This is a genomic window from Dactylosporangium sp. NPDC051541, from assembly GCF_044454505.1.
Classification (GTDB): domain Bacteria; phylum Actinomycetota; class Actinomycetes; order Mycobacteriales; family Micromonosporaceae; genus Dactylosporangium.
Map to the genome: position 1 here is coordinate 1 of NZ_JBITDU010000032.1, position 57,671 is coordinate 57,671.

Annotated in this window: 50 protein-coding genes and 1 pseudogene (1 of these 51 running past the window's edge); 14 read left to right on the forward strand and 37 right to left on the reverse strand. The window is 71.6% G+C overall.

Translation table 11 applies throughout. The features are described from left to right. Positions 1–160 precede the first annotated feature (160 nt). Together ACIA8L_RS54605 and ACIA8L_RS54610 are read right to left on the reverse strand one after the other, a co-directional pair. Positions 161–592 carry a hypothetical protein gene (locus ACIA8L_RS54605; RefSeq protein WP_395917948.1) on the reverse strand — a complete coding sequence of 144 codons (432 nt, stop codon included), beginning with the start codon at positions 590–592 and terminating at the stop codon, positions 161–163. A 9-nt stretch (positions 593–601) separates the two neighbouring features. Then, entirely contained in the window at positions 602–2,074 is a 1,473-nt protein-coding gene (locus ACIA8L_RS54610) for an amino acid permease (protein WP_395917950.1), read from the reverse strand. A 105-nt stretch (positions 2,075–2,179) separates the two neighbouring features. Here ACIA8L_RS54610 and ACIA8L_RS54615 point away from each other — a divergent pair. Further along, positions 2,180–2,755, forward strand: a pseudogene (locus ACIA8L_RS54615) (FAD/NAD(P)-binding protein); the annotation flags it as partial. A gap of 576 nt (positions 2,756–3,331) precedes the next feature. Here ACIA8L_RS54615 and ACIA8L_RS54620 read toward each other — a convergent pair. Genes ACIA8L_RS54620 through ACIA8L_RS54635 form a run of 4 tightly spaced genes read right to left on the reverse strand, consistent with a single transcriptional unit; the run spans position 3,332 to position 7,050 of the window. Continuing rightward, positions 3,332–3,910, reverse strand: coding sequence for an ATP/GTP-binding protein (locus ACIA8L_RS54620; RefSeq protein WP_261966226.1), 579 nt, complete (start codon positions 3,908–3,910; stop codon positions 3,332–3,334). Beyond that, a complete protein-coding gene (locus ACIA8L_RS54625) occupies positions 3,891–4,247 on the reverse strand; it encodes a DUF742 domain-containing protein (RefSeq protein ID WP_395917952.1) in 357 nt (118 codons plus the stop codon). The genes ACIA8L_RS54620 and ACIA8L_RS54625 overlap by 20 nt, the downstream gene beginning before the upstream one ends. 10 nt (positions 4,248–4,257) lie before the next feature. After that, a complete protein-coding gene (locus ACIA8L_RS54630) occupies positions 4,258–4,680 on the reverse strand; it encodes a roadblock/LC7 domain-containing protein (protein WP_395917953.1) in 423 nt (140 codons plus the stop codon). Beyond that, positions 4,681–7,050, reverse strand: coding sequence for a nitrate- and nitrite sensing domain-containing protein (locus ACIA8L_RS54635; RefSeq protein ID WP_395917955.1), 2,370 nt, complete (start codon positions 7,048–7,050; stop codon positions 4,681–4,683). A 400-nt stretch (positions 7,051–7,450) separates the two neighbouring features. Here ACIA8L_RS54635 and ACIA8L_RS54640 point away from each other — a divergent pair, with 400 nt between their 5' ends. Further along, complete coding sequence (locus ACIA8L_RS54640) at positions 7,451–7,615, forward strand: hypothetical protein (RefSeq protein ID WP_395917957.1); 165 nt, start codon at positions 7,451–7,453, stop codon at positions 7,613–7,615. A 19-nt stretch (positions 7,616–7,634) separates the two neighbouring features. On the opposite strand, the gene ACIA8L_RS54645 is transcribed toward ACIA8L_RS54640, so the two are convergent. Beyond that, positions 7,635–8,615, reverse strand: a complete 981-nt coding sequence (locus tag ACIA8L_RS54645; RefSeq protein WP_395917959.1) for a bifunctional heptose 7-phosphate kinase/heptose 1-phosphate adenyltransferase — start codon at positions 8,613–8,615, stop codon at positions 7,635–7,637. Positions 8,616–8,681: 66 nt separating this feature from the next. Here ACIA8L_RS54645 and ACIA8L_RS54650 point away from each other — a divergent pair, with 66 nt between their 5' ends. Further along, complete coding sequence (locus ACIA8L_RS54650; RefSeq protein WP_395917961.1) at positions 8,682–9,821, forward strand: NAD(P)/FAD-dependent oxidoreductase; 1,140 nt, start codon at positions 8,682–8,684, stop codon at positions 9,819–9,821. Here ACIA8L_RS54650 and ACIA8L_RS54655 read toward each other — a convergent pair. From ACIA8L_RS54655 to ACIA8L_RS54665, 3 genes are all read right to left on the reverse strand, one after another. Beyond that, positions 9,809–12,286: a PAS domain S-box protein gene (locus ACIA8L_RS54655; RefSeq protein WP_395917963.1), complete on the reverse strand. Its 2,478-nt coding sequence runs from the start codon at positions 12,284–12,286 to the stop codon at positions 9,809–9,811. The genes ACIA8L_RS54650 and ACIA8L_RS54655 overlap by 13 nt on opposite strands. A 63-nt stretch (positions 12,287–12,349) precedes the next feature. Next, positions 12,350–13,075, reverse strand: coding sequence for an ABC transporter ATP-binding protein (locus ACIA8L_RS54660; protein ID WP_395917964.1), 726 nt, complete (start codon positions 13,073–13,075; stop codon positions 12,350–12,352). 5 nt (positions 13,076–13,080) lie between these two features. Then, positions 13,081–15,831, reverse strand: coding sequence for an FtsX-like permease family protein (locus ACIA8L_RS54665; RefSeq protein WP_395917966.1), 2,751 nt, complete (start codon positions 15,829–15,831; stop codon positions 13,081–13,083). Positions 15,832–15,884: 53 nt separating this feature from the next. On the opposite strand from ACIA8L_RS54665, the gene ACIA8L_RS54670 reads away from it, so the two are divergent. Further along, on the forward strand, positions 15,885–16,466 hold the full coding sequence (locus ACIA8L_RS54670; RefSeq protein ID WP_395917968.1) for a helix-turn-helix transcriptional regulator: 582 nt from the start codon (positions 15,885–15,887) through the stop codon (positions 16,464–16,466). A 228-nt stretch (positions 16,467–16,694) separates the two neighbouring features. Further along, a complete protein-coding gene (gene rpsT, locus ACIA8L_RS54675) occupies positions 16,695–16,964 on the forward strand; it encodes a 30S ribosomal protein S20 (protein ID WP_395917970.1) in 270 nt (89 codons plus the stop codon). Between the two features lie 899 nt (positions 16,965–17,863). Here rpsT and ACIA8L_RS54680 read toward each other — a convergent pair. The 9 genes from ACIA8L_RS54680 to nadD all read right to left on the reverse strand — a co-directional run bounded on the left by ACIA8L_RS54680 (position 17,864) and on the right by nadD (position 27,082). After that, a complete protein-coding gene (locus ACIA8L_RS54680) occupies positions 17,864–20,026 on the reverse strand; it encodes a hypothetical protein (RefSeq protein WP_395917972.1) in 2,163 nt (720 codons plus the stop codon). Continuing rightward, the gene (gene holA, locus ACIA8L_RS54685; RefSeq protein ID WP_395917974.1) at positions 20,023–21,000 is read right to left on the reverse strand and encodes a DNA polymerase III subunit delta; all 978 of its coding nucleotides are present in this window, start codon (positions 20,998–21,000) and stop codon (positions 20,023–20,025) included. The genes ACIA8L_RS54680 and holA overlap by 4 nt, the downstream gene beginning before the upstream one ends. A gap of 4 nt (positions 21,001–21,004) precedes the next feature. Further along, a complete protein-coding gene (locus ACIA8L_RS54690; RefSeq protein WP_395917976.1) occupies positions 21,005–23,290 on the reverse strand; it encodes a DNA internalization-related competence protein ComEC/Rec2 in 2,286 nt (761 codons plus the stop codon). Continuing rightward, complete coding sequence (locus ACIA8L_RS54695; protein ID WP_395917977.1) at positions 23,287–23,961, reverse strand: helix-hairpin-helix domain-containing protein; 675 nt, start codon at positions 23,959–23,961, stop codon at positions 23,287–23,289. Before ACIA8L_RS54695 ends, ACIA8L_RS54690 begins: the two co-directional genes overlap by 4 nt. An 83-nt stretch (positions 23,962–24,044) precedes the next feature. After that, entirely contained in the window at positions 24,045–24,905 is an 861-nt protein-coding gene (locus ACIA8L_RS54700; protein WP_395917979.1) for a DegV family protein, read from the reverse strand. Between the two features lie 17 nt (positions 24,906–24,922). Continuing rightward, positions 24,923–25,300, reverse strand: a complete 378-nt coding sequence (locus tag ACIA8L_RS54705; protein WP_395917980.1) for a hypothetical protein — start codon at positions 25,298–25,300, stop codon at positions 24,923–24,925. A 44-nt stretch (positions 25,301–25,344) separates the two neighbouring features. After that, entirely contained in the window at positions 25,345–25,944 is a 600-nt protein-coding gene (locus ACIA8L_RS54710; protein WP_395917982.1) for a histidine phosphatase family protein, read from the reverse strand. Positions 25,945–26,023: 79 nt separating this feature from the next. After that, positions 26,024–26,407, reverse strand: a complete 384-nt coding sequence (gene rsfS / locus ACIA8L_RS54715; protein WP_395917984.1) for a ribosome silencing factor — start codon at positions 26,405–26,407, stop codon at positions 26,024–26,026. Positions 26,408–26,488: 81 nt separating this feature from the next. After that, on the reverse strand, positions 26,489–27,082 hold the full coding sequence (nadD, locus tag ACIA8L_RS54720) for a nicotinate-nucleotide adenylyltransferase (RefSeq protein WP_395918028.1): 594 nt from the start codon (positions 27,080–27,082) through the stop codon (positions 26,489–26,491). Positions 27,083–27,226: 144 nt separating this feature from the next. Here nadD and ACIA8L_RS54725 point away from each other — a divergent pair, with 144 nt between their 5' ends. Beyond that, positions 27,227–27,439, forward strand: a complete 213-nt coding sequence (locus tag ACIA8L_RS54725; RefSeq protein WP_395918030.1) for a DUF397 domain-containing protein — start codon at positions 27,227–27,229, stop codon at positions 27,437–27,439. Between the two features lie 61 nt (positions 27,440–27,500). Here ACIA8L_RS54725 and ACIA8L_RS54730 read toward each other — a convergent pair whose 3' ends face one another. Both ACIA8L_RS54730 and ACIA8L_RS54735 read right to left on the reverse strand, forming a co-directional pair. Continuing rightward, positions 27,501–28,031, reverse strand: a complete 531-nt coding sequence (locus ACIA8L_RS54730; protein WP_395917986.1) for a hypothetical protein — start codon at positions 28,029–28,031, stop codon at positions 27,501–27,503. Positions 28,032–28,036: 5 nt separating this feature from the next. Continuing rightward, complete coding sequence (locus ACIA8L_RS54735; RefSeq protein WP_395917988.1) at positions 28,037–28,210, reverse strand: hypothetical protein; 174 nt, start codon at positions 28,208–28,210, stop codon at positions 28,037–28,039. A 300-nt stretch (positions 28,211–28,510) separates the two neighbouring features. On the opposite strand from ACIA8L_RS54735, the gene trpS reads away from it, so the two are divergent. Beyond that, a complete protein-coding gene (gene trpS / locus ACIA8L_RS54740) occupies positions 28,511–29,551 on the forward strand; it encodes a tryptophan--tRNA ligase (RefSeq protein WP_395917989.1) in 1,041 nt (346 codons plus the stop codon). On the opposite strand, the gene ACIA8L_RS54745 is transcribed toward trpS, so the two are convergent. The 10 genes from ACIA8L_RS54745 to ACIA8L_RS54790 all read right to left on the reverse strand — a co-directional run bounded on the left by ACIA8L_RS54745 (position 29,484) and on the right by ACIA8L_RS54790 (position 42,983). Then, the gene (locus ACIA8L_RS54745) at positions 29,484–30,644 is read right to left on the reverse strand and encodes a hypothetical protein (RefSeq protein WP_395917991.1); all 1,161 of its coding nucleotides are present in this window, start codon (positions 30,642–30,644) and stop codon (positions 29,484–29,486) included. The two genes, trpS and ACIA8L_RS54745, sit on opposite strands and share 68 nt — an antisense overlap. 16 nt (positions 30,645–30,660) lie before the next feature. After that, positions 30,661–31,584, reverse strand: coding sequence for a GNAT family N-acetyltransferase (locus tag ACIA8L_RS54750; protein ID WP_395917993.1), 924 nt, complete (start codon positions 31,582–31,584; stop codon positions 30,661–30,663). Positions 31,585–31,653: 69 nt separating this feature from the next. Then, positions 31,654–33,102 carry a GTPase ObgE gene (obgE, locus tag ACIA8L_RS54755; RefSeq protein ID WP_395917994.1) on the reverse strand — a complete coding sequence of 483 codons (1,449 nt, stop codon included), beginning with the start codon at positions 33,100–33,102 and terminating at the stop codon, positions 31,654–31,656. 222 nt (positions 33,103–33,324) lie between these two features. Further along, positions 33,325–33,600: a 50S ribosomal protein L27 gene (gene rpmA, locus ACIA8L_RS54760; RefSeq protein WP_395917996.1), complete on the reverse strand. Its 276-nt coding sequence runs from the start codon at positions 33,598–33,600 to the stop codon at positions 33,325–33,327. Between the two features lie 10 nt (positions 33,601–33,610). After that, on the reverse strand, positions 33,611–33,925 hold the full coding sequence (gene rplU / locus ACIA8L_RS54765) for a 50S ribosomal protein L21 (RefSeq protein ID WP_395917997.1): 315 nt from the start codon (positions 33,923–33,925) through the stop codon (positions 33,611–33,613). Positions 33,926–34,064: 139 nt separating this feature from the next. Beyond that, positions 34,065–36,914: an Rne/Rng family ribonuclease gene (locus tag ACIA8L_RS54770; protein WP_395917999.1), complete on the reverse strand. Its 2,850-nt coding sequence runs from the start codon at positions 36,912–36,914 to the stop codon at positions 34,065–34,067. A 173-nt stretch (positions 36,915–37,087) separates the two neighbouring features. Next, a complete protein-coding gene (locus ACIA8L_RS54775) occupies positions 37,088–37,834 on the reverse strand; it encodes a TIGR03936 family radical SAM-associated protein (protein ID WP_395918032.1) in 747 nt (248 codons plus the stop codon). 70 nt (positions 37,835–37,904) lie between these two features. Then, complete coding sequence (locus tag ACIA8L_RS54780; RefSeq protein WP_395918001.1) at positions 37,905–39,881, reverse strand: TIGR03960 family B12-binding radical SAM protein; 1,977 nt, start codon at positions 39,879–39,881, stop codon at positions 37,905–37,907. Positions 39,882–39,909: 28 nt separating this feature from the next. Next, positions 39,910–42,267 (reverse strand): glycoside hydrolase family 65 protein, encoded by a 2,358-nt coding sequence (locus tag ACIA8L_RS54785; RefSeq protein ID WP_395918003.1) that lies wholly within the window; start codon positions 42,265–42,267, stop codon positions 39,910–39,912. Beyond that, the gene (locus tag ACIA8L_RS54790) at positions 42,264–42,983 is read right to left on the reverse strand and encodes a beta-phosphoglucomutase family hydrolase (RefSeq protein ID WP_395918005.1); all 720 of its coding nucleotides are present in this window, start codon (positions 42,981–42,983) and stop codon (positions 42,264–42,266) included. Before ACIA8L_RS54790 ends, ACIA8L_RS54785 begins: the two co-directional genes overlap by 4 nt. A 66-nt stretch (positions 42,984–43,049) precedes the next feature. Between ACIA8L_RS54790 and ACIA8L_RS54795 the strand changes: the two genes are divergently transcribed. Then, positions 43,050–43,946 carry a hypothetical protein gene (locus tag ACIA8L_RS54795; protein WP_395918007.1) on the forward strand — a complete coding sequence of 299 codons (897 nt, stop codon included), beginning with the start codon at positions 43,050–43,052 and terminating at the stop codon, positions 43,944–43,946. 79 nt (positions 43,947–44,025) lie between these two features. Here ACIA8L_RS54795 and ACIA8L_RS54800 read toward each other — a convergent pair whose 3' ends face one another. Together ACIA8L_RS54800 and ACIA8L_RS54805 are read right to left on the reverse strand one after the other, a co-directional pair. Further along, complete coding sequence (locus ACIA8L_RS54800) at positions 44,026–45,546, reverse strand: chitinase (RefSeq protein WP_395918009.1); 1,521 nt, start codon at positions 45,544–45,546, stop codon at positions 44,026–44,028. Between the two features lie 119 nt (positions 45,547–45,665). Further along, positions 45,666–46,253, reverse strand: a complete 588-nt coding sequence (locus tag ACIA8L_RS54805) for a helix-turn-helix domain-containing protein (RefSeq protein WP_395918010.1) — start codon at positions 46,251–46,253, stop codon at positions 45,666–45,668. Between the two features lie 38 nt (positions 46,254–46,291). Here ACIA8L_RS54805 and ACIA8L_RS54810 point away from each other — a divergent pair, with 38 nt between their 5' ends. The 4 genes from ACIA8L_RS54810 (at position 46,292) to ACIA8L_RS54825 (ending at position 51,102) form a co-directional block, all read left to right on the forward strand. After that, on the forward strand, positions 46,292–46,936 hold the full coding sequence (locus ACIA8L_RS54810; RefSeq protein WP_395918012.1) for a B3/4 domain-containing protein: 645 nt from the start codon (positions 46,292–46,294) through the stop codon (positions 46,934–46,936). Beyond that, positions 46,933–47,781: an EamA family transporter gene (locus ACIA8L_RS54815; protein WP_395918013.1), complete on the forward strand. Its 849-nt coding sequence runs from the start codon at positions 46,933–46,935 to the stop codon at positions 47,779–47,781. Before ACIA8L_RS54810 ends, ACIA8L_RS54815 begins: the two co-directional genes overlap by 4 nt. Positions 47,782–47,911: 130 nt before the next feature. After that, entirely contained in the window at positions 47,912–48,583 is a 672-nt protein-coding gene (locus ACIA8L_RS54820; RefSeq protein ID WP_395918015.1) for a lysophospholipid acyltransferase family protein, read from the forward strand. 95 nt (positions 48,584–48,678) lie between these two features. Next, positions 48,679–51,102 carry a VOC family protein gene (locus tag ACIA8L_RS54825; protein WP_395918017.1) on the forward strand — a complete coding sequence of 808 codons (2,424 nt, stop codon included), beginning with the start codon at positions 48,679–48,681 and terminating at the stop codon, positions 51,100–51,102. On the opposite strand, the gene ACIA8L_RS54830 is transcribed toward ACIA8L_RS54825, so the two are convergent. The 4 genes from ACIA8L_RS54830 to ACIA8L_RS54845 are packed head-to-tail and all read right to left on the reverse strand — an operon-like array spanning position 51,091 to position 56,367. Continuing rightward, entirely contained in the window at positions 51,091–52,059 is a 969-nt protein-coding gene (locus ACIA8L_RS54830; RefSeq protein ID WP_395918019.1) for a helix-turn-helix transcriptional regulator, read from the reverse strand. The two genes, ACIA8L_RS54825 and ACIA8L_RS54830, sit on opposite strands and share 12 nt — an antisense overlap. Beyond that, positions 52,059–52,427 carry a DUF4233 domain-containing protein gene (locus ACIA8L_RS54835; protein ID WP_395918020.1) on the reverse strand — a complete coding sequence of 123 codons (369 nt, stop codon included), beginning with the start codon at positions 52,425–52,427 and terminating at the stop codon, positions 52,059–52,061. Before ACIA8L_RS54835 ends, ACIA8L_RS54830 begins: the two co-directional genes overlap by 1 nt. Beyond that, positions 52,424–53,692 (reverse strand): bifunctional folylpolyglutamate synthase/dihydrofolate synthase, encoded by a 1,269-nt coding sequence (locus ACIA8L_RS54840; protein ID WP_395918034.1) that lies wholly within the window; start codon positions 53,690–53,692, stop codon positions 52,424–52,426. Before ACIA8L_RS54840 ends, ACIA8L_RS54835 begins: the two co-directional genes overlap by 4 nt. 53 nt (positions 53,693–53,745) lie before the next feature. Beyond that, positions 53,746–56,367, reverse strand: a complete 2,622-nt coding sequence (locus ACIA8L_RS54845; RefSeq protein ID WP_395918022.1) for a valine--tRNA ligase — start codon at positions 56,365–56,367, stop codon at positions 53,746–53,748. A gap of 73 nt (positions 56,368–56,440) precedes the next feature. Here ACIA8L_RS54845 and ACIA8L_RS54850 point away from each other — a divergent pair, with 73 nt between their 5' ends. After that, positions 56,441–57,382, forward strand: coding sequence for a hypothetical protein (locus ACIA8L_RS54850; RefSeq protein WP_395918024.1), 942 nt, complete (start codon positions 56,441–56,443; stop codon positions 57,380–57,382). 78 nt (positions 57,383–57,460) lie between these two features. After that, positions 57,461–57,671: the start of a hypothetical protein gene (locus ACIA8L_RS54855; protein ID WP_395918026.1), read on the forward strand. It continues 431 nt past the right edge of the window; only the first 211 of its 642 coding nucleotides appear in the window; the start codon lies at positions 57,461–57,463; its stop codon lies off the right edge, out of view.

The window sequence follows — 57,671 nt, forward strand, 5'->3', positions numbered from 1 at the left end:
GCGACACGACCCAAAAGCGGATGCGCCGGCCTGACCCTCTACAAGGTCATCAACGAGCTGCAACTCCTGCTCGCCACCTGGACCGGCGCATGCCCCACCTGCCACCGCAAACTAAAACCGTTACACCGCAACAACCACCGACAGACCTAACAAAGCACTACTAGTTGCTGGCGTACCCGGGCAGATCGCCGCCGCCGTCGGTTGTCTCGACCCGGTCGACGTGCCCGTCGAAGTCGTCGTCGTGGTAGATCAGGTCGATCTTGCCGTCGTGGTCCTGGTCGTACGCCACCTGGTCGACCAGGCCGTCGTGGTTGGTGTCCCACATCGCCACGTCGGTCTGGCCGTCCTGGTCGGTGTCGGCGAGGAGCATGTCGACCTTGCCGTCCCCGTCGGAGTCGTACCCGACCGTCTCCGCGTCCCCGGCCATGTCTCCGCCCGAGAGCCCGGGATCTTCAGAGGCCGCACTCAGACCCGCCGTCCCGTAGGAGGACGCCGTGAGCGGACCGTGGCCGAACATCGCCTCGGGGTCGGCCACGTCGTCCGGGCTCAGGTCCAGGTGATAGTCGTCGGACGTCAGCCCCCAGTCGGTCATACCACCAGCTTATGTCGATGAAGGCTCGACCTCCGAAGTCGTATCCGATGACAGCCGGGCCCGGCGCATCCCGTAGGCGAAGTAGAGGACCAGCCCCACGGCCATCCAGATCAGGAACCGCACCCAGGTGACCACCGGCAGGTTCAGCATCAGCCACAGCGAGGCCAGCACGCTCACGATCGGCAGGAACGGCACCAGCGGCGTCTTGAAGCCGCGCGGCAGGTCGGGGCGGGTCCGGCGCAGGATGACCACGCCGATCGAGACCACCACGAACGCGAACAGCGTGCCGATGCTGGTCAGCTCCGACAGCTCGGACAGCGGCACGAACGCGGCCAGCACGAGCACGATCGCGCCGGTGATCGTCGACATGACCCACGGGGTGCCGAAGCGCGGGTGGACCTTGGCCAGCACCGGCGGGAGCAGGCCGTCGCGGGCCATGGCGAAGGAGACCCGGGACTGCCCGAGCAGCAGCACCAGGATCACCGAGGTGATCCCGCAGACCGCGCCGAGCGAGATCAGGTTGGCCGCCCAGCCCTGCCCGGCCAGGTCGAAGGCCTTCGCGAGCGGCGCGGCGGTGTTCAGGTCGCCGTAGTGGACCATGCCGGTGACCACGAACGAGACGGCCATGTAGAGCACGGCGCAGATGATCAGCGAGCCGATGATGCCGCGCGGCACGTCCCGCTGCGGGTTGTGGGTCTCCTCGGCGGTGGTCGCCACGACGTCGAAGCCGATGTACGCGAAGAAGACGATCGAGGCCGCGGCCACGATGCCGAACCAGCCGAAGTGCTGCGGCGTGATCCCGGCCAGCACCTGCAGCAGCGGGGCGTCGCCACCGGACTCCTTCTCGGCGGCCTGGGCCGGCGGGATGAATGGGGTGTAGTTCGCGGCCTTGATGAAGAACAGGCCGAGGCCGATGACGAACAGGACCACGGCCACCTTGATGATCACGAGCGCGCCGGTGACGCGGCCGGAGAGCTTCGCTCCGACGATCGCGACGACCGAGAGGACGGCCACGATGAACGCCGCCCCGAAGTCGGGCCGGGCCTGGTCGCCGGCGAGCCAGTTCGGAAGGTCGAAGAGCTCTTGGAGGTACGCCGACCACCCGCGCGACACCACGGCCGCCCCGAGCGCCAGCTCCAGGCACAGGTCCCAGCCGATGATCCAGGCGACGAACTGCCCCAGCGTCGCGTAGGAGAACGTGTACGCCGACCCGGCGACGGGAACCGTGGAGGCGAACTCCGCATAGCAGAGGGCGGCCAGCGCGCAGACGACGCCGGCCAGCGCGAACGACAGCACGATGGCGGGGCCGGCGTTCTTGGCCGCCTGCTGCCCGGTCAGTACGAAGATACCGGTGCCGATGATGACCCCGACGCCGAAGACGGTCAGGTCGAAGGCGGAGAGGTTTTTGCGCAGCTTGTGGCCGGGCTCGTCGGTGTCGCGCATCGACTGCTCGATCGACTTCGTGCGAAAGAGTGACGACATGCGACACCACGTGCCCGAACAGTGACGTTCCTACACTTCCCGCGCCCTTGCAGTACCATAAAGCCTATCGTTTAAATAGGAATTCAACGATGGGGGTGGTGAGCCATGGGGCGCACGTGCACCACGGTGGTCGTGGGCGGCGGCTGTAGCGGCGCCCTGGCGGCGATCCACCTGAGCCGGGACCCTCGTCACGCTGTGATGATCGTCGATCCGGCCCCGCACGACGAGCTCGGCCGCGGCGTGGCATACCGCACCCGCAACCCGGCCCACCTGCTCAACTCGCGCGCGGCCGCGATGAGCGCCCTGGCCGACCAGCCCGACGACTTCGTCCGCTGGTGCCGTGACCAGGACTTGGAGATCGGACCGGCGGACTTCGCGCCGCGCGGGGTCTACGGCGACTACCTGCACGATCGCCTCACCCAGGCCCGGTTCACCCACGTCCGGGCGGCCGCGACACGGGTCGGCGCGGACGGCACGGTGACACTGCGCAACGGGGACACGATCAAGGGCGACCGCGTGCTACTCGCGCTCGGCCACGGCGCGCCGGCCGACCTGCCCCGGTTCCGGGACCACCCGCGATACGTCGCCAATCCGTGGGATTCCACCACCCTCGACAATCTAGAAGGCGATCTTCCGGTATTGCTCATCGGGACCGGGCTGACCGCCGTCGATGTGGCGATCGCCCTCGAGGGCCGGGTGCCCGTCGTGGCCTACTCGCGCCGCGGCCTCCTGCCACGCGTGCACGCGGACGTCGTGCCGGCCGATCGCGCGTTCGAGTACCACGGAAACACCCTGGCCGGTCTGATGCGGGCGGTGCGCGAGTTCGCGGCCACCCAGCCGGACTGGCGCTCGGCCGTCGACGCGCTCCGGCCCGCGGTCGACCGGCTCTGGCGGCAGCTCACGCCCGACGCCCGGCTGCGATTCCTGCGGCACGTGTCGACGTTCTGGGAGGTGCACCGCCACCGTATGCCCCCGGCCAGCGCCGCCAGAATTCGAACATTCCATACTACGAGTGACATATCCGGAAAATCGTTTTCGGCCGTCGTCAACTGCACCGGCCCCCAGGGCGCGGCAACGACCGAGATCGGTCGAAACCTGCTCAAAGACCGCCTAGCCCACCTCGACCCCACGGGCAAGGGCCTGGAAGTGGACGAAGCGGGCCGGCTGACCGAAAGGATCTACACCATCGGTCCGGTCAGACGGGGCGCCTGGTGGGAGACCACCGCAGTACCGGAGATACGGCGGCAGGCCGACCGGCTACGCGGCGACCTGCTTGAGGGTCATGACGTGCTCGACCAGGGCGATCAGGACATCCTTGACCGAGCGCCGGTCCCGCGCGTCGCACAGCACGACCGGCACGTCCGGGTCGAGGTCCAGCGCCTTGGCGATCTGCGTGGCACTGTGCTTCTGCACGCCGTCGAAGCAGTTCACGGCGACCAGGAACGGCGTGCTGCGCCGCTCGAAGTAGTCCACCGACGGGAAGCAGTCGTTCAGGCGGCGGGTGTCGGCCAGCACCACCGCGCCGAGCGCGCCCAGCGCCAGTTCGTCCCACAGGAACCAGAACCGGTCCTGACCCGGCGTGCCGAAGAGGTACAGCACGATGTCCTGATTGATGCTGATCCGGCCGAAGTCCATGGCCACGGTCGTCGTCGTTTTGCCCTCGACGCCGTTGACGTCGTCGATGCCGACGCCGGCGTTGGTGAGCACCTCCTCCGTCTGCAACGGACGGATCTCGCTCACCGCGCTGACGAGCGTGGTCTTGCCGACGCCGAACCCACCCGCGATGAGGATCTTCACCGCGAGGGGAACGTGACCGTCAGAGCGCTCGGAGGCCATTGACAACCGCCTTGAGGATGCGATCGTCGGGCCGCAGCGGCCCGACGGACTGGTCGTACTCCGGTTCGTGCATCTCGATGAGCCCCTGCTGGAGCAGGTCGCCCAGCAGCACGCGCACAACGCCGAGCGCGAGGTCGAGATGGGAGGCGAGCTCGGCGACCGACACCGGCTCACTGGTGCGCGCCAGGATCGCGCGCTGCTCGGGCAGAAGGTTCGGGTCCTCCGGGTCGGCTCGGCGCACCACGAAGGCGACGAGGTCGAACGCGCCGGCCGCCGGCTTGGCCCGGCCGCCCGTGACGGCGTAGGGCCGGACTACCGGGCCGGCATCCGAGTCCATCCAGTCATGATCACCCGGCGGCATCGTGGGAAACGCCCGGTCGCGACGGCGCGGTGAGGTACTGCCCGACCCTGGTCACCAGCATCGCCATCTCGTAGGCGATCACGCCGATGTCCGAGTCGGCGGCGCTGAGCACGGCCAGGCAGGCGCCCTGCCCGGCCGCGGTGACGAACAGGAACGAGTTGTCCATCTCCACGATGGTCTGACGGACCGAGCCGCCGTTGAACTGCCGTCCGGCGCTGCGGGCCAGGCTCTGGAAGCCGGAGGCGACGGCCGAGAGGTGCTCGGCGTCGTCGCGGCCGAGCCCGTTGGACGCGCCCATCAGGAGCCCGTCGGCGGAGAGCACCACGGCGTGCTGCGCCGACTCGACCCGCTCGACGAGATCGTCGAGGAGCCAGTCGAGCTTGCCGGTGCGGCTCGTCGAGTGCGTCACCTATGCATCCCTTTCCGGAGAGTTCGGGTCCTGGATCTGCTCGGCGTCACGGCGCCCTCTGGTGAAGCCGGCCTGCAGCGACGTCATCATCTCGCGCGTCTTCTCCGCTGAGCGACCGCCGACTCCGGTAGTGGCGAACTGGGCCGCCGGGATGCCATCGACGGTCCGCTCCTCCTCTGGACGCTCACGCAGCTGCGGCGCGAGGCTGGCCTGCCGGCGCCGGCGCGGGAGCCCGTCGTCGGTGAGCTCCACCCCCTCGACCGGTTCCCGCTGCGTGGGCAGCGCGGGAGCCGGCACCGGAGGCGGCGGCGCGACCGGCGCCACGACGTATTCGACGGGGGTCGGGGCGACCTCCGCGATCGTGGGCCGGATGGCGTCGGCCGGCTCCAGCTCCAGCACCGCCGCCCGGGCCGCCTGCTGCTCCTCGGCCGGCGTCGGGGCGGTCAGCTCATGGGTCGCGCCGGAGATCAGGTGCGGCGGGATCAGCACGACCGCGGTGACGCCACCGTAGGCGGAGGCGCGCAGCGTGACCCGCACACCGTGCCGGGCGGCCAGCAGGGCCACGACGAACAGGCCGAGCCGGGCCGAGTTGGCCGGGTCGAACTCCGGCGGCTGGGCCAGCCGCAGGTTGGCGTCCTCGATCGCGTCCGGCGCCATGCCCAGGCCGCGGTCCTCGATCTCGATCGCGTAGCCGTTGGGCACCAGCTGCCCGCTGATCTGCACCCGGGTGTGCGGGGGCGAGTAGGCGGTGGCGTTCTCGATCACCTCGGCCAGCAGGTGGATGCAGTCGGCGACGGCCCGCCCGACCAGCGACGCCTCCGGCAGGGCCAGGAACCCGACCCGGGCGTAGTCCTCGACCTCGGAGACGGCGCCGCGGATCACGTCGACCATCGGCACCGGGTTGCGCCAGCCCCGGCCGGGCGCGGCGCCGGCCAGGATGACCAGGTCCTCGGCGTGGCGGCGCATGCGGGTGGCGAGGTGGTCGACGCGGAAGAGGTCCTCGAGCTCCTCCGGGTCGGTGGCCCGCCGCTCCATCCGGTCCAGCAGGGCCAGCTGCCGGTGCAGCAGCGTCTGGCTGCGCCGGGCGATGTTGAGGAAGACCTCGTTGAGGCCCTGCCGCAGCTGGGCCTCGTGGACGGCGGACTGCACGGCGGTGCGCTGGACGGCGCTGAAGGCGTTGCCCACCTTGCCGATCTCGTCGGCGCCGTACTCCAGCGGCGGCGCCGAGGCCACGACGTCGATCTTGTCGCCGTGCCGCAGCCGCGCGACCATCGCCGGGAGCCGGTTGTCGGCCAGGTCCTGGGCGTCCTGGCGCAGGCCGACCAGGCGGCGGATCAGCGAGCGGCCGATCCGGATCGACAGCAGGATCGACACGACGACGGCGATGAGGCCGAGCACCCCGGCGCCGATGACGCGCAGCAGGATGCCGGCCGCGACCGGGCCCGCGTTGGCCACGATGACCTCACCGAAGCCCAGGTCGAAGCTGCGCAGCTGAGCGAAGAGCTTGTCGTAGGCATCGCGCCAGGCGGTCACGTCGACCGGCAGCGTCCCGCCCGGCCGGCCGTCCGCCATGATCTTGTTCTCGAGGTCCAGGACGCGCTTGTACGAGTCGCTGGCCACGATCGGGTCCCACAGCGCCCGGCCGCCGGCCGGCAGGTCGTAGGTGGCGTCGGCGTAGAGCTGGCGCCGGGCCCCGATGACGGCGACCAGGTCGGCGTTCTCCGTCTTCTGGAACTTTCCGGCCGCGGCCACCCCGTTGACGATCGCGTCCTCGCGGGCGAGCTGCTCGCGGCCGCGGCTGGTGCCGATGACGATGAGCGCGTTGCGGGTCAGCTCGGCGTTGCTGATGCCGGGCAGCGAGTCATACCAGTGGTAGATCGAGTCGATCGGCCGGTTGTACGCGTTGAGCGCCTCGGCCCGGTCGATCTGGCCCAGGGAGATCCCGTTGCGACTGGCCGTGAGCTGGTCAAACTGGTTGATGACCTCGCGCAGCCGGGCCCGCGACCCCTCGGGGATCGCGTCCTGCAGCTTCTCGTCGACGGCGCGGCGGCGGAAGTCGGACAGCACCTCGTCGACCTTGGCCCGCTGCGCGTTGAGCGCGGTGGTCTCCGGTCGGCCCTCCTGTCGCCCGGTCGCGAGGTACACCTGGGTCAGCGTGCGCTCCCGCTGCAGTTCGACGATGACGTTCTCCGACGGCTTGCTGGACAGCGCGCTGTACTCCTGGCTGTCAAGCAGCTCGGCCGTGGCCCCCGCGGTCAGGCTCGTCGCGAACACCCACATGACCACCAGCGTCGCCAGCGGCGGCAGGACCAGGGTGATGATCTTCGCGCGGATCGACCAGGTGCGGATTCTCCACGAAGGACTCTTCATGCGGTCGGTTCCTCGCTGGGGTCGCGGGGCAGAGGGTGGTAGCGCCTCGGGCATGATACGGACACGTGGGGCCGGAAGTCACCAGCAAGGTCGTCAGGGGCACAGAGCGGTCTCGCCCCTTTTCTCGCCCTTCGCCCGGTGTAGGCGGCCGGTCCGGGGGCAGCCCGGCGGCATGCGACGTGGACGCTGGGTGGTGGCTGTTGGGGCCTGGTTGCTGTGTGCCGCCGGGCTGTCGGCCTTGGCGCTGAACGCCACCGCCGCGGGCCGGGACGTCCTGCTCAGAGCCGCTCGGCCGGCACCCGGAGCGCCCAGCGCGGCCAGCCCGTCGCCGTCGCCCGACTCGCCCCGGATTTTGCGCACGCCGGGCGGGAACGTGGTCGCCGGCTGTGACGGAACTTCGGTGCGCGTTCGGTATCTGAGCCCGGCCGCCGGGTTCCACATCGTGAGCGCCGACCGGCGCCCCGGGCCGCAGTCCCGGGTGACCTTCAAGTCCGACACCCAGGAGGTCCGCGCTCTCATCCGCTGCGAAAACGACGGTCCACACATGGACGTCGAGGTCAGTTGAGGGCGGCATCGATCGCAATTTATATCAGAAATGATTCGGAGGCGAACTGTTCGGGAACGACGGCGGTACCGACGCCACGAATCGCCATGGAGGCGCAACGCTGTGCGACATCGGCGGCCACGGCGAGCCCCTCCCCCGCCAGCCGAGCGAGCACGAACCCGGCCAGGTAGGCCCCGCCGGCTCCGGCCGCATGCGCGACGGGCGAAGGCGGTGCCGCGGTCGCGACCGTCTCCCCGTCGAGGCTCATGACCTGGGAGCCCTCCGCGTCCAGCGTCACCGCCACGATGGCCGCCCCGGTCCTGCGCAGCAGCTGCCCCCGATCCAACTGGCTGCCTGACTGTCCTATTACTCCGGCCGCCTCCTCGCGGTTGGGCGTGACGAGGTCCGGCCCGATCGACGCCCAGCCGCTCAGGTCGTGGGCGTCTACGGCGAGCAGCGGCAGGTCGAGGCGGCGGGCCGCGAGGAGCTCCCGCACCGCCGGCCCCAGAGTCCCGGCGCCGTGATCGCAGACGACGACGGCGTCCGGGCGCGGCTCGGCCGACAGCGTCTCGTCCAGCCGCCGGACCACCGTCTCGGCCGCGACCGGGCCCAGCGGGCCGGTGTCGCCGTCGTCGAAGCGGACCAGGACGTACCCGTCGGCCACGACCCGCCGCTTGGTGACCGTCCGCCGCCCGACCGCCGTCACCAGCCGATCGGCCACCCCGGCGTCCCACACGCAGGTCCGCAGCCGCGCACCGGCGTCGTCGTCGCCGACGGCCCCGACGAGTGTGGTCCGGGCGCCCAGGGCGGCGAAGTTGGCGGCGGTGTTGGCCGCGCCGCCACACACCTCCCGGGTGCTGTCGAGGGCGACCACCGGGACGGGCGCCTCCCGGCTCAGCCTCGTAGGCGTCCCGCAGAGCCAGCCGTCGAGCAGTGCGTCCCCGGCCACGAGCACGGCGGCATCCCGCCACCCGTCGGCCAGCGCGGAGAATCTGGGGGAAGCATTGCCGGAATTGTGCACCGGCGGCCGGTACCCACACCGGCGCGGTTCATTCCCTGCGACAATCGGACCATCGAACGAGCAGACGTGGCGATCATCGGCGGGGGCGTGGCCGGCCTGTCCCTGGCCGCGGAGCTCGCCGAACTGGACGGCCGGCTGGTGGAGCGCTCCGCGCGGGAGTCCGGCGGCCCGCGCCCGGAACTGCGCATCGTGCTGCTCGAACGGGAGAACCAGTTCGGATACCACTCGACCGGCCGTTCGATCTCGGCCCTGACCGAGAGTCTCGGCTCGGCCGAGCAGCGGGCGCTGACCCGGGCCTCGCGCATCATCCTCGACGCCCTGGGCGCCGAGTCCGGCACGCCGCTGCTGCGGGCCCGGCCGGTCATCTGGGTCGCCGACGCCGACCACCTGGGCGCGCTCAACGCCCTGCTGACCGCCAACCCATCGCTGCGCGGAGCCGACCTGGCCGCCGCACAGACGCTCTGCCCCGTCCTGCGCCCCGAGGCCACGGCCCGGGCCGCGGTCGAGCGCACGGCGCAGGACGTGGACGTCGACGCGCTGCAGCAGCAGTACCGGGACCGCGCGACGGCGGCCGGTGCGGTGCTGCGCACGGCGATCGGGCTCGAGGCCGGCACGTGGGACCCGGGCCGCTCGGCCTGGACCCTGACCACGGACCGCGGTGAGCTGCGGGTAGGCCGGGTGGTCAACGCCGCGGGCCCGTGGGCCGACGCGGTGGCCGCCCGCCTGGAGGTGCCGCCGGCCGGGCTGACCAGCTACCGGCGCACGGTCGCGATCGCGTCGGCCGAGCGCGTAGGCCCGGCCTGGCCCCTGGTCCTCGACGTGGCCAACCGCTTCTACTTCCGCCCGGAGCGCGGCGGCCTGCTGGTCTCGCCGGCCGACGAGACGCCGTCACCGCCAACGGACGCGGAGGCCCGGCCCGAGGACGTGAGCGTGGCGGTGGAGCGGGTGACCGCCGCGACGACGCTGCGGCTGACCCGGGTCCGCACGAGCTGGGCCGGGCTGCGCACGTTCGCGCCGGACCGCAACCCGGTCGTCGGCCCGGACCCGAAGCAGGAGGGGTTCTTCTGGTTCGCCGGCCTGGGCGGCACCGGAATCCAGACCGCGCCGGCCCTGGCCCGGCTGGCCGCCGCGCAGCTGCTCGGCGAGCCGTACGAGATCCCGGACCTGCACCCGGAGGCGCTGCTGCCCCGGGTTCAGCCGCAGTAGGCCGGCAGCCGCAGCTCGAACGTGGTGCCCGGCTTGTCGCCGTGGTCCGTCACCGTGATCGTGCCGCCGTGCCGCTCGACCACCGTGCGGCTGATCGCCAGGCCGAGGCCGGTGCCGGGGACGCCCTGGTTGCGGATGTTGGAGCCGCGGAAGAAGCGCTCGAACAGCCGCGACCGCTCCTCCTCCGGGATGCCCACGCCGGTGTCGACCACGCGGAGCTTCGCCCCGGCCACGTCGCTGTCCAGCCGGATCTCCACCCGGCCCCCGGCCGGCGTGAACTTCACGGCGTTGGTGATCAGGTGGTCCACGACCTTGCGCAGCCGCGGCAGGTCGCCCGAGACCGGGGCCGGCCCGTCCGGCAGCAGCACCGAGTAGTTCAGGTCCTTCTCGCGCGCGGCCTGGGCGTTGGCGTCGGCGACCTCGCGCACGAGCCCGGCGAAGTCCAGCGGCCGCTCGACCATCGTCACGTAGCCGCTCTCCAGGCCGGCCAGGTCGAGCAGGTCGTCGATGATGGCCCGCAGGTTCTCGGCGTTGCGGGCGATCACGGCGAGGAACTCCTCGCGGGTGGCCGGGTCCTCGTCGTCGTCGTGGAGCAGCAGCTCGGTGTAGGACGAGATCGACGTCAGCGGCGTGCGCAGCTCGTGGCCGACCAGGGCGATGAACTCGTCCTTGGTCCGGGCCAGCTGCTTCGCCAGGTCCTCGGCCCGGCGCCGGACCAGGAACTGCCCGACGTGCGCGGCGATGCCCGACAGCAGGGCGATCAGCGACTGCTCCGGCTCCTCGGCGGCGTCGCCGAAGAACGACAGGGTGCCGGTCACGCCGCTGCCGTCGCGGATCGGGATGGCCAGGCCGACCCGCAGGCCGTGCTTGGCCAGGGACGGCACGTTGAGCCGGCTGGTGCTCGCGGAGATGTCCGGGATCCACGTCGGCTGGCCGGTCTCCCAGGCCACGCCGGAGACGCCCGTGCCCAGCGCGAGCGGGTCCGGATAGGGGATCTCGTAGCCGGGCTCGGTCCACATCGCCGCGTTGCGCAGCACGTTGCCGACCTTGTCGACCAGCCACATCTCGGCGTGCGGCCAGTGCAGCGTGCGCGCGACCGTCTCCAGCAGCTCCGGGCCGGACGCCTCGATCGTCGGCGCCTGCTCGAGGATCCGCGACACGGCGAGCTCGCACTCGATGAGCCGCTGGGCCCGGCGGCGCTCGGTGACCTCGTGCAGGGCCGCGACCGCGCCCAGGCGGGTGCCGTCGGAGTCGCGGATCGGCTGGGCGTTGATCGTGAACGAGCGGCGGGGACGGTCCGGCAGGTGGATGACGAACTCGGCGTCGCGGATGTGCTCGCCCTTGAACGCGCGGGTGAGCGGCATCTCGTCGCCGCTGATCGGCTCCCCGCCGGGCGCACTGCGCGGCGTCGTCCAGGAATCGGACGTCGAACCGTCGGCGTCGTGCCCGGTGATGTCGCGCATGGCCCGGTTGAACAGGATCAGCTTGCCGCGCTCGTCGGTGGCGACCACACCCACGTCGAGGTTGTCCAGGAGGGCGGACAGGAAGTGCCGCTCCCGGGCCAGCTGGCGCTCCGCGGTGACACGTTCGCTGATGTCGTAGATGAACGCGTGCGCGTGCCGGCCCAGGGGTCCCTCGACCACATTCAAGGTGATCTCGATCGGGAACTCGGTGCCGGCGCGATTCACGCCGTACAACTGCAGCCTCTGGCCTATCAAACGGGGCACCCCGCCCCGCACCAGCCTGGTCAGTCCGGCGCGGTGGGCGGCCCGGAACCGCTCCGGGATGATCAGCTCGTGCACGTGCTGCCCGACCGCCTCCTCGGCGGTCCAGCCGAAGGTGCGCTCGGCGGCCCGGTTCCACCGGGTGATCTCGCCGGAGAGCTCGATCGCCACAAAGGCCTCGAGAGCGGTCTCCAGCACCGCGTCGGTCTCCGCGGCCGCGAGCGCGATGTCCTCCCGCGACGCCTCTGCGGCCAGCATGACCTCGATCAGCCCGGCGCACTCGGCGATCGCGGCGACGTCGTCGTCGGTCCAGTGCCGCGGCACGGAGTCGGTCACGCACACCGCGCCGAGCGTGTGGCCGGCCGCGTCGTGCACCGGCTGCCCGAGGTAGGCCGTGATGTGCCGGCCGACCACGACCCCGAGGTCGCGCAGCATCGGATCCTCGCGCGCGTCCTGGACCACCAGCGGCGCGTCTCCGCTCACCACGAACTGGCAGAACGAGCTCGTCGCCGGCTCCGCGTTGACGCGCTCCAGGTCCGGCGGCAGCCCGTGCCGGCCGACCACGTGCATCCGCTCGTCGTCGACCAGCGTGAGCAGGCCGACCGGGGCCACGACGGACCGGGCGGCGAGCCGCACCAGGCCGTCGACCGGAGCCGACGATGAGCTCAGCAGCAGGTGTGCGCGGCGCAGAGCACGCAGACGCCCCGGCTGCGTGAGCACGCCGATATCAAGCTGCGGCATACCACCCCCCGCGACCGCCAGCACGTAAGAGCGATCGTACCCGCGAAGTGGTGCAAACCCGGGCTAAAGACGCAGCTGGGTCGCTCGAGCCAGCGTCGACTCCGGCGGTTCCCCGGTCGTGAGGTCGATGTCGTCGGTGATCCGGCCGTCGGAGAGCCGGATCATGCGGTCGCAGCGGGCCGCGATCGCCTGCTCGTGCGTGGCCAGGAGCACCGTCATGCCGCGCTCCTCGCGCAGATCGAGCAGCAGGTCCAGGATCTGCGCCCCGCTGGCCGAGTCCAGGTTGCCGGTGGGCTCGTCGGCCAGCAGCAGCCGCGGCCCCCCGATGAGCGCCCGCGCGATCGCGACCCGCTGCTGCTGCCCGCCGGACAGCTGCGCCGGCAGCGACCGCTCCCGCCCGGCCAGCCCGACCGCGTCCAGCAGCTCCCGGGCCCGCTCCCGCTTGTCGAACCCGACCCGGAACGGCAACACCGGCGCGATCACGTTGTCGAGGGCGCTCAGCGCGGGCAACAGGTGATACCGCTGAAAGACAAAACCCACGGTCCGCCGGTACTCGCTGAGCTTCTTCCGCCGCAGCCCGGTCACCTCCACCCCGTCGACGACGATCGTCCCCGCGTCCGCGGTCTCGATCGCCCCGACCAGGTGCAGCAGCGTCGACTTCCCCGATCCGCTGGGCCCCGTGACGGCGGTGAAACTCCCTTCGCTCACCTCCAGCGACAGGTCGTCGGCGGCCACGATGTCCGCCCCGCCGGTCCGGAACCGTTTGCTCAACCCCTCGATCGTCAGCATGTGTCTCACTCCTCCGCGAGCAGGCGGGCCGTGGGCAGGCGTTGCAGCAGCAGCGCCGGGACGATCGCGGCGACGGTGGCCACCAGGGCGCCCGCGACCAGGGCGGCGGCCGCCGTCCAGAGCAGGCCGAGCGTGACCGAGCCGACCAGCCAGGCCGCGCCGCCGAGCCCGAGCCCGGCCCCGGTCAGCCCGCCGAGCACGCCGATTCCGAACCCCTCGGCCGCGACGAGGCGCCCGAGCGCACCCGCCGTCCACCCGGTCGCGCGCAGCGTCGCCAGCTCGGCCGACCGGTCCCGGATGTTCAGATACAACACGTCGGCGACCGCCAGCGCGCCGAGCAGCACGGTCGCGCCGACGGCGACCGTGTCCACCGCCCGGACCTGCAGCGACACGGCGTCCCCGAGCATCGTCCCGACGATCGCACCGTGGAACGCGAACGTGATCGCACCCAGGACCGTCGCCGCGGTGATGCCGATCGCGAGGGCGCCCGCGCCGAGCAGCGTCCGCCCGGGCACGCGCAACAGGTTGCGCAGACCGAGCCCGATCGGCCCCCGTGGCCGCCCGGCTCGCCGCGGCCGCAGAGCCACGGGGCGCAAACCTTTCGCGGGACGGGCCCGGGCGGCGGCCAACGCGGGCAGCAGTCCGGCCAGAAGTGCCAGAGCCAGCGCTATCGGTACTGCCAGCAGCGCCCGATGCCACGGCACGCCCACGTCGAGCAGGTGTCCGAGCGGGCCCGCCAGCAGCATCGTCCCGGCCCCGGCGACCAGCCCGAGCACCGCCACCTCACCGAGCACCACTCCGAACACGCGATGGGCCGGCCAGCCAAGGGCCGTGAGCGTCGCCAGTTCGGTGCGCCGGTCCCGTACCCCCGCAAAAACAGCATTCGCCAGGAACAGCGCGCAGACCACCAGTACCAATGCGAAAAGCACTACGCTCTTGCGGTCCACGGCACTCACGATCGCCGCGGCCACCCCCTTGCGGGTCCACAGCTCTGAGAGCCGCAGCGCCGGCCGCCCGAACTGGCCGGCGGCGATGTCCACGGCCTGCGGCTGCGGCGACGAGCCGTAGGTGATGTCCACGTCGAGCCCGGTCACGGCCGCGATCCGCTCGGCCACGACCCGGACCCGCTCCCGGGCCGCGGCGTCGAAGCCGTGCACGTCCGCCACCCGCACCCGCACCGCGGAGATCGGCGCCTTGCGCTCGGTCTCGAGCCCGAGCGTCGAATACAGGCTGTCCAGCAGGTCCAGGCTGGTCAGCAGCGTCGGCGAGGTGGCCAGATAGCCCGCCGGGTTGCCGTCCGGCCGCAGCGTCTGCCCGTTGAGGAGATCCCGGCTGCGCTGGTCGCCGCCGGTGGCGTCGGGCGCCTGATAGGTCTCCATCGGCACCTTGCTCAGCGGGTCGAACGTCCGCACCTTCCCGGGGTCGTAGAGCCCGACGATGTCGGTGAACCCGAGCTCATTGGTCTGCTTGACGGTGCGGAACGAGGTGTCATAGATCTGCCAGGGCAGGTGGATGCCCGAGATGTTGGGGCTGCGCCAGGCCTCCGGGTCGGTCGGCACCGGCACCGCGGTGAGCGAGCCGTCCGCGTTCTCCGTGTAGTCGACCCCGCCGACCCGCATGAACGGCGCCAGGTGGTGGCCCCAACCGACCTGCTCCGGATTGCCGTTCAGCGTGCGGGTCTCCAGCTTGGGCCCGGTCGTGGCGTCGAGCATGGCCAGCGCGTTGGCGGGCCGGTCGCCGGGCGGCGGGGCGGTGAGCGCGATCCGGCTCAGGTCGACGCGCAGGCCGTTGTCCGGATACGGCTGCTCGACCGACAGCACCGGCAGGATCGGGTCATTGAGCGGCGGCGGCTGCTTGCCCAGCTTGTCCGCGGGCCCGATGTAGTGCCCGGCGGTGACCGCGCCGTCCAGCCCGACCAGCCGGGCCTCGGCCTGCGGGTCGACCGCCGCGAGCAGCATCGGCACCTGCCAGGACACGTAGGCCATCGCCTTGTCCTCGGTCGTCAGCTCGCTGGCGGATATCCCGCCGAAGCCGCGCCGGTACTTCCCGTCCGGCATGAGCTGGATGACCTGCAGGGTGGCGCCCTGCGTATCACGCATCAGGTTCGACATCTCGTCCCGGTCGATCCACTGGCAGACCGGCACCCCGTCCTCGAGCACGGCCAGGCCGTCGTCGCACATGTCCTTGCCGGCGTGGGACGAGCCGTCGGTGTACTGCATGCCCAACGAGGTGCCCCCGGCGCTGATGTTCGGCCAGGCGACGGTGTGCTTGGTGACGTACACGAAGTCGGACCGGGCCTTGGCCGTGCTCAGCCCGCGGTCGGCCAGGAACGTCTTGTCGAGGCGGATCAGCTGCCGGTCCAGCGACTGGTCGAGGAGGTTCGTGATGTCGAAGATGGCCGTGCGGCCCTTGTTCGCGTAGCCGACCATTGCGATCGGCGCGGCCACGTCCACCCCGTCGAGGGCCGCGATCTGCCGCGCCTGCTCCGGCGTGATCCCGCCGTAGATGCCGCTGAGCGAGTTGGGCCGGACCTTCTGCCGGTCGTTCTCCAGTGCCGTGCGGGTGCCCTTGGGCCGGACCAGCACCTGGTAGGCGGCCGCGGCCGAGCGGTTCACCTCGCCGGTCACCTGGAGCCGCGCGGTGTCGGTGGCCCCGGTGAGCACGGTGAACCCCGTGGTGGCCACGAGCACCCCGAGCAGCAGCGCGACGGAGCGACCTTTGTTCTTGGCGAGATGGGCCCAGATGAATGGGATCACGCGCTTACTCTGGCCTCTACATTGTGACAATGCAAGGGGTACGATCTGCGGTCATGCCGATCCATCACGCCGTGCTCTCCCTGCTGTCGCGCGGCCCGAGCTACGGCTACGAGCTCAAGGGCGCCTTCGAGGCGGCGGTCGGCCCGCAGTGGGGCCCGCTGAACATCGGCCACCTCTACCAGATCCTCGACCGCCTCTCCCGCGACGGCATGGTCGTCTCCCAACGCCACGCCCAAGCCATCAAGCCCGACCGGGTGGTCTACGAGATCACCGACACCGGCCACACCGAGCTGACCCGCTGGCTGGGCGAGGCCTCCCCACGCAGCGGCGGCTTCCGCGACGACTTCTTCCTGAAGGTGACCGCCGCCGCCCGCTCAGGCGACGCCGACACGGTCCGCACGGTCCTCTCCCAGCAGCGCACATACTTGATGCGCGAGCTGCGCAACCTGGACGGCCTGCGCCGCAAGGCCACCGACCCGGTAGTCGCGCTCCTACTCTCAGCCGCGACCAGACACGTAGAGGCCGACCTGTCATTCGTAGACGACGCCGACCGCACCCTCCTACGCACACCGGGCGCCCTCCCGACCGCCACACCGGCTCCAGCCACACACAACGACCTGTCCGCAAGCGCTTGATTGGTGTTACCTGCGGCTCGGCTCGCCCGCTGCGGGTCGTCAGCCGCGGACTCCCGGAACGCGGCTCGGTTCGCTCTCTGCCGTGCCGGCCGCTGCTGGGCGAGCGGAACGCGGCTCGTTTTGGCTGGCCGAGGGGTGACCTGGTAGCCTGATTCATCGCGCTAGGTGACGCGCCGTCGTGCCATGCGCTCAAGGAAACCGAATCCGAGCTTAAGACGAGGCTGTCGCGTGGCGAACATCAAGTCCCAGATCAAGCGCAACCGGCAGAACGAGAAGCGCCGCCTGCGGAACAAGTCGGTCAAGTCGTCGCTGAAGACGGCCATCCGCAAGTTCCACGAGGCGACCGCCGCCGGCGACAACGAGACCGCTGTCGCTCTGCTGCAGGACGCTTCCCGGAAGCTGGACAAGGCCGCCAGCAAGGGCGTGATCCACAAGAACCAGGCCGCCAACCGCAAGTCGGCCATCACCAAGAAGCTGCACGGCCTCACCTCCGCCTGACCGGAGCCAAGGCCAGCCGCAGCACCGCGAAAAGCGCCGCCCACCTAGGTGGAGCGGCGCTTTTGCCATGCCAAACCCCAACGCAACAAGCCCACCCCTGAGCCGAGCCGTCACCTGAGGCGACACATCAGCACGCCGCCGAGCAGGCCATCCCAGCGGCAGCAGCACCGAGCCGATCAACACCGCCCGCGAGCCGACCCCCGGCCCGTTTACGCTCGAGCTGCTACCAGGCCCAGACGCCCAATCCTCCGGTCACCGTTCTCAGGTCACCGTCCTCAGGTCATCGCTCTTTGGCCGCCTCGGAGGCCACCCGCGCGACAACAACACCGACCTGACCGGCAGCATCCGCAAATCGTCCTCCGCCCGCCCCGGAGGCCACCCGCACGATAACAACACCGACCTGATCTGCAGCATCCGCGACCAATCCGCAGCGTCCGCGAATCGCCCCCGCCCGCCTCGGAGGCCACCCGCGCGACAACAGCACCGACCTGATCGGCAGCATCCGCGACCAAATCCGCAGCGTCCGCGAATCGTCAACGCCGCAGCGACGCCAGCAAAACGAAGCCAAGCGATAGCGCAAGCGATAGCGACAGCGACAGCGACAGCGACAGCGATAGCGATAGCGACAGCCACGCGACAGCGACAGCGCCTGAATCCGCTCGCAGCGCGAAATTCCGCCCGTCGGGGTATAAATCCGATATGTCGGGCTAGCGAAGCGCCCGACATATCGGGCCAACGTCAGCGAGCGTCAGCCGGTCGAGGTGAACAGGCCAAAAAAGTGGCCTTGGAAGAGCTCGAAAGCCTTCCAAGGCCACACACACCGGCACTCACATGCCGGATAAATGGGAATTACCGGTTGCCGGCCGGCCCTCGTAGGAGAGCCGGCGGAGCAAAGTCGATCAGGCGAACCGCCCCTGGTTGATGCCGCCCGTGCGCTGCCGGGCCAGGTCGTCGTCCGAGCGCCACCCGCGGTCCGCGTGCCGGCCGGTCGTGAAGTGGCCCGACGTGACGTTGTCGGTGTCCTCGGACCGCCGCCGGCCCTGCGGCTGCTGCCGGGCGTGCCGGCCGCCGGGCTCCCGGTTCGGCGCGGCTTCCCCGTGGCCCTGCTCACTGTGTCCGTGCCCGTGCTCGCCGCGTCCGTGCTCGCTGTGCCCGCGCTCACCGTGCCCGCGCTCACCGTGGTCGTGCTCGCCATGGCCCTGCTCGCCGTAGCCGTACTCGCTGGAGACAGGTTCGCCGTAGCCGGGCTCGCCGGGGACCGGGACGCCGTAGCCGTACTCGCCGGGGACAGGTTCGCCGTAGCCGGGCTCGCCGGGGACCGGGACGCCGTAGCCGTACTCGCCGGGGACAGGTGCGCCGTAGCCTTGCTCGCCGGGGACAGGGTCGCCGGTGCCGGGCTCGGGGTGGCCGGGGTGGGCTCGGTTGCGCTGCGCGTGGTCGTGGTCTTCGCCGCCGCGCCGGTGTTCGCCGGTGGTGCCGGAGCGGCTCCGCCAGCCGTACGGGTCGTCGGTGCGACTGTCCCCCGAGCGGTACGCCTCGCCGCGCGCCGCCAGGTCCCGGGCCGCCTGCTCGCGGCTGGCCTCCGCGTAGGCCGAGGCGCTGTTCTCGCCGGTGTAGTCGGAGACGTAGTCGGGCGCGCCGGGTTCCCACTCGCCGTAGGTGCCCCAGGAGCCGCGCGAGCCGTACGGCGATCGAGCCCGCCATGCGGCCTGGTCGGCGAAGCCGGTCTCGTCGTCCCAGTCCTGGGCGTTCTGCTGCGCGGGGGCGTACTGGCCGGAGCTGTAGCCGTAGTGCTCCCCAGAGGCGTGCTGTCCCCCGCGGCCGTACTGTGCCGCCGCGTCCTGCTCGGCCCAGGCCGACCGGTCGCCCCAGGCGGCCTCGCTGCCCCAGTTGGCCTGCCCGTTGCCGCTGACCGCGGAGTTCCAGGCCGCGCGGTCGTCCCAGCCACCGGTGCTGGTGCTGGTGCCGGGGTCGACCGGCCAGTCGGTCCGGGCGTCGTTGCTTATTGCGTGCGTCGGCTCCGCGACCTGCTCCAGCCACGGGTCCACGGCCGGCCGGTCGCCGCTCCACTCCGAAGGGTGCAGCGGCCGCGACCGCTGGAACCCGTGCGAGTCGGTGTCGGTCCACTCGTCCCCGGCCGCGTGCGCCTCGGCGTACGCGCCGCTCACGTAGGTCGAACCGGCGGCATGAGCACCGGACCCGTCGGCGGCGTAAACAGCCTCGGCGACATAAGCACCCTCGGCGGCGTACGCGCTCTCAGCGACGTAAGCACCCTCGACGGCGTACGCGCTCTCAGCGACATACGCGCCCTCGGCGGCATGCGCACCCGTGCTGCTCTCGACGGACATCGGAGCCGGGTCAGCGGTCGTCTCCGCGACGGCGGGCGAGATCCCGTATCCGGCGTCGACCACCTCGCGAGCCGCCTCGTCCGCCGAGTGCCGGGGCTCATCCGCCGAGTGCCGCGACCCGCCGCCGACCCCGCCGTCCTTGGCCGGCAACGAGATCTTGATGACGCCGACCTTCTTGCGCTGCGCCGGCGGCTCGATCGTCCGAGTCCGCGTCGCACCGCCGGCCGCCCTCGAACCGCCGCCGGAGCCAGCGCCGACCGCAGCCCCCGAGCCGGAACCCGAGCCCGAGCCTGAGGCAGAGCCGGAGCCGGCCGCGGACCGTGCGGCCCGGCCGGCGCGGGCGATCTCGTCGCGATCGAGCGTCGTCGTGGTCCGTCGTGCAACCGAGGGCGTGTCGTCGGTCCGGTCATCCGAATCCACCCGGGTGGATGACGCTCGTTCGGATGAACCCCGATCCGCTGCCCGCGCCATGGCGCGGGCGCGGCGGGATCCACCGATGACCATGTCGTTGACCTTGACCATGATCGCTACGACGGCCGGCAGGACTGGAACCGCCCACCAACTGACCAACTCCGCGAGGGCCAGCAGCACGCCGGCCGCGATCATGCACTCGAACAGCAGGAAACTCACGAACCCGCCCACGTGCAGGTGCCGAAGCCGCAGCGCGCGCACGTACAGCGGTGCCTGTTGCGCGAACCCGTTGCTCGTTGTCATCGTCCTATTCCTCCACCGCGCGCAGCGACCACTGCGAACACTGCCCGCTCGAGCGCATAGCCGCGGTCATCAGATCCACCCTTCACGGCCGCGTTGCACTCTGCGGCCGCTCGCATGGCATCAACGAGTGCCTCGGCCGTCCAGCCACGGGCTTGGCGCTGCGCGCGTTCGACCTTCCACGGAGGCATTCCCAAACTTCCGGCGAGTTGGTATGCGTTGCCCTTGCCGGCGGAGGCCACCCGGGCGACGGTCCGGACCCCGTCGGCGATGGCGTCGGCGATGGGTACCGGGTCGACCCCGACGTGCAGCGCCCAGCGCAGTGCCTCCAGCGCGGCGGCCGCGTCGCCCACCATGACGGCGTCGGCGACGGTGAACCCGGACACCTCGGCCCGGCCGGTGTAATACTGCGCGACGGTCTTCGCGTCGATCCGCCCGCCGGTGTCGGCGACGAGCTGGGAGCAGGCCGCGACGATCTCCCGGAGCTCGTTGCCGACGGCCGCGAGGAGCGCCTCGGCCGCGTCCTCGGTGATCTTGCCGCCTTGCCGCCGGATCTCGTTCTTGACGAAGTCGACCCGCTCGCGGTGCTTGGTGATCTTCATGGCCGGCACGACGTCGGCGCCGGCCGCCTTGAACCCGTCGGCGAGCGCCTTGCCCTTGGCTCCGCCGGGGTGGGTGACGACGAGCACGACGTCGTCCTCGGGCTGCTTGGCGTAGGTCAGCAGCGCCGCCGACACGTCCTTCTTCGCGTCCTGCCCGTCGAGCACGACGATGACCCGCCGCCCGCCGAACAGCGACGGGCTCAGCATCTCGGCCAGCTCCCCCGCGACCAGCTCCCCGCCGGTCCGCTGCCGCACCTCGGTGTCGGGCTCCTCGGCCCGGGCGGCGGCGATGGTCTCGGCAACGGCCCGGGCGACGAGAAGCTCCTCGTCACCGGTCACCAGGCGAAGGTGCGGCAGATTCGACACGCAGGCCATCGTGTCACGCTCCCCGGGCCGCGACCGCGAGCCGACCGTCCCCGTCCCGCAGCACCGCGAGATCCCCGGACCGGTCGGTACGCAGCACCCGCGCACCGCCCCGCGCGAGCCGGGCCAGCACCACCGCGCTGGGGTGCCCGTAGGTGTTGCCCACACCCACGCTGACCAGGGCGACCCGCGGATTGACGGCATCCAGGAAGGCGGCCTCCTGGTAGCTGGAGCCGTGGTGCGCGACCTTGAGCACGTCGGCCCGCAGGAGGCCGGCCTCGGCCAGCAGGCTGAGCTGCTCCTCGTTTTCCGCGTCTCCGGTCAGCAACACCCGGAACCCGCCGGTGGTGACCGCCAGCACCAGCGAGTTGTTGTTGGGGTCGGAGTTGGTCCCGGTGACGGCCCGTATCGGCCCGAGGACCTCGATCCGCACCCCGCCCACGAGCAGCGTCGACCCCGCGGCCGCACCGGTCACCGGCGGCATACCGCGGGCCAGCACGGCCGATCGGGTCGCAGCCGGCTCGGTGAACGCGGGTGCGAGGAGCCCGCCGACCGACCGCCCGCGCAGCACCCCGTCGAGCCCGCCGACGTGATCCACGTGGAAGTGGCTGATGACCAGCAACGGCACCTGCCGCACCCCGAGCCGCCGCAGGCACCCGTCGACGGCCTCCGGCTCCGGCCCGGCGTCGACCACCACGGCCGCACCCGGCCCGGCGGCCACGGCGAGGGCGTCGCCCTGCCCGACGTCACAGGCGACGACCAGCCACCCGGGCGGCGGCCAGCCGGCGGCCAGGAACCGGACCGGCACCGCCCCGAGGACGGCCGCCACGGCCACCACCAGCACCCAGCGCCGCACCACCGGCCACCGGAACCCGATCAGCACGGCCGCGACCAGCGCACTGAGCAGCAGCCCGCCCGCCACCCCGCCGGGCCAGGGCAGCAGCCCCGCCGGCACATCGGCCCCGACGTGCGCGACGAGCACCAGCCACCGCGCCGGCCACGACGCGATCCAGGCCGCGAACGCCGCCAGCGTTGGAAGCAGCGGTGACAGTATCGCCGAAACGATCCCAGCCACCGTCGCCGGAGCCACCGCTGGCGCCGCCAGCAGGTTTGCCGGCACCGTGGTGAGGCTGACCGTCGCCGAGATCGCCGCGATGACGGGCGCGCACGCGGCCTGCGCGGCCGCGGGCACGGCGACCGCCTCCGCCGCGGCCGCCGACCAGCCCTTTTCCTGCAGCGCCGCACTCCACCGCGGCGCGATGAGCACCAGCCCACCGGTGGCCAGCGCCGAGAGCGCGAACCCGGCGTCGACGGCGAGCGACGGGTCGATGACGACCAGCCCGAGGACCCCGGCGGCCAGCGACGGCAGCGCCGCCCGCGGCCGCCCGAGGGCCAGTGCCACCAGCGCCAGCCCGCCCATGGCGGCGGCCCGCAGGACGCTCGGCGAGGGCCGCACGAGCACCACGAACCCGGCGATGGCCAGCACGCAGACGACCGCCGCCACCCGCGGCCCGGCCCGGCACCACCGCACGAGCACCAGCACCAGCCCGACCACGATCGCCAGATTCGCCCCGGATACAGCCGTCAAATGCGTCAGCCCGGTGGTACGGAAGTCGGCCGCCAGCTCCGGGTCGAGCCGGCTGGTGTCCCCGACCACCAGCCCCGGCAGCAGCCCGCCGGGCTCGGCCGGCAGCCCCGCGCAGGCCCGCTGCAGCCCCGATCGCAGCGCCCCGGCCGCCCGCTGCGCCCAAGGCGCCACCCCGACGAGCCGCGGCCCCGACCCGACCGAGAGCAGCGCCGCCTGGAGGTCCCCGCCCCCGGCCGGCGACAGCCGGGCCGAGGCTTCGGCCGCCTGCCCCGGCAGCAGCCCGAGCCAGCCGCGGTCGTCGGCCAGCACCAGCACCCGGGCGGAGAGGGTGACCCGCCGCCCGTCGTCCAGGTCGACCCACTCCAGCCGGGCCGGCACCACGACCGTCGCGTCCCGCCCGATGTGCGCCCGGCCGAGCCGCGGATCGTCGGTGATCCGCAGCCCGACCGCGACCGTGGCGTGCCGGGCGGCCAGCCCGTGCAGCGGCTCCGCGTCCCGCTCGCCGATCCGGGCCGCGGTCGCCGCCGACCCGCAGGCCACCCCGGCGGCGATCGCCGCGACCACCCACCTGGCCCCGCCGCCGGGCCGCACGACCGCCACCAGCAGCGCGGCCCCGGCGAGGGCCCATCCGCCCCCGGCGGGCAGGAACAGCGATCCGATGGCCGCGAGCCAGCACCCCACCGCCGCACCGGCCAGCCGAAGGTCCGCGTTCATACCGTCACGCGGTCCTTGAGCTGCTTGAACTTGGCGTCTCCGATGCCTTCGACCTGCCGCAGGTCGGTGACGGCCCGGAAGCCGCCGTGCGCCTCGCGGTAGTCGATGATCCGCTGGGCCAGCACCTCCCCGATCCCGGGCAACGTCCGCAGATCCGCGACGGAGGCGGTGTTGAGGTCGACCAGCCCGCCGCCCGTGGGCCCGGCGGCCGCGGCGGGCGGCGGCGTGATGCCGACGGCGATCATCTCCCCGTCGACCACCTTGCGCGCGAGGTTGAGCCCGGCGAGGTCCACGCCGTTCGCCACCCCGCCGGCCGCTTCGATGGCGTCCGCCACCCGTGACCCGGCCGGCAGCCGCACGAGCCCGGGCCGGTTGACCTTCCCGGTGACCGACACGATCAGCACGACCGGCGAAGGCGCGGCGCTCGGCCCCGCCGCCGACACCGCCCCGACCGGCGGCGCCGCGCTCACCTGGGGCCGCTTCCACCAGAACAGCCCGGCCGCGCCGACCACCACGACCACGGCTACGGCCAGCAGCACCCGCCACCCGGGCCGCCCCGGATCGAAGGCGGCCAAGGGTCTTCGCCGCTCCTGGAAGGCCTCATCCCATGGATAGTCATCATCACGTTTGGGCAGCTCGGTGACCCGGAGTTCATCCTCGACGCGCAACATGCGAGCAGGCTAGGCCGACCCGCCGCCACCCCGCTCGACCCCTGTGGATAACTCGCCAAGCCTGTGGAAAAACCTGGGGATAACTACACCCGGTGCACCACGACGGCGACCATGCCAGGGCCGACATGAGCCCCGACAACCGCACCGACCTCGGTCAGATAAGCACCGCGAAGCCGCTCACCAAGTCGCTCCTTCAGCGTCGTGAGCAGCGCATCCGCCCGATCCGGAGCCACCAGATGGTGCACCGCGACATCGACATCCGACGACCCCGCCGACTCGACCGCGATATCCACCAGCCGGGCGAGGGCGCGACTGGCCGTGCGCACCTTCTCCCGCACCACCACCCCCTGCTCCGAGGCGTGCAGGATCGGCTTCACCGAGAGCGCCGTCCCCAGCAGCGCGGCCGCCGCCCCGATCCGCCCGCCGCGCCGCAGGAACTCCAGCGTGTCGACGTAGAACAGCGTCGTGGTGCGGGCGGCCGCGTCCTCGGCCGCCGACCGTACCGCCGCCAGCTCTGCTCCTGAAGCCGCCGCGTCCGCCGCCGCCAGGGCCGGGAAGCCCAGCCCCATGCCGGTCGACTGGGTGTCGATGACCTCGACCTTGCCGTCGAACTCGGCCGCGGCCAGGCAGGCCGCCTCATAGGTGCCGGAGAGCTTGGCCGACAGGTGCACCGAGAGCACCGCCGACGCCCCCGAGTCGAGCAGCTCGCGGTAGACAGTCGAGAAGGCGTCGGGCGAGGGCCGGGACGTGGTGACGGCGACCCGGCGGGCGTTGAGGGCCTCGGCCACGGTCGCGGAGTCGACGTCGACGGTTTCCAGGCCCGGTACGCCGTTGACGACCACGGCCAGCGGTACGACGGTGAGGCGCCCGCCCGCGGCGGTGGCGGGCAGCGGCGGCAGATACGCGGTCGAGTCGGTGACCACGGCGACAGCGGGGCGGGTCATGACGGCACGGTAGCCGGTCAGTTCTCCACTCGGGTAACCCGGAACGGAGTCCCCTGCTGGCAGGTGCTCATGAGGCCGGGCTCGGGCCGACCGTAGACGGTCACCGTCGTGCCGGTGCGCAGTGCCGTCTTGTCCCCGCCGACCAGCAGATATGTCTCCTGTTCAGCGGTGGCCAGCAGGACGCACCCAGGCTCCACGCCGTCTTTCACGACCCCCCGGAGCGAGACCTCCGCTGATCCAGCCCCCGGCGAAGACGAAGGCGCCGGCGACAGCGACGGCGCACCGGAAGACGCGACGACGGGCGGCGGCCCGGTGACCGGCGACGAGGTCGAACCACATCCGGCGAGCCCCCCGACCAGGAGCCCGCCACCGACGATCAGCGCTACAAACCTCATGACACCTTCGACGCTAGACCGCCCGGATCGGTTCCGGGCCGCGATCACGGCAGGTTGTGCGCCTCGAGCATCCAACCCCGCCGGGGATCCCGCCGCAGCACGGTCCGGTGACAGTTGTGCAGCGGCGCGAACGTGGACGCATAGGTCAACGGCCACTCCAGCAATGCCACCGCCGCCAGCCGAGCCGCCGCCCCGTGCGTGGCCGCCACGACGACAGCGTCCGGCCCGGCCGCGTCCACGGCCTCCAGCAGCGCGGCCGCCATCCGCTTGGCCACCGCACCGGTCTCCTCGACCCCCGCCGCCTCGACCTCTTCGCCCGACCGCCACCGCGCGAACGCCTCGGGCCAGCGGGCACTGGCGGCCGGATGGTCGAGCCCCTCCCACTCACCGAAGCCGCGCTCCCGCAGCCGCGAGTCGTAGGACGCGGCCAACCCGGTCAGCGCGGTCAGGGCCGCCGCCGTCGTGGAAGCACGCTGCAGGTCACTGGAGACGAGCACGGTCGGCCGCATGGCGGCCACGCGCGGGGCACTCTCCGCCGCCTGCGCGAGCCCGATCGAAGACAGGGACGTGTCGGTCTGCCCCTGAATCCGCCGGTTCGCGTTCCACTCCGTCTGACCGTGCCGCCAAAGAACCAGCACCGTCATGCCGTGGCCTCCGCAAGCTCCGGCTCCGACACGGCGACCGTCCCCCGGCGCCCGGCCACTCCGCTTCGCTCCGGACCGGTCACGCGGTGGCAGGCAGGTCGCGATCGACGAACTCGATCTGCGGGCAGTCCTTCCACAGGCGGTCCAGCGCGTAGAACTCGCGCTCCTCGGTGTGCTGCACGTGCACCACGATGTCGACGTAGTCCAGCAGCACCCACCGCCCTCCGCGCTCGCCCTCGCGGCGCACCGGCTTCGCCTTCTCCGGCAGCTCGGTCAGCCGCTCCTCGATCGCGTCCACGATCGACAGGACCTGGCGCTCGTTGGGCGCCGAGGCGATCAGGAAGGCGTCAGTGATGACCAGCTGGTCGGCCACGTCGAGGATCATGATGTCCTCGGCCTTCTTGTCGGCGGCCGCCTGCGCGGCGGCGAGCGCCAGCTCTACAGCACGCTCAGTGGCGGGCACCGGTCTCCCTTCGTCGAACCATCCCGGACAACGCTCCCGGGCTACTCCCAAGCCTAGAGCCCGGGTACGACATTTTGCTTCTCAGATGTTGTCGACTTTTCGGTACAAACCTCGCTTAGCGATGTACTGCACCACCCCGTCGGGCACCAGATACCAGACCGGCTTGCCCTCCTCGACCCGCCGCCGGCAGTCGGTGGAGGAGATCGCCATGGCCGGGACCTGCACCAGGCTGACCGTGTCGGCCGGCAGATGTTCGGCGCTCAGGTCGAAGCCGGGCCGGGTCACGCCGACGAAATGCGCGAGCGCGAACAGGTCGGCCGCGTCCTTCCACGAGAGGATCTTGCCCAACGCATCGGCGCCCGTGATGAAGAACATTTCGGCATCGGTACCGTATGCAGCCCGTAAATCGCGCAGCGTGTCCACGGTGTACGTGGGCCCGCCGCGGTCGATATCGACCCGGCTGACGGTGAAGCGGGGGTTGGAGGCGGTCGCGATGACCGTCATGAGGTAGCGATCTTCGGCCGGGCTGACTGCGACCTCGCTCTTCTGCCAGGGCTCCCCGGTCGGGACGAACACCACCTGGTCGAGCGCGAACCGGCCGGCCACCTCGCTCGCCGCCACGAGGTGCCCGTGGTGGATCGGGTCGAAGGTGCCGCCCATGATGCCAACACGCATCACCGCATCGTAATGATCAGAGATCGGAACCGGCGCAGTGCCAAGCATCACCCTAAAGAGCGAGCCTGAAGAGCGAGCACCGGCACGGGCCGCGCCCGGGTGAGCCGAACACGGTCGGTAAGCGGTACGGTGACGCCCATGACGATGTCCCACCCCAAGGGCGACTTCGACAGTGCCCGCGCCGAGTGGCGCTCGGCCCCCGGCGACAGCCACGGCAGCCGCGTCGAGGTGGCGTTCGTCGACGATCTCATCGGCCTGCGCAACGGCGCCGACCCGAGCAGCCCCATCCTGGTCTTCACCCAGGACGAGTGGGACGCTTTCGTGGCGGGCGCCAAAGACGGCGAGTTCGACGTCTGAGCACGCCCACCACAAAAAACGTTCACCACGAAACGTTCACCACAGCCAACCGAACAATCGCTCAGAGCAGCGACCGCAGCGGCGTCATCCGCTCCAGCCGCGGCGCCAGCGCGCGCACCCGCAGCGTGAGCGAGACCGCCTCCAAGGCCGCCTCCTCGTCGACGCCCCCGGGCAGTGGCCACCGCTCCGCGACCTCGGACCAGTCGTAGACGGGCCGCCGCGGGTGCGGCCCGACCGGCGCCGGCAACTCCCAGCCCCGCACCGCGGTGAGGGCCCGGTCGAACCGCTCGGCGATGGTCTCGACCGTGACCAGGGAGTCGTCGGCCATGACGGCGGCGATCCCGAGCCCGGCCACGTCCAGGTCACGCACCGCGGACACCACGGCGTCGATGAACGTGGGCGCCGGCCGGTCGAACGCCACCCAGCCCACCCACCCGGAGTCCGCCGCCGCGCCGGTCGGCAGCGACGGTGTGACCGGCAGCGCCCCGCCGCCCGGCAGCACCTCCACGCACAGGTCGTCGGCCCGCGCGAACAGCGCATCCGCGGCCTCGTCGGCCGGCGGCCCGGCCACGAGCAGCCGGAACTGCCGCACCCGCATCACGGCCGCCGCCCGCAGGCCCGGTGCCGGTGAGTGAACGCGTCGATCCGCCGCGCCACCCGCTCGGCCGCCGGCCCGCGCGGCACGGCCGCCGGTATGCCGAGCCAGCCCCGGCACCCCGGGCACTCCAGCCGCAGCCAGGCCCGGTCTTCAGTGAATGCAACATCCTCCACAGCTACCTCCCCCGTCGATCACCATCCCCCGTCCCACAAGCCAACACGACAAAACCCCGCTTGGGAGGGGCCAGCAACGCCCCCACCAAATTTGACAAACACCCCCCGCTGCTACTATTGGGCCATGTCGTCGCGCACCGTCCGTTCGAACAGCTGGCGCGCCCCATAGGGGCGGCCTGACTTCGCGCGCATCGCGACAACCCCAGCCAGACACCAGGGCCGCCCGCAACCGGGCGGCCTTCGGCATTTGCGCACCTCAACGCCCGGACCGGCGGCCCTCCATCAGGAGGGAACGAACCCATGTCCACCCGTCGCATCTCCGGCTTCAAGCCCACCGGCCCACTGCAGCTCGGCAACTACCTGGGCGCGATCCGCCCCACGGTCCAGGGCCAGGACCGGCCGACCGTCGTCTTCGTCGCCGATCTGCACGCCCTGACCGTCCCGCACGATCCCGAACGGCTCCGTGAACTGACCCGCCAGGTCGCCGGCCTGCTGCTGGCGGCGGGCGTGGACCCGGACCGCACTGTTCTGTACCGCCAGTCCGACCTGCCCGCCCACACCGAGCTGCACTATCTCCTCGAATGCGCGGCCGGCTACGGAGAAGTACACCGGATGATTCAGTTCAAAGAAAAAGGCGGTGGCAGTGGTACTCGTCTGAGTCTGCTGACCTACCCCGTGCTCATGGCCGCGGACATCCTGCTGCACGACATCACCGAGGTGCCGGTCGGCCGCGACCAGCGCCAGCACGTCGAGCTCACCCGCGACCTGGCCCTGCGCTTCAACGAGCGGCACGGGCCTGTTCTCACCGTTCCGCAGGCCGTGCACCCGCAGGTCGCGGCCCGGGTGGCGGACCTGGCCGACCCGGCCGCGAAGATGGGCAAGACGAACGCGAGCACCAACGGCGTGCTCTTCCTGCTCGACCCGCCCGACGTGCTCCGCCGCAAGATCATGCGGGCCGTCACCGACGCCGGCACCGAGGTCACCTACGACCCGGAGCGCAAGCCGGGCGTGTCGAACCTGCTCGACCTACTGGCCACCTGTACCGCTCGGGAACCCTCCCAGATCGCCACAAATTACCAAAGCTACGGCCAACTCAAATCCGATGTCGCCGACGCCGTGATCGCCCTGCTCGAGCCCATCCAGCGGCGCTACTACGAGCTCACCGACGCCGACATCGAACAGTCGCTCGTTCAAGGTGCCGAAGCCGCCGCGGTCCGGGCCGACGCCACGGTGCTGCGGGTCAAGGAAGCGATGGGCCTGGCAAAGAAGCCCGTCACCAGCGGACGGCCCGCTCCCGCAGATATCCGAGCGACGCCGCCGACGGCTCCAGGGCCACGCTGAAGCGCGACGGCCGGTAGTCGATCTCCTCGACCAGCAGGTCGGCCTCGACCAGCAGCGCCCACGGCACGTGGAACCCCCGCTCGCCCGGCACGGACACGCCCACCAGATCCACAGCGGGCAGCAGCGCCGGCGTCCCGACCGTCCACTGGGCGGACGTGAACGCCGAGCCGTCCGGCCGGGCGGCGAGGGTGGCCTCGACCAGGTGCGGATCGCCCGGTTGCCGGCCGAGGGTCCGCCGCTGGTGCTCGGCGACGTCCACGGCGAGCCGCCGCACGGCCTTCGCGGCCGCCGGATAGGCCGGGTGGCCCCGGTCGGGCAGGAACGGCACCACGCGCCCGTCGTCGTCGGTCGTGTAGGCCATCGGCGACAGCGGCCGCGGCGTGCGCGCGTATTCGTCGGCGGCGAGCTCGTAGAGCTGCTCGACCAGGCGCGGCTCGTCGGCGCACACGAGCAGCATCAGCGTGCTGGGCAGGAACGCGACGGCCCGGCCGCCGACCTGCTCGTCGAGCTCGGCCAGCCAGCCCTCCAGCAGGACCCAGGAGACCAGCTGCTCGCCACCGTAGTCCGGCACGTGCAGTACCGATGGACCAAAAAATCCTGCCGAAGCGGGCAGCTCGGCGCGGGCGAGGGTCCGGTGGTGGGCGGCGGCGAAGATCTCCTCCGCGCTCACACCCCAGCGGGCCGGGCTCTCGATGTCCAGCGGGACGTCGCCGACCAGGACGACCTCGTCCAGGTGCGGCAGTGCGGGCCGGCGCAGCGTCCGGGTCCCCCGGGCCGCGTGCCGCAGGGCGAGGCGCAGCTCCGGCAGCGCCTCGGCGAACGTCTCCGGCTGCGCGGGCGGTGCGAGGCTGTGCGCCACGAACTCCCGCACGAACTGCTTGCGGTCCCCGTGGCTGCGCTGATACTGCGAGAAGGCCTTCGACAGGAATAATGTGCTGTACGCGTCCTGGCCGCATTCGCACACGATGGCGAACTGGGTCGGGCGGAATTCGGCGTCGGTGAACCCGATTCTGCGCAGCTCGGCCAGCACCTGGTCGGCAAAGCGCTCCCGCGGAGAACGGGCCGGTCGGGTCAACCGCTCGAGGATCCCCACCGATCGAACAGTAGCCTCAGGAAAGCTCGGACGCGATGGGCTCGGGAGCAATCACAAGTTTTTCGTAGCACAGGCTGAGCGGGCTGTGTACGTACGGCCCATACGGCGGAATCGGTCGGTAACCGGCCGATTCGTACAATCGGATCGACTCCGGCTGCCGAGCGCCGGTCTCGAGTCGGATGAACAGGTAGTGCGAGCCCGCGGCCAGGTCCTCCAGCGCCGCCAGCAGCCGGCGGGCAAGGCCGTTGCCGCGGTAGGCCGGCCGCACGTACATCCGCTTGACCTCGACCGTCTGGTCGTCCAGCGGCTGGATGGCCCCGCAGCCGGCCCCGACGCCGTCGACGGTGGCGACCACGAACTTGGCCCGCGGGTCGAGCGGGAACGCCCGGGCCCCGGTGTCGCTGTAGCGGTTCGCGGTCTCGTCGGCCGAGAGGGCCACGAGCTCGGTGACGGCCAGGTCCGGGGCGGCGCGACGGACCACCCGCACGTCCCGCCCGGGGTCGTCGAAGCGCTTCTCGAAGCAGCGGCTGCCCTCATACTTCACGTAGCGCCCGAACCGCGGGATGGGCCGGTAGCCGGCACCCAGGAACAGCGAGATGGCCTCGGGCGCGGTGACCCCGGCCTCCAGGCGCAGCACCCGGTGCCCGCGCGACGCGGCGAGGTCCTCCAGGGCGGCCAGCATGCGGCGGCCGAGCCCGCGGCCCCGATGACCGGGGCGGACGTAGAGCCGGGTCACCTCGGCCGCGTCGATGTCCAGCGCGAGGATGGCACCGCACGCAACGGCGTCCTCGCCGTCGACCGCGACCAGGTAGCGGGCGGCCGCGTCGACCGCGTACACGTGGCCCTCCCGGCCACCGTCCCGCGCCCGCAGCTCGACCTGCTGGTCGACGACGAGCGCGATCACCTCCGAGTCGCCCGATGGACGTTGCTCGATCAACATGGACCGACGGTACGCACCCTAAATTTCCCGGATGTTTCCCTTACCAGGCAATTCGCGTTGCGCGACGGATCAAAAATCGTCGTTGCCGGCCGGCTCTGCGGCGGAAAGTTCCTCATACGGGCGGCGCCGCGCGGCCCGCATGGCCTTGCGGTCGATCGCCCGGATGCGCTGGTTGGGGTCTTCGACGCGGTGGTCAGTGCCCCGGTTGCCGGGCACGTACTCCTCCTCGCCGAACTGGTTCGGCTGCCAGTCGAATTCACGAGGGCCAATGCGAACGGGGTCGCCGGGCTGCGCTCCCGCCTTCTTGAGCGCCGTTTCGACGCCGAGGCGGGCGAGGCGGTCGGCAAGATACCCGACGGCCTCGTCGTTGTCGAAGTTCGTCTGGCGTACCCAGCGCTCGGGGGCGCCGCCGTGGACCACGAACACGCCCTCGTCGTCGCGGTCGATGGTGAAGCCGCTGTCGTCGACGGCGACGGGCCGGATCACGATCCGGGTCCGCTCCGGCGCGGGAGTGGCCAGCCGGTGCTCCTTGACCAGCCCGGCCAGGGCGAACGTCAGCTCCCGCAGGCCTTCGTGGGAGACGGCGCTGACCAGGTGCACGGTGTAGCCGCGGGCCTCCAGCTCGGGCCGCATGATCTCGGCCAGGTCCCGCCCGTCGGGCACGTCGATCTTGTTCAGCACGACGAGCCGCGGCCGGTCCTCCAGCCCCCCGTACGCGCTGAGCTCCGCCTCGATCGCGTCGATGTCCGACACCGGGTCCCGCTCGGTCTCCAGGGCCGCCGTGTCGACGATGTGGGCCAGGACCGAGGTGCGCTCGATGTGCCGGAGGAACTCCAGCCCCAGCCCCTTGCCGGTGGCCGCGCCGGGGATGAGCCCGGGCACGTCGGCGACGGTGAACGTCTCGTCACCGGCCTGCACGACCCCGAGGTTGGGCACGAGCGTCGTGAACGGGTAGTCGGCGATCTTGGGCCGGGCCGCGGAGATGGCCGCGATCAGCGACGACTTCCCGGCCGACGGAAACCCCACGAGCCCGACGTCGGCGACGCTCTTGAGCTCGAGCACGACGTCGATCTCCTCGCCGGGCTCGCCGAGCTCGGCGAAGCCGGGGGCCTTGCGCTTGGTGTTCGCGAGGGAGGCGTTCCCGCGCCCGCCGCGCCCGCCGCGGGCGAGCTCGAACTTCGTCCCGGCGCCCACAAGGTCGGCGAGCACCTCACCGTCCATGCTCTGCACGACGGTGCCGTCGGGCACCCTCAGCTCGAGCGTGGCGCCGTTGGCCCCGTCCCGGTCGTTCCCGGCTCCCCCGGCACCCTTGGGCGCCTTCTGGTGCGGGTGGAAGTGAAAATCAAGCAGCGTGTGTACTCCGGGATCGACGACGAGCGTCACGCTGCCCCCATGCCCCCCGTCGCCGCCGTCAGGTCCACCGAAAGGCTTGAACTTCTCTCGGTGAATGGATACACAGCCGTGCCCGCCGTCGCCGGCCTTCACATGCAGCACGGCCCGGTCAACGAACGAAGTCACAGCAAACACCCTTCAAATGCAAAGAACCATGGCTCGGGCGCGCCGTGGGCGCGACCGTTGCTCCCGCCAGACACCGGTCGGCGCTGGGGCGCCTCCCTGCCAGATCCGCGATAAATGCGGTCAGAACAAGCGGGCCCTGACGGCCCGCAAAAGCAAGGCCCGAGAAACAGCAACGGCGGGCGAGGCACTTTCATGCCCTGCCCGCCGCGAAAAGCTACTGAATCAGCCCTCGGCCGACGCGGAAACCGTCGGCGGTGTGATGCTGACCGTCTTGCGGCCGCGCTTGGTGCCGAAGGTCACGTGACCCGGCGCCAGTGCGAACAGCGTGTCGTCGCCACCGCGGCCGACCAGGTCGCCCGGGTGGAACTTGGTGCCGCGCTGGCGGATGATGATCTCGCCGGCGTTGACCAGCTGGCCACCGAACCGCTTCACGCCGAGCCGCTGGGCGGCGGAGTCGCGCCCGTTTCGCGAGCTGGACGCACCCTTTTTGTGTGCCATCGCGCTTGCCCTACTTCCCGGTGGAGATGCCGGTGACCTTCACCTGGGTCAGCGGCTGGCGGTGACCCTGGCGCTTGTGGTAGCCGGTCTTGTTCTTGAACTTGTGGATCCGGATCTTCGGACCCTTGGTGTGCGCGACGACCTCTGCGGTCACCGCGGAGCCGGCAAGCTTGGCCGCGTCGGTGATGAGGTCATCGCCGTCGACAAGCAGGACAGCGGAGAGCGTCAGCGCATCGCCCGGCTCGCCCGCGAGCTTCTCGACCTCGATCACATCGCCCTCGGCGACCTTGTACTGCTTGCCGCCGGTCTTGACGATCGCGTACATGGGACGCGGACTCCTGTCGTAGCTCTGGCGGGCTGGTCGGTCGGCACCGCGCACCCCAAAGCTCTACAGGCACGCGAAAGACCCCGCGCACAAAAGTGCGCTTTGAAGAGAGTACGCCACGCATGGCGCACTCCCCAAATCAGGGCCGGGTCCGGCGGCGAACGCCACCCCGGCGAGTGCGGCGGCGGGCCCCGTTGCCGTTGCCCTCTTCGTCCTCGTCCTCGACGTTGTCCGGATCGTCCTCGGAGGCGATGGGGGTGAACCCCTCGTCCTCCTCGGCCGGCTCGGCGGTCGCGGCCTCGGCCGTCTCCTCCTCGGCGACCGCGGTGGCCCCGCGCCGGCCCCGGCGGCGGCTGCGCGGCGCGGGCGCGTCGGCCTCCTCCACGCCGCTGCTGACGCCGGGCGCGGACGTGGCCGAGGCGACCTTGGCCACCGCGTGGTTGTGCCCGCCCCCGCCGTTGCCACCGCCGCCGTTGCCGCCACCCCCACCGCCGCCGCCCCGCTTCTCCGGGATCGGCTCGGTGTGGATGATCAGGCCGCGGCCCTTGCAGACCTCACAGGTCTCGCTGAAGGCTTCGAGGAGGCCCTGCCCGACCCGCTTGCGGGTCATCTGGACCAGGCCGAGCGAGGTGATCTCGGTGACCTGGTGCTTGGTCCGGTCCCGGCCCAGGCACTCGGTCAGCCGGCGCAGCACCAGATCGCGGTTGGACTCCAGGACCATGTCGATGAAGTCGATGACGATGATGCCGCCGAGGTCGCGCAGCCGGAGCTGGTGCACGATCTCCTCGGCCGCCTCGAGGTTGTTGCGGGTGACCGTCTCCTCGAGGTTGCCGCCGGCCCCGGTGTACTTGCCGGTGTTGACGTCCACGACGGTCATGGCCTCGGTGCGGTCGATGACCAGGCTGCCGCCGGAGGGCAGGAAGACCCGCCGGTCCAGCGCCTTGATCAGCTGCTCGTCGATGCGCAGGTCGGCGAAGACGTCGCCGATGCCGGTGTAGCGCCGGACCCGGTCGACCAGGTCGGGCGAGACGTGCGACAGGTAGGGCGCGACCGACTCGTAGGCGTCGGTGCCCTGGATGACCAGCTCGCGGAAGTCCTCGTTGAACAGGTCCCGGACCACCCGCACGACGAGCTCGGGCTCCTCGTAGAGCGGGGCCGGGGCGCTGCTGCCGCGGGACTTCTCCTGGATTGCCTCCCACTGCGCCTGCAGCCGCGTGACGTCGCGCTCGAGGTCGTCCTCGGAGGCACCCTCGGCCGCGGTGCGCACGATCACGCCGGCGCCGTCGGGCACGAGGTTCTTGAGCACGTCGCGGAGGCGCTTGCGCTCCACGTCGGAGAGCTTGCGGCTGATGCCGGAGGCGTTGCCGTGCGGCACGTAGACCAGGTGCCGCCCGGACAGCGCGATGTGGCTGGTGAGCCGGGCCCCCTTGGTGCCGATGGGGTCCTTGGTGACCTGCACGAGCACCGAGTCGCCGGACTTCAGCGCCTGCTCGATGGTGCGGCCCCGCCCGTCCAGCCCGGTGGCGTCCCAGTTGACCTCACCGGCGTAGAGCACGGCGTTGCGGCCGCGGCCGATGTCGACGAACGCGGCCTCCATGCTGGGCAGCACGTTCTGGACCCGGCCGAGGTAGACGTTGCCGACCATCGAGCTCGACGACGCCCGGGTGACGTAGTGCTCGACCAGCACCTTGTCCTCGAGCACGGCGATCTGCGTGCGGTCGTTCTTCTGCCGGATGACCATGGTGCGGTCGACGGCCTCGCGGCGGGCCAGGAACTCGCTCTCGCTGAGGATCGGCGGGCGGGTGCGGCGCTGCTCGCGGCCGTCCCGGCGGCGCTGGCGCTTGGCCTCCAGCCGGGTCGAGCCGGAGACGCCCTGGACCTCGTCGCGGTCGCGCGTGGTGGTGGTGGCCCGCGGCTCCCGGATCTTGACGACCACGTGCGGGTCGTCGCCGACCTCGGTGTCGGCGGCGCCCTTGCGCCGCCGCCGGCGCCGGCGGCGGGTCAGGCCCTCGCCGTCGTCCTCGCCCTCCTCGTCGGCCACGGCCTCGGGCTCGTCGTCGCCGGCGGCCTCCTCGCCCTCGGCCTCGGCGCCGGGCTCGCCCTCGTCGAACTCGTCACCGGCGGTGCCCCGGCCGCGGCCCCGGCCGCGGCGGCCCCGCCGGCGGCGGCGTCGGCCGCTGGCGTCGAAGCCGTCCTCGTCGTCGTCCTCGTCGGTCTCGGCCTCGTCGTCGGTCTCCACGGCCGCCTCGACGGCCTCGACCGGCGCCTCGGCCACGGCGTCCTCGGCCGCGGCCCGGCCCCGGCGCCGCCGGCGGCCCCGGCTGACCGGCTCCTCCTCGGCGACGTCCTCGTCTTCGGTGGCCCGCTCGGTGATCGGGGCACGTTCGGCGAACGGGGCGCGCTCGGCAATCGGGGCGCGTTCGGCCCGCAGGGGTGCGACCTGCTCGCTGGGCGGCATGAACAGCAGCTGCACGGGGGCGGCGCGGCGGCCGCGGCGGGCCGGCGGCGGCTCCTCTTCCTCTACGACCAGGGGCTCGAGCTCCTCGGGCGTGTCGGAGTCGGCCTCGGCCTCCTCGGCCGCGAACTCCTCGGCCAGCGGCTCTTCTTCCTCGGCCTCCGCGACGGGCAGCGGCTCCGGCTCGATCACCGGCTCGGGCTCGAGGACCTTGGCCCGGCTACGCCGGGTCCGGGTGGCCTTGACCGGTGCGGGCGGTTCGTCCAGCGGAAGTGCCTGCTGTCCGGACTCGCCGCTTTCAGGGCTTTCGGCGGCCGGCGTCACCTTCCGCCGGCGGCGGGTGGTGGTTGGAGCCGGCTCTTCGGCCGGAGGCTCGGCCGGTTGCTCCTCGGCGGCCGGCGCCTCGGCGGCGGCCTTGGTGGTCCGGCGGCGCGTGCGCCGCACGGGTGCGGTGGTCTCGTCTTCGCTGGCTGCGGCAGCAGCCACCGGCTCTTCGCCGGTGGTCTCGCCGCTCGCCGACTCGTTGTCGAACATGCGGACGTTCTCCAGTTCTGGTGCTCCCGGGCGCGTAGCAACGCAGCCACACGGGGGCACCGCAATATATGTTGTGCCGGCGGAGGTATCCGCTCACGCGGACGATCCGCCGAAAGTCTGCCAACCTCGCGCCTGACCACCGGCGCCCCGCCACCTGGCGAAACGCCCGTCGTCTACTGCGACGAAGTCCCAACGACGGCCGCCGTTCGATCCACCTCGCCGGACATGGCGAGCGGATCGACGAGGTCGCCCTGCTCGGTCAACACTCCCTGAGCCAGTCGGGTCGCACGGGGCGGAACCGGCGGCTCCAGGTCGGCCACAACGCGCAGACCGGACAGCACATCGTCGGGTCGAACGGTCGGGGTCACCTGCCGCACGACAAGGTCGAGTATCGCACACGGTATGTCGGTGACCTCGGAAGGTAGGTCACCGGAAGCGAAATCCGACAGAATCTCAAGATCAGAGGCCTCGAGCCGGACCACCGCGCCGCGCGTGTCGAAGGTCCGGCGGCCCTGCTTCGTGAGGCGCTCGACCAGCACCTCGGGCGCGTCGAGGAAGGTCCGGACGGCGCCGGCGACCTCCTCGCCGGACAGGCCCGGCAGCTCGATGCGCCAGCTCGACGCGTCGATCCGGTCGGCCAGGCTGCCCCCGCCGTTGAGCGGCGACTCGACCGCCTCCAGCACGTCGAGTCCCGGTGAGAGGGCCGCGTCGAGGGCCCGGCACAGCTCGGCCGGGTCGACCACGGCCCGCAGGCCGATCTCCAGGTATTCGGCCTCGCTGGACACCCCCGTCGGCGCGGCGGAGGCGTAGGAGACCTTCGGGTGCGGGGTGAAGCCCTGCGAGTATGCGATCGGCACGTTGGCCCGCAGGATCGCCCGCTCGAACGCGCGAGCGAAGTCACGGTGTGATGTGAAGCGCAGCGGCCCGCGTTTGGCATACCGCAGCCGGATCCGCTGGACCACCGGCTCCTGATTGCCCTCCGGCTGCCGCTTAGCCATGCTGGTGGGCCCCCGCACTGGCCGCGCCCGGCACCCGCAGCCCGCCGACCGGGGTGAGCGGAAGGAGCTTCCGCCCGGTCGGACCGATCTGGATCTCGGTGTCCTGGCTGGGGCAGACACCGCAGTCGAAGCACGGCGTCCACCGGCAGTCGTCCTGCTCGTAGCCGGTCATGGCGTCCTGCCAGTCCTGCCAGAGCCAGTCCTTGTCGAGCCCGGAGTCGAGGTGGTCCCAGGGCAGGACCTCGACCTGCTCACGCTCGCGGGTGGTGTACCAGGCCAGGTCCACGCCGTAGGCCGGCAGCACCGCGGCCGCGGCCTCGACCCAGCGCCGGTAGGAGAAGTGCTCGGACCAGCCGTCGAAGCGCCCGCCGTCCTCCCAGACCCGCCGGATCACCGCGCCGACCCGCCGGTCGCCCCGGCTGAGCAGGCCTTCGACCTGCGAGGGCTCGCCGTCGTGGTACCGGTACCCGATCGCCTTGCCCACCGAGCGGTCCGAGTTGATGGCCTCCTTGAGCGCCTTGAGCCGCCGGTCGATGACCTCCGGCTCCTCCATCGACGCCCACTGGAACGGCGTGTGCGGCTTCGGCACGAACCCGCCGATGGACACGGTGCAGCGGATGTCCCGCGACCCCGTGGCCGCCCGCCCGGCCTTGATGACCTCGTGGGCGAGCTTGGCGATCTGCAGGACATCGTCGTCCGTCTCGGTGGGCAGACCGCACATGAAGTAGAGCTTCACCTGCCGCCAGCCGTTGGAGTAGGCCGTGACGACGGTCCGGATCAGGTCTTCCTCGGTGACCATCTTGTTGATCACCTGGCGGATCCGCTCGGAGCCGCCCTCGGGCGCGAAGGTGAGGCCGGTGCGCCGCCCGTTGCGGGAGAGCTCCTGGGCGAGGGTGACGTTGAAGGCGTCCACGCGGGTCGAGGGCAGCGACAGCGACACGTTGGTGCCCTCGTACTGCTGTGCGAGGCCCGAGCACATGTCGCCGATCTCGGAGTGGTCGGCCGAGGACAGCGAGAGCAGCCCGACCTCGTGGAAGCCGGAGTACTCCAGCCCCTCCTTGACCATCTGCCCCACGGTGGTGATGCTGCGCTCCCGCACCGGCCGCGTGATCATGCCGGCCTGGCAGAAGCGGCACCCGCGCGTACAGCCGCGGAAGATCTCCACCGCGTAGCGCTCGTGCACCGTCTCGGCCAGCGGGACCAGGGGCCGTTTCGGGTAGGGCCACGCGTCGAGGTCCATCGTGGTGCGCTTGTGCACCCGGAACGGCACGTCGGCCCGGTTGGGCACGATCCGCTGGATGCGGCCGTCGGGCAGGTAGTCGACGTCGTAGAAGCGCGGGACATACACCGACTCGGTGCGGGCCAGGCGCAGCAGCAGCTCGTCGCGGCCGCCGGGCTCGCCCTCGGCCTTCCAGGCCCGGACGATCGCCGTGATCTCCAGGACCGCCTCCTCGCCGTCGCCGAGCACGGCGGCGTCGATGAAGTCGGCGATCGGCTCCGGGTTGAAGGCCGCGTGGCCGCCGGCGATCACGATCGGGTGCCGGTCATCCCGCGCGGACGCGTCGAGCGGGATGCCGGCCAGGTCGAGCATGGTGAGCAGGTTGGTGTAGCCCAGCTCGGTGGAGAAGGAGACGCCGAACAGGTCGAACGCGGTCACCGGCCGGTGCGCGTCCACCGTGAACTGCGGTACCCCCTCTTCGCGCATCAGCTTTTCGAGGTCCGGCCAGACCGCATAGGTGCGCTCGGCGAGCACGTCGGGCTGCTCGTTGAGCACCTCGTAGAGGATCTGTACGCCCTGGTTGGGCAGGCCGACCTCATAGGCGTCGGGGTAGGACAGCGCCCAGCGCACGGTGACGGCGTCCCAGTCCTTGACGACCGCGCCCAGCTCACCGCCGACGTATTGGATCGGCTTGCTGATCCGGGGCAGCAGTCGCTCGAGTTGCGGGAAGACGCTCGTCACACTGGCCACGGAATACCAGAGTACCTACCCCACCACCTTAACCCGGAACCTGCACCTCACGCTCCCGCCGGTGGGGTGCCCGCCCACGTGGTTGGACCGGGGCCGGCGTGCCCGGATGCGGCTTCGGGATGTCCCGGGTGACCGGCGCGCCGGCCTTCACGGTGACCTCCTCGCCGTGGTGGCGCAGGACGATCTCGCCCTGGTCGACCGTGTAGGTGGCGTGGCCGTGCTCGACCGTGACCCGCAGGACGTCGCCGTGGATGGTCACGGCAAACTTGAGCTTGTTCATCCGCGACGGCAGCCGCGGCACGAACGACAGCTCGCCGCCGTAGTCCCGCATGCCGCCGAAGCCGGCCACGATCGCCAGCCAGGTGCCGGCCAGCGACGCCATGTGCAGGCCGTCCCCGGCGTTGTGCTGCAGGTCGTACAGGTCGACGAAGGCCGCCTCGCCCAGGTAGTCGTAGGCCAGCTCGGTGTGCCCGACCTCGGCCGCCATGACCGCCTGCGTGCAGGCCGACAGCGAGGAGTCCCGGACGGTGCGCTCGTCGTAGTAGTGGAAGTTGCGGGCCTTCTCCTCCGGCGTGAACGCGTCGCCGCGCCAGTGCATCGCCAGGACGAGGTCGGCCTGCTTGATCACCTGGCGGCGGTAGAGGTCGAAGTAGGGGTAGTGCAGCAGCAGCGGGTAGTGGTCGGACGGCGTGCCGGCGAAGTCCCACTCCTGGTGCAGCGTGAAGTTGGCCGACTGCTGGTGCACGCCCAGCTCCCGGTCGTACGGCAGGTGCACCCGCGCGGCCGCGTCGCGCCAGGACGACACCTCCTCGTCGTCGACCCCGAACTCGCGGGCCTTCTCCGGGTGCCGCTCGGCGGCGTCGGCGGCCGAGCGCAGGTTCAGCTGGGCCATCAGGTTGGTGTAGATGTTGTCGTCGGCGATCGCGGAGTATTCGTCCGGCCCCGTCACCCCGTCGATGTGAAACACGCCGTGCCGGTCGTGGTGGCCCAGCGAGCGCCACAGCCGCGCCGTCTCGACCAGCAGCTCCAGGCCGTGGTCGAGCTCGAACTGGGTGTCGCCGGTGGCCTGGACGTAGCGGACCACGGCCGCCGCGATGTCGGCGTTCACGTGGAAGCCCGCGGTCCCGGCCGGCCAGTAGGCCGAGCACTCCTGCCCGCGCACGGTCCGCCACGGGAACGTCGCGCCCTTGAGGCCGAGCTGCTTCGCCCGGTCCCGGGCCAGGTCGAGCGTGTCGTGCCGCCACCGCAGCCCGTCCCGTGCCACCTGCGGGTGCGTGTATGTCAGCACCGGCAGCACGAAGCTCTCGGTGTCCCAGAAGACGTGCCCGTCGTAGCCGCGGCCGGTGAGCCCCTTCGCGGCGATCGGGCGGGCCTCGGCGCGGGCACCGGCCTGCATGAGGTGGAACAGCGCGAACCGGACCGCCTGCTGGATCTCGGCGTCGCCGTCGACCTCCACGTCGGCCTGGGCCCAGAACTGGTCCAGGTAGGTCCGCTGGGCCTTCACCAGCCCGTCCCAGCCCCCGAGCCGGGCGCCCGCGATCGCGCCGTGGACCTGGTCGCGGATGGCCTGCCGGGAGCGCTGGCTGGACCAGCCGTAGGCGAGGTACTTCACGATCCGCAGCTTCTGCCCGGGCTGCAGCTCGCAGGCGACAGTCGTGCGGGCCCAGTCCCCGGTGCTTTCGGTGTGCGTGCGCACCGGCACCGGCGCCTCGACCTCGTGGTCCATCTCGGCCCCGAGCCGCAGCGCGCTGGCGTTGGTGCGGTGCAGCAGCTGGGCGTCGAGCCCGTTGGCGTAGTGCCCCTCGGCGGTCAGCGCGTGCCCGAGCGCGGCCGCGACCCGCGGATCCTTGCTCGGCGTCGGCACGTCCTCGTTGGCGACCAGCTCGGACTGCACGATGACCCGGGCCGGCTGGTCCACCGGCTCGACCTCGTACACGAACGCGGCCACCGACCGCTGCTCCAGCGACACCAGCCGCACGGTCCGCACCTTGATCCGCTGCCCGGCCGGTGAGGACCACTCGACGTCGCGTCGCAGCGTCCCCGCCCGCAGGTCCAGCACCCGCTCGTGGGCGTGCAGCCGGCCGTAGCGCACGTCGAACGGCTCGTCGTCGACCAGCAGCCGGAACACCTTGCCGTTGGTCACGTTGAGGATCGTCTGGCCCTCCTCCGGGAAGCCGTAGCCGGCCTCTGCGTAGGGCAGCGGGCGCTCCTCGAAGAAGGAGTTGAGGTAGGTCCCGGGCAGCCCGAACGGCTCCCCTTCGTCAAGGTTGCCGCGCAGGCCGATGTGCCCGTTGGACAGGGAGAACAGGGACTCGGTCTGCCCCAGCGTGTCGACGTCGAGGCTGGTCTCGCGCACAGCCCACGGCTCGACCGGAAATACGCTCACAACAGCTCCCCCAGGTCCGCCACAACATGATCGGCGCCGTCGCGGGCCAGGTCCGCGGCCTGATGGCCCCCGACCCGGTCGACACCCACGACATAGAACCCACCGGCCCGCCCGGCGGCCACCCCGGCCAGGGCGTCCTCGAACACGGCCGCGTTCGCCGGCTCGACCCCCAGCTCCCGCGCGGCCTCCAGGAACGTGTCCGGGGCCGGCTTGCCCTTCAGCCCCCGCTCCCGGATGGTCAGCCCGTCGACCCGGGTCTCCAGATACTGGTCGAGCCCGGTCGAGGTGATCACCTGCAGCGTGTTGGCGCTGGAGCTGACCACCGCGGTGCGCAGTCCGGCCGCCCGGGCCTTGCGCAGATAGGTCAGGGACGTGGGATACGGCTCCAGCCCGCCCTCGGCGAGCAGCCCGAGCACCCGCACGTTCTTGCGGTTGCCCAGTCCCCAGATGGTCTCGGCCTCCGGCGGGTCATCGGGGGTACCTTCCGGCAGTGTGATGCCCCGGGACGCGAGAAAGTCGCGGACGCCGGCCTCGCGGGGCTTGCCGTCGACGTAGGAGTTGTAGTCGTGGACCGGGTCGAACTCCGGCTGGCCCTTGGCCTTGAGGAACTCGTTGAACATCGCGGTCCAGGCCTTGTTGTGGATGACCGCCGTGGGCGTCAGCACACCATCGAGATCGAACAGGCACGCGGTCACGTGATCAGGTAGACCCAGCACCCTTGCGACGTTACGGCGCACGGGCGAACTCTGCGCGGCGTGCACGGGGTCATTAGCCTTCAAGTTGTGACACAACCGCCGGACGAGTCGCCGACCCAGCGGCAGCCGGCCTCCCCCACGTGGGTCGGCTCCGCCAAGGTGCCGCCGGGCGGGTCCCGCCGGCGCCGCAACTGGGAGGACACGCTCGACGTCCCTGAACCCATAGAGACCCGTTCCCAGCCGCGCACCCGCGAGCTGCCGGCCGTTCCGGAGGCTCCGCCGCTGCCGCCGCCCGCACCGCCGCGGCGGGAGAAACGGGAGAAGCCGCCCAAAATCCAGTACGTCCCTGTGGTCCCACCGGGATATGGCCCTCTCCCGCCCGGGTACCGCCCGGGGCCGTTCCCGCCTCCGCCGCAGTACCGCCGCCGCCGTCGCAAGTGGCCGTGGGTGATGCTGTTCCTGCTGGTCCTGTGCGCGGGCTGCTGCGGCGGCTCCTACGCGTGGGCCCGGCCGTGGTGGGTGCAGTACCCGGCGTCGGTGAACGTGGACGCCGGCGTCACCGGCCTGACCAAGCTGAACGACGCGGCCACGAAGAAGACCGCCGAGCAGCTGCAGACCGCCCTGACCTCCGACCACCTGGACGAGGACGGCTTCACGGTCGCCTACCAGGACACCGCCGACGGGCGCGCGAAGATCGTCGTGTTCGGCGCCACGAGGTTCATCACCGACCCGGCCCGTGACCTCGACGCCAGCCTCCGCAAGCTCGGCGCCAAGATCCCGGTCTCGAACGTGCGGGAGGTCGACCCGGGCGTCTTCGGGGGCGAGAAGCGCTGCGCCACGTCCCGCTTCGAGGGCAAGGCGGCAACCGTCTGCGGCTGGGCCGACCACGGCGTGATCGCCATCGCCGTCTTCGCCGGCAAGTCCACCGACGCCGCCTCCGACGCGATGCAGAACATCCGGGCCTCGATCGTCAACCGCGACTGACGCACCAACGGCCCCGGCCGGTCGGGTGCTGGGAACACCCGACCCGACCGGGGCCGCCTGTTGGTGGAGGAAGGTCTCGCTACGGCAGTGTGGCCAGGTGCGGCTTGACCGTCTTGGCGAAGCCGTTGCCGTTCTTCACGTCCCAGTTGATCGACCAGGTCATGGCGCCGCGGATGCCCGGGTAGGTGTGCGGGGGCTTGAAAGTTCCGCAGTTCGTGCCCACGGCCAGGCAGTCCAGGGCCTGGTTGACCACCGACGGGGAGACGACGCCACCGCCGGCGGCGCCGGTGCCGGCCGGGAGCCCGAGGGCGACCTGGTCGGGGCGCAGGCCGTTCTCCAGCTGGATGCAGGCCAGAGCGGTGATGAAGTTGACCGTGCCCTGGGAGTAGGCCTGCATCTGGTCGCAGCCGAGCATGGCGCCGGAGTTGTAGTACTGCGTGTAGACGACCGTCAGGATGTCCTTGATCGACAGGGCCAGGGCGAAGTAGCCGCTGCCCGTGGACTGCATGTCGATCGTCTGCGGCGCCATCGTGATGATGAGGTTCGCGCCGGCCTTGGTCCGCAGTGACCGCAGCGCCTGCGCCATGTACGTCGGGTTGAGGCCGTTCTCGAGGTCGATGTCGACGCCGTCGAAGCCGTACGACTGCATCAGCGAGTAGGCGCTGTTGGCGAAGTTCGTGGCCGAGGCCGAGTCGCCGACGCTGACCCGGCCGGTCTCGCCGCCGACCGAGAGGATGACCTTCTTGCCCCGCGAGTGCAGGGTGGCGATGTCGGCCTTCAGGTCGGCGTCGGAGTAGCCGCCGAGCGCGCTGGACAGGCCGGAGTCGGCCGCGAACGTGAGCGCGCCGGGTGCCGAGCCGGCCTCCGCGAACGCCACGTCGATCAGGTCGTATTCGCTCGGCACGTCCCGCAGCCGCAGCGGCGTGGCCGGGTTGACGAAGTTCTGCCAGTACCCGGTCAGGAAGTGCTTGGGCAGCGGCCCGGTCGGCGTCGAGGTCGACGGCGAAGGCGAGGTCGACGGCGACTTGGACGGCGACACCGACACCGAGGGCGAGGCCGACGGCGACTTGGAGGGCGACTTCGACGGCGTGGTCGGTTCGAGGGTCGTCGGCAGCCCGCCCGGGCCGTTGATCGAGAAGTCGTCGGCGGTGTAGGCGGGCTGCCCGTACCAGCCGTGGACGAACACGGTCGCCGTGGTCTGCCCCGCGGCCGTCGTGAACGGGACGGAGAGCTGCGAGTAGCCGCCGTTCGTGCCCGGCGTCCACGTGCTGGCCTCGACGCCACCGGTCACGCCGATGAAGACATAGGAGCCATTGACCCAGCCCGAGAGGGTGTACTTCGTGTTCGGCTGGACCGAAACCACCTGCGTGCATTGAGCCGTCGTGCCACCGGGCGTGCCGGAGAGTTTGTAGCTGCCGGAGTGGGCGGCTCCGGAGGTCACGGACGCGGACTCACAGGTCCAGTTGGACGCGGAGCCCGTCTCGAACCCGGGGTTGGCGATCAGCTCGGCGGCGGACGCGGGCAGCGCGATCATGACCCCGGCCAGGGTCAGGGCCGCCGCGCCGGTGCCCGAGAGCAGGGCGATGTGGCGTGGACGCATGGACGCTCCAAAAGGGGGTGACGTCGATGGGCGTCGACGTGTCCCCCACGGTCCAGGCACCGGAAATTAATGTCAAGGTTTCTTTACTATTTACTAAGGCTCCGCGCGAACACCCTTGCTCAACGGCGCCGGTCCCTCTCACCGGCCGGCATCACGACGACCATGGTCATGACCGCCTCCACCGCACCCGGATTCCGGTAGCGGTGCGGGCGGTCGGCCTGGAAGTCGATGGTCTCCTGCCGCCGCACCTGGTAGTCGACCCCGTCCAGCGTCAATGTCAGCGAGCCCGCCCGGACGTGGATGATCTCCCGGGTCCTCGGGGTGTGGTCACCCGAGTCGTGCTCCTCGCCCGGCGCCATCCGCCACTCCCAGACCTCCACGAACGCGGGATCGTTGACGCCCCGCAGCAGCCGCCCGGTCCCGCCGTCCGGCCCCCGCCACAGCACCGCCGGCTCGTCCGCGCCGACGATCTTCACCACCGGCTCCGGCTCGGCCTCCAGGAGCCGCCCGACGCTCACGCCGAAGGACTCGGCGACCCGGCACAGCGTGCCGATGCTCGGGTTGGTGCGGGCGCCCTCGATCTGCACGAGCATGCCCTTGCTCACACCGGAGCGGCTGGCCAGCTCGTCGAGGGACCACTTACGCCCCTGTCGCAGGCTTTTCACGTGCCGGGCGATGGCGACCTGGGCATCCCGCTCGGTCAACATATTTTCCCCTGCGGTCATTATTATGGTACGACTATCGCATGTTCGCCGTTGCCGATGCCGTGCTCGACCTGTGCCGTTCCGTGGGGCACGAGGCTACCGTGTTCGCGGTCCTCGCCGACGGGCTGCGCAACGGCCCGGGCGACCCCGCCCTGCTCCACGACGCCGTCGCGGCCGCGGGCGACCTGAGCGCGCCGCACCCGCACCTGGAGGCCTGGCGCGACGTCTACCGCGGCTTCGGCGCCAAGCCCCAGCGCACCCCATGCTCGGCTGAGGCGCTACGGAAGCGGGCGGCCAAGGGCGACATCCCGTCGGTCAACCGGATCGTCGACGCCTACAACGCGGTGAGCATCCGCTTCGCCGTTCCCATCGGCGGCGAGGACCGCGCCGCCCTGGTCGGCACCGAGCGGCTGATCCGCGCGACCGGCGACGAGCCCTTCGACACCGTGAAGGACGGCGAGCCGGCCGTCGAGACCCCGGAGCCGGGCGAGGTCATCTGGCGCGACGACGTGGCCGTGACCTGCCGCCGCTGGAACTGGCGCCAGGGCCGCCGCACCGCGCTCACCGACGCGACGACGTCGGCCGTGTTCCTGCTCGAGGGCCTCGACATCGACCTGCGGCCGGCCACCGACCACCTGGTCGCCCTGCTCAACGCCGACTCCGTGACCGTCGAGCGCGTCGCATGATCGGCCTGGTCCTCGCCGCGCTGTCGGGCCTGGTCTGGGGTGTCGGCGACTTCTCCGGCGGCAAGGCCAGCCAGCGCGCCGACTCCCTGCTGGTCGTGGTCCTCTCCAAGGCCGCCAGCATCCCCCTGCTCGCCGTCTACCTGCTGCTGATCCCCAGCACCTTCTCCGGCCACGCGCTGGCCTGGGGTGCCGCGGCCGGCCTCCTGGGCACGCTCGGCATGATCGTCTTCTATCGCGCCCTGGCCGGCGGCGCGATGGCGATCGTCGCCCCGATCAGCGCCGTCGCCTCGGCCCTGATCCCGGTCGTGTTCGGCCTGGCCGCCGGCGAGCGCCCCGGCACCCTGCCCCTGGTCGGCGCCGCCTGCGCGATCGCCTCAATCGGACTGGTCAGCGCGGCCGGCGGCACCGGTTCGAAGGTGACCGGCAAGCTGCTCGGCCTGGCCATGCTCTCGGGCGTGGCGTTCGGCCTGTTCTTCACCTGCCTGGCCCAGGCCGGCAACCAGAGCGGCGGCACGGCGGGCCTGTGGCCGATCGCGGGCGCGCAGGGGGCCGCGGTGGTCCTCGGCACCCCGCTCCTGCTCCACCGCCTGCGCCGGGGCGCGGCCCGCGCGACCGGATCGGCCCGCACCTGGCTCCTGGCCGCCGGCGTCCTCGACATGTCCGCCAACGCCCTCTACGTCCTGGCCGTGCCCCGCGGCGACCTGAGCATCATCGCGCCCATCGCGTCCCTGTATCCGGTCTCGACCGTCCTGCTGGCCATGCTCGTCGACCGCGAACGCCTCCGCCCGGTGCAGCTGGCCGGCCTGGGCCTGGCCGCCACCGCGCTCGTCCTCGTCGCCTCCTAGGCCCCTGGGTGGTGTTGCCCACCTTGTGGGCCGCCCCGCTGCCACCGCCGTGAGCGGCCGTTAGAGTGTGCGGCAGCGTTGAGTCGAGCCTGGTGGAGGGCATTTGTCCGCGCTCTATGCGGTCGGCAAGATGACGATCGCACCAACGGTCCGGCTCCTCTGGCACCCGAGGATCATCGGCCTGGACAACGTGCCCAAGACCGGTCCGGCGATTCTGGCCAGCAATCACCAGTCGGTCCTCGACTCGGTGATGATGGGCGCGATCTCGCCCCGCAACGTCTACTTCCTGGCCAAGGATCAGTACTTCCGCGGCCCGGGACTGCGGGGCCTGGCGCTGCGCAACATCATGTACGGGCTGAACCAGATCCCCGTCGACCGCTCCGGCGGCCGGGCCAGCCTGCTCGCCCTCGACGCCGCGCTGCCGATCCTGCGGGCCGGGCACGTCCTCGGCATCTTCCCGGAGGGCACCCGTTCGACGGACGGCCGGCTCTACCGCGGCCGGCCCGGCGTGGCGAAGCTCGCCCTGGACGCCCCGGCCCCGATCATCCCGGTCGGCCTGATGGGGTTCGACCAGGTCATGCCGGTCGGCCGGTCGCTGCCGAAGCTCGGCCCCAAGGTCGAGGTGCGCATCGGCGAGCCGCTCGACCTGAGCCAGTGGCAGGGCGGCGGCGAGGTCGACAGCCGGGCCCTGCGCGAGGTCACGCTGAAGCTCATGAACGCGATCCAGCAGCTCACGGGCCAGGAATACGTCGGCCGATACGCTCCCAAGCGACCGGACCAGATCGCCGAACCGGAGACATAGACCCCCTGCCATTCACGCCTCGCCCGGGTGCCGGAGACTTTTGTTTCCGCGATGATCAGGCATAGCCTGATGTCAGTCGTCTGGGGAGGTCGACTTTGGCGTCCAGCAAAGGCTCGTCATCGAACGACAGCCGGAACCTGGTCATTCTGCTGCTGATCGTGGTCGGCGGTTTTCTGGCCTTTTGCGGGCTGGGCATGGCCAATGCGCTCGTGATCGCGCTCGGCGTGATCGTGGCCGCGGCCGGCCCGGTCATGATCATGGTTGTCAACAACCGCAACCGGGTCCGCCTGTATGTGCACGGCACCGCCGTCGTCGAGGAGATCACGGCGCGCCCGACGCAGGAGGGCCGGTCGGCCCGCGCCCGGCTCAAGCTGACCATCACCGCCACCGGCATCCACAACATCACGGTGGTGGGGACCGATCCGGAGGTACCGCTCGAGAAGTGGCCCGAGCGCGGCGCCGTCCTCCCCGTGCAGGTCCTGAAGGGCAGCCCGCGCAAGTTCACCGTCCTGTGGAACCGCGTGCAGACCCATCAGGAGGTCGTCCAGGCCGAGCGGACCGCCGCCGGCGACGCCCGGGGCGCGCTGGACGAGGACTACGCCGAGCTCAACGCCCACCTGAGCGGCTCCAACGGCAACGGCGCCGGCAATGGCACCGGCGACGCCAGCGCGCTGGCGGGCACCAACTACACGTACGACCCCGACGACGGCTATCGCCGCCCGGCCGGCGCGCCCGTCGCATACGCCCAGGTCCCGCCGGACAACACCCCGACCCTGACCAACATCCCCGCAGTCGAGGCCGAGATCGACGAGCCGGTCGGGGCCCGCTCCGGCGCCCCGGTGGCCACGGTGGCGCCCCCGGCCGAGCAGATCCCGGCCGCCGCCCGCCGCCAGAGCCTCCGCGACCGCCTCGGCTTCCCGCCCCGCCAGAAGCCCCGCCACGCCGCACCGGAGCCGGCCCAACACGCCGACGAGCCGCACGGCACCGGCCCGGTGGTGGCGAGCTTCGCCCCGCCCGAGACCGCCGAGCCCGAGATCGAGGAGCCCGCGGCCGCCGAGCAGCCGGTCGCCGCAGAGCCGCCGGCCGTCGCCGAGGCGCCGCCGGTGGTCGACGAGCAGCCGGTCGTGGAGGAGACGCCGGTCGCCGCGGAGCCAGTGGTCGACGAGCCGGAGACGCACCGGCCGACCGTGATCAGCGAAGAGGACGAGCCGATCATCATGCGGCTCCCGTCCACCCCGCGCCCCGGCAGCCAGCACCGCCGCCCCAGCCCGCACCCGCGATCCGGCCACGGCAGCGTCCGCCGCACCCGCCCCGGCCGCTCCCACCCCGCCCGGACCGAGCCCCCGCCGCTGCCCGAAGCCCAGAAACCGGCCGAGACCCAGGCACCGGCGGAGACCCAGGCACCGGCCGAGGCGCAGGCACCGGTCGAGATCGAGGCAGCCGTCGAGAGCGCACCGGCGGTCGTCGAGCCGTCGGTTGTGCAGACCGCCGGGGAGACGACGGTCGTCGAGCGGCCGGAGACCGCGGCCGAGCCCCCCGAGACCGAGACCTACACGATCCCGGAGTCGGGCTCCCAGGTCCCGGCCCCCGAGCTGGACACCGGCGCCGGAGCCGAGGTCGACTGGTGGACGGGCGCCGACGAGCCGCGGCCCGACGTCGCGTACTACCCGGACCGCGAGACCGAGCAGATCCCCAGCCGCGCCATCTACACCCCGCCCGAGGTCATCGAGGGCGAGCTGGCCGGGGCCGACGCCGAGGTCATCGAGGGCGAGCTGGCCGGGGCCGACGCCGAGGTCATCGAGGCCGAGCGCGAGGCCGCCGTCCTCGAGGCCGAGGCCGGGCCCGAGGAGCCCCCGACCGGCTCGGCCTGGTCCCCGAACGGCCGCGGCCCGGTCCCGGTCGGCGCCGGCCTCTACAGTGCCCCGCCCGTCTTCCGCTCCCCGGCCAAGGACGACGAGGACGAGGAGCCGGCCGAGGCGCCGGACCCCTACGCGACCGAGCACTACCTGCCCACGGACGGCGAGGTCGACCTGAGCGACCTCGAGGACCAGGAAGACGCCGACGCCCTGGAGGAGCAGCCGCTGCCCGAGGGGGCCGTCGCCGAGTTCCTGGCCGCCGGCCCGCGCCGGCCGACCACCATGCCGCTCGACGGCGTCAACGGGGTCAGCATCACGCTCATCGTGTCCGACCTGCAGCGCTCCCGCCGCTTCTACCGCGACACCCTCGGCCTCGCCGAGGTCGACAGCAGCGAGACCAGCGCCGTGCTCGAGACCGGCAACGCCCGGGTCGTGCTGCGCCGCGTCGCCGACATGCCGCCCGTCGACCGCCGCGTGGTGCACCTCAACCTGGACGTCCCGGACGTCTACGAGGCCTACGAGCGGCTCCGCGAGCAGGGCGTCGACTTCGTCCACCGGCCCCGGGTGGTGCCGCAGGGCGAGCAGCTGGAGCTGTGCTCGGCGACGTTCCGCGACCCGGACGGCCACGCCATCGCGCTGACCCGCTGGGAGCTACGGCGCTGAATACAGCCGGGCCAGCCGCGCGGCGGCCGCCCGCATCAGCTCACGCAGCTCAGGCGGTTCGAGCACCTCGAGGTCGGCCCCGAACCGGCCGAAGTCGACCTGGGCGTGTTCCAGCGACTCGATCGGCAGCACCACGCGCAGCCAGCCGTCCTCGCCGTCCGGCGTGCCCGTCGCCCGCAGCGCGCGCCCGGCGACCGGCCCGAGCAGAAACCACAGGCGGACGGCGCGCGGCGAAAGCCGTACCGTCGCCGATCCGCCGTTGTAGAGCGTCTCCTGCAACCGCTCGGCGAATGCCAGCCAGTATCGACGGAGGTCAAAATCGGCCGGGCGCTCGAAATGCTCGTCGAGGACGGTGACGGCATCGATCCTCGACACTCGGAAAGCGTTCGTCCGGGTGCGGCCGGTGGCGACCAGATACCAGGCGGTGCCCTTCAGCACCAGGCCGAGCGGGGACAATGTGCGCTCCACCGAAGCGTCGTCCCATTTGCGGTACCAAATCCGGATCCTTCGCTCTTCCCAAACCGCGGTGGCCACGGTGTCCAGGTGCGGTGGCGCCTCCGGGTCGCGGAACCATCCGGGTGCGTCGACGTGCACGCGGGCCTGGATGCGCCCGGCCATGGTGCGCTGCTCGGCCGGGAGGGCGGCGAGGAGTTTGAGCCGGGCCGCTTCCAGGGTCGGCCCCAGACCGAGATCCCCGGCGCCGCTGCCATTGAGAAACAGCGCGGCGGCCTCATCCGTCGTGAGGCCGGTCAGGTTGGTGCGATACCCGTCCAGCAGCGCGAATCCGCCGGCCGGACCGCGATCGGCGTAGACCGGCACGCCCGATGCGGACAGCGCGTCGATGTCGCGGTACACCGTGCGCACCGACACCTCGAGCTCGTCGGCGATCTGCTGCGCGGTCAGCCGGCCCCGGGTCTGCAACAGCAGCAGCGTCGAGAGCAGCCGACCGGCGCGCATCAGTCGGGCTTGTTGGCGTAGACGGATCGGCGCACGTAGAGCACGTAGAGCCAGGCCGGCCCGAACACGATCCCCAGCGCGAGCAGCGACCAGTGCAGGAACCCGCCGGCCAGCAGCACCACCTGCACGACCAGCCCGGCCGTCCATGCCCAGGAGCGCTTCAGCAGCCCGCACAGCAGGAAACAGGCGACGGCCAGGCCGACGCAGACCCAGATCGCCGCCGTGTTGTCGCCGTGTCCGAGCTTGGCCAGGGGCAGCAGTGCCAGCAGCAGGACGAGCCCCTCGACGAGCAGGCCCGCCGCGCCCATGCCACGGACGGCCCCGCCGGGGTTCCGCAGTCCGGCGGGCTTGTGCACCGGTGCGCTCATCGCTTCAGCAGCCCGCGGGCGTCGGCGACGGTCACGACGGAGCCGGTGATGAGGATGCCGATGGTGCCGGGGACGGCGTTGTCGCTCTCGGCCAGCTCCACGGCCACGTCGATCGCGTCGGGCAGGTTCGGTACGACCCGGACCCGATCGCCACCGTAGAGTTCCTCGGCGATCACGCCCAGCTGCGCCGCCGACATGCCGCGCGGAGAGCTGTTGCGGGTCACCACGATGCTCTCGGTGATCGGCTCGAGGAGCTCCAGCATGCCCTCGACGTCCTTGTCGGCCAGGGCCGCGACGACCGCGACGAGCCCGCTGAACGCGAACTCCTCGGTCAGCGCCCGCACCGTGGCCCGCATGCCGTGGGCGTTGTGGGCGGCGTCGAGCAGGATCGGCGGCGACTTGCGGATGCGCTCCAGCCGGCCGGGCGAGGTGGTGCCGGCGAAGCCGTCGCGCACCGACTCGGCGTTGAGCGCCCGCTCGGCCCCGGCGCCCAGGAACGCCTCGACCGCCGCCAGCGCGATGGCCGCGTTCTGCGCCTGGTGCTCGCCGTGCAGGGGCAGGAAGATCCCCTCGTAGACGCCGGAGAGCCCCTGCAGCGTGAGCACCTGGCCACCGACGGCGAGCTCGCGGTGCACGACCCCGAACTCGCGGCCCTCGCGGGCCAGGCTCGCCCCGACCTCCGCGCAGCGCTCCAGGATCGGGCGCATCGCCTCCTCGGGCTGCAGCGCGCAGATCAGCGTGGAGCCCTTGTGGACGATACCGGCCTTGGCCCAGGCGATCTCCTCGATCGTGTCGCCCAGCCACTCGGTGTGGTCGAGGCCGATCGGCGTGATGACCGTGGTCACGGCCTGCAGCACGTTGGTGGAGTCGTCGGCGCCGCCGAGCCCGACCTCGACCACGGCCACGTCGACGGGCGCGTCCGCGAACGCCGCGAACGCCATCGCCGTGGTCATGTCGAAGTAGGTCAGCGGCGCGTCGTTGCGGGCGTCGAGGAATTCGGCGAGGGGCTGGACCTCCTCGTAGACCTCCACGAACTTGGCCTCGCTGATCGGCTCGCCCTCGATGCTGATCCGCTCGGTGATGCTCTGCAGGTGCGGGCTCGTGTAGCGGCCGGTCCGCAGCCCGTGCGCCCGCAGCAGCGAGTCGATCATCCGCGCCGTTGAGGTCTTGCCATTGGTACCGGTCAGATGAATGGCCGGAAACGCCCGCTGGGGGCTGCCGAGGGAGTCGAGCAGCCCCTCGATCCGCGACAGGTCGAACACCATGCGGGTGAACCCGCGGGCGTTCAGCTCCTGGTCGACCTCGGTGAAAGATCTGGTCACCGCAGTGCTTCCAGTTGCTGGTTGATCCGGGTCAGGTCGGCCTCGGCCTTCTCCAGCCGCTCCTTGATCTTGGCCACGACGGCCTCCGGTGCTTTGTCGGTGAAGGCCGCGTTGCCGAGCTTGGCCCGGCACTGCGTCGCTTCCTTCTCGGCCGCCGCCTGGTCCTTGGTCAGCCGGGCCCGCTCCGCGGCCACGTCGATCGTGCCGCGCGTGTCCAGCTCGACGGTGACCCCGACCCCGACGGCCAGCTTGGCCGTGGCGGTGAAGTCTGCTTCGTTGGCATCGAGCCGAGCCAGCGACCGGATCAGGCCCTCGTGGGCCGTCAATCCGGCGCCGTCCAGCCCGGTGAGCCGGGCCGCGACCCGCTGGGACGGCTTCACACCCTGGTCGGCCCGGAACCGGCGGACCTCGGTGACGACCTGCTGCAGGTTTTCGACCTCCCGCTCGGCGTCGTCGGCGATGAGCTCCTTGTCCGCGGCCGGCCACTCGGCCCGCATCACGGTCGGCCGGCCGGTGAGCGTCGTCCACAGCTCCTCGGTCACGAACGGCATGATCGGGTGCAGCAGCCGCTGGAGGTTTTCCAGCACGTGCCCGAGCACCCGCCGCGTGCGCGCCTTGGCCGCCTCGTCGGCCCCGGCCAGCACCGGCTTGGTCAGCTCCAGGTACCAGTCGCAGACGTCGTCCCACGCGAAGTGGTAGAGCGTGTCACAGACCTTCGCCAGCTCGAACGCCTCGAACTGCTGGTCGACCTCGCCGATCACGTGCTGCAGCCGGGACAGGATCCACCGGTCGACGGTGCTCAGGTCCTCCGTCGGCAGCTCACCCTCGACCGTGGCCCCGCCCGACAGGCCGTAGCGGGTCGCGTTCCACAGCTTGTTGGCGAAGTTGCGGGCGCCCTGCACCCACTCCTCACTGACCGGCACGTCGGCGCCCGGGTTGGCCCCGCGCAGCAGCGTGAACCGGGTCGCGTCGGCGCCGAAGCGCTCGATCCAGTCCAGCGGGTCGACGACGTTGCCGAACGACTTCGACATCTTCTTGCCGTATTGGTCGCGGACCATGCCGTGCAGCATCACCACGTCGAAGGGCTGCCGGCCCTTCATCGCATAAAGGCCGAACATCATCATCCGGGCGACCCAGAAGAACAGGATGTCGTACCCCGTGACGAGCACACTGGTCGGGTAGAACTTGGCCAGATCGGCGGTCTCGTCAGGCCAGCCGAGCGTCGAGAACGGCCACAGCGCCGAGCTGAACCACGTGTCGAGCACGTCGGCGTCCTGGACCCAGCCGTCGCCGGTCGGGGCCGCGTCGTCCGGGCCCACGCAGACGACCTCGCCGTTCGGCCCGTACCACACGGGAATCCGGTGCCCCCACCACAGCTGCCGCGAGATGCACCAGTCATGCATGTTGTCGACCCAGCCGAAGTATCGCTTCGTCAACTCCGGCGGCTCGACCCGGACCCGGCCGTCGCGCACCGCGTCGCCGGCCGCCTTGGCCAGGGGCTCGGTCCGCACGAACCACTGCAATGACAGCCGCGGCTCGACGGTGGTGCCACAGCGCGAGCAGTGCCCGACGGCGTGCACATATGGCCGCTTCTCGGCGACGATCCGGCCCTCGGCCCGCAGCGCCGCGACGACCGCGGGGCGCGCCTCGAACCGGTCCAGGCCCAGGAACGGCCCGTGCGCGGTGATCACGCCGTGCTCGTCCATCACCGTGAGGCTCGGCAGGTCGTGGCGCTGGCCGATCTCGAAGTCGTTGGGGTCGTGAGCCGGGGTGACCTTCACCGCACCGGTGCCGAACGCCGGGTCGACGTGCGCGTCGGCGACGATCGGGATGCGCCGCCCGGTCAGCGGGAGCTCGACCTCGGTGCCGATGAGGTGCTGATACCGCTCATCATCCGGGTGTACCGCAACGGCGGTGTCGCCCAGCATGGTCTCCGCCCGCGTGGTGGCGACCACGATCGCGTCGTCGCCGTCGCCGTAGCGGATCGACACCAGCTCGCCGTCGTCGTCCGAGTGCTCGACCTCGATGTCGGACAGCGCCGTGAGGCACCGCGGACACCAGTTGATGATCCGCTCGGCCCGGTAGATGAGCCCGTCGTCATACAGCCGCTTGAAGATCGTGATGACGGCCCGGGACAGGCCCTCGTCCATGGTGAACCGCTCGCGGCTCCAGTCAACGGAGTCGCCGAGCCGGGTCATCTGCCCCAGGATCTTGCCGCCGGACTCGGCCTTCCACTGCCAGACGCGCTCGACGAACGCCTCCCGGCCCAGGTCGTGGCGGGACTGCCCGGCCCCGGCCAGCTGCCGCTCGACGACGTTCTGGGTGGCGATGCCGGCGTGGTCCATGCCGGGCAGCCACAGCGTCTCGTAGCCCTGCATGCGCTTGCGCCGCGTCAGCGCGTCCTGGACCGAGTGGTCGAGGGCGTGGCCGATGTGCAGCGACCCGGTGACGTTGGGCGGCGGCAGCACGATCGCGAACGGCGGCTTGTCACTCGACGTATCCGCCTCGAACAGGCCGTCGGCTACCCATTGCTCGTATCGCCGCTGCTCGACCTCGCCGGGAGCGTACTGAGCCGAGAGCGCCGAGGTTGCCTGCCCCGCGCGTGGAGTATCCGTCACACGCAAAGTCTAGAACTGTCGCACAGGGGGTCTACGCTCGCCATTGCCCCTACACTCAGGAGACTGATCGACGGTGACCTACCCGCCGCAGAACCCGGATGACGAGCCGCGCTCCGAGCCGTTCCGGCCGATGTCATACGACCTCGCTCCGGAGTTCGGGACGCCACCCCCGCCTCCCGCTTCTTACGGGCAGCAGCCACCGCCCGGGCAGCCGCCTCCGCCGGTCTACCCGGTCTCGGCCCAGCCCGGCTATGGCCAGCCGACGTATCAGCAGCCTGTGACCCAGCCGCCTTATGGGCAGCCCGCGTATCCGGCTCCTCCGCCGGCCTACGGACAGCCGCCGGTCGGACAGCCGCCCCTCGGCGCGCCGCCGGCCGGACAGCCGCCCCTCGGTGCGCTGCCGGTCGGATACCCGCCGAAGAAGGGCAAAGGTCTCAAAATCACGCTCGGCGTGATCGGCGGCCTGTTCGTGGTCTGCGCGGTCATCGCGTGCGTCGCGTTCTACCCGATCTACCGCGACGCCGGCGCCCACGTGAGCGCCCCGCCGACCCTGCCCGGTGGCCTGACGAAGCAGGACAGCGCCCAGTCCGACGCGCTCAAGTCGAGCATGGAGTCGGACCTGCGCGGCAGCGTCGACAGCGTCGACGAGATCGAGACCGGGGTCTACGGCAACAAGGACGACGCCGACCCGACGCACCTGGTGATCCTGGTCGCCGCGACCGGCACGTTCTTCTCGCCGGGCTCGCAGGTCGACGCCGCGTTCAAGGGCTTCGGCAGCGGCCAGGGCCTGACCAACGTGAGCTCGCCGCAGGAGTACGACGCCGGCAAGCTCGGCGGGACCCTGAGGTGCGGCAGCTCGGAATACAGCCTCGGCACCGGCAGCAGCCTGCAGATGACCATGTGCTCGTGGTCCGACCACGGCAGCGTCGGAATCGTGCTCTTCATGGGCCGCACGGTCGCCGAGGCCTCCGCCCAGATCGTGCCGATCCGCGAGGCCGTGCAGACCCGCAGCTGAGTTGATTTCGGGTTGCTTCTGGCGGGGGTGCTTCGGCTCCCCCGCCTTACGTTGAGCATGAGTTGCTAGAGTGCGCCGATGGTCGACCCCGACGGCGGTCCCGCCGGCCTCTACTTCGAAGACGACGACGAGGACACGCAGGACGACGCTCCGGCGACCCGCCTGCCGATCAAGAAGATCGCGATCGTCGCCGGCTCGATCGCGGGCGCCGCATTGCTGATCTCCGGCATCTTCTACGGCCCCACGGTCTTCCGCGTCCTGGGCCAGAGCGACACCGAGATCAAGTCCC

Coding starts and splice junctions, on each gene's coding strand:
- ACIA8L_RS54605 (WP_395917948.1), bottom strand. CDS start 592: ATGACCGACTGGGGGCTGACGTCCGACGACTATCACCTGGACCTGAGC.
- ACIA8L_RS54610 (WP_395917950.1), bottom strand. CDS start 2,074: ATGTCGTCACTCTTTCGCACGAAGTCGATCGAGCAGTCGATGCGCGAC.
- ACIA8L_RS54620 (WP_261966226.1), bottom strand. CDS start 3,910: ATGGCCTCCGAGCGCTCTGACGGTCACGTTCCCCTCGCGGTGAAGATC.
- ACIA8L_RS54625 (WP_395917952.1), bottom strand. CDS start 4,247: ATGGACTCGGATGCCGGCCCGGTAGTCCGGCCCTACGCCGTCACGGGC.
- ACIA8L_RS54635 (WP_395917955.1), bottom strand. CDS start 7,050: ATGAAGAGTCCTTCGTGGAGAATCCGCACCTGGTCGATCCGCGCGAAG.
- ACIA8L_RS54655 (WP_395917963.1), bottom strand. CDS start 12,286: ATGCCGCAGCTTGATATCGGCGTGCTCACGCAGCCGGGGCGTCTGCGT.
- ACIA8L_RS54660 (WP_395917964.1), bottom strand. CDS start 13,075: ATGCTGACGATCGAGGGGTTGAGCAAACGGTTCCGGACCGGCGGGGCG.
- ACIA8L_RS54670 (WP_395917968.1), top strand. CDS start 15,885: ATGCCGATCCATCACGCCGTGCTCTCCCTGCTGTCGCGCGGCCCGAGC.
- ACIA8L_RS54680 (WP_395917972.1), bottom strand. CDS start 20,026: ATGACAACGAGCAACGGGTTCGCGCAACAGGCACCGCTGTACGTGCGC.
- holA (WP_395917974.1), bottom strand. CDS start 21,000: ATGGCCTGCGTGTCGAATCTGCCGCACCTTCGCCTGGTGACCGGTGAC.
- ACIA8L_RS54690 (WP_395917976.1), bottom strand. CDS start 23,290: ATGAACGCGGACCTTCGGCTGGCCGGTGCGGCGGTGGGGTGCTGGCTC.
- ACIA8L_RS54695 (WP_395917977.1), bottom strand. CDS start 23,961: ATGTTGCGCGTCGAGGATGAACTCCGGGTCACCGAGCTGCCCAAACGT.
- ACIA8L_RS54700 (WP_395917979.1), bottom strand. CDS start 24,905: ATGACCCGCCCCGCTGTCGCCGTGGTCACCGACTCGACCGCGTATCTG.
- ACIA8L_RS54705 (WP_395917980.1), bottom strand. CDS start 25,300: ATGAGGTTTGTAGCGCTGATCGTCGGTGGCGGGCTCCTGGTCGGGGGG.
- ACIA8L_RS54710 (WP_395917982.1), bottom strand. CDS start 25,944: ATGACGGTGCTGGTTCTTTGGCGGCACGGTCAGACGGAGTGGAACGCG.
- nadD (WP_395918028.1), bottom strand. CDS start 27,082: ATGCGTGTTGGCATCATGGGCGGCACCTTCGACCCGATCCACCACGGG.
- ACIA8L_RS54725 (WP_395918030.1), top strand. CDS start 27,227: ATGTCCCACCCCAAGGGCGACTTCGACAGTGCCCGCGCCGAGTGGCGC.
- trpS (WP_395917989.1), top strand. CDS start 28,511: ATGTCCACCCGTCGCATCTCCGGCTTCAAGCCCACCGGCCCACTGCAG.
- ACIA8L_RS54750 (WP_395917993.1), bottom strand. CDS start 31,584: ATGTTGATCGAGCAACGTCCATCGGGCGACTCGGAGGTGATCGCGCTC.
- rpmA (WP_395917996.1), bottom strand. CDS start 33,600: ATGGCACACAAAAAGGGTGCGTCCAGCTCGCGAAACGGGCGCGACTCC.
- rplU (WP_395917997.1), bottom strand. CDS start 33,925: ATGTACGCGATCGTCAAGACCGGCGGCAAGCAGTACAAGGTCGCCGAG.
- ACIA8L_RS54770 (WP_395917999.1), bottom strand. CDS start 36,914: ATGTTCGACAACGAGTCGGCGAGCGGCGAGACCACCGGCGAAGAGCCG.
- ACIA8L_RS54800 (WP_395918009.1), bottom strand. CDS start 45,546: ATGCGTCCACGCCACATCGCCCTGCTCTCGGGCACCGGCGCGGCGGCC.
- ACIA8L_RS54805 (WP_395918010.1), bottom strand. CDS start 46,253: ATGTTGACCGAGCGGGATGCCCAGGTCGCCATCGCCCGGCACGTGAAA.
- ACIA8L_RS54810 (WP_395918012.1), top strand. CDS start 46,292: ATGTTCGCCGTTGCCGATGCCGTGCTCGACCTGTGCCGTTCCGTGGGG.
- ACIA8L_RS54815 (WP_395918013.1), top strand. CDS start 46,933: ATGATCGGCCTGGTCCTCGCCGCGCTGTCGGGCCTGGTCTGGGGTGTC.
- ACIA8L_RS54820 (WP_395918015.1), top strand. CDS start 47,912: ATGACGATCGCACCAACGGTCCGGCTCCTCTGGCACCCGAGGATCATC.
- ACIA8L_RS54830 (WP_395918019.1), bottom strand. CDS start 52,059: ATGCGCGCCGGTCGGCTGCTCTCGACGCTGCTGCTGTTGCAGACCCGG.
- ACIA8L_RS54835 (WP_395918020.1), bottom strand. CDS start 52,427: ATGAGCGCACCGGTGCACAAGCCCGCCGGACTGCGGAACCCCGGCGGG.
- ACIA8L_RS54840 (WP_395918034.1), bottom strand. CDS start 53,692: ATGGTGTTCGACCTGTCGCGGATCGAGGGGCTGCTCGACTCCCTCGGC.